At 60.0% G+C, this 45,573-nt stretch carries 40 protein-coding genes and 1 riboswitch (1 of these 41 only partly in view); of the genes, 25 read left to right on the top strand and 15 right to left on the bottom strand.

Annotation, left to right across the window (positions count from 1 at the left end):
- The coding region (locus FAA97_RS21190; RefSeq protein ID WP_206110073.1) for a hypothetical protein at positions 1 to 251 on the top strand (251 nt) is incomplete at its 5' end.
- On the opposite strand, the gene FAA97_RS19870 is transcribed toward FAA97_RS21190, so the two are convergent.
- On the bottom strand, positions 238 to 453 hold the full coding sequence (locus FAA97_RS19870) for a hypothetical protein (protein ID WP_136600314.1): 216 nt from the start codon (positions 451 to 453) through the stop codon (positions 238 to 240). The genes FAA97_RS21190 and FAA97_RS19870 overlap by 14 nt on opposite strands.
- Positions 454 to 640: 187 nt before the next feature.
- Positions 641 to 854: riboswitch (cobalamin riboswitch) on the top strand.
- 53 nt (positions 855 to 907) lie between these two features.
- Here FAA97_RS19870 and FAA97_RS19865 point away from each other — a divergent pair.
- From FAA97_RS19865 to FAA97_RS19840, 6 genes are all read left to right on the top strand, one after another.
- The gene (locus FAA97_RS19865; RefSeq protein ID WP_136600313.1) at positions 908 to 1,591 is read left to right on the top strand and encodes an energy-coupling factor ABC transporter permease; all 684 of its coding nucleotides are present in this window, start codon (positions 908 to 910) and stop codon (positions 1,589 to 1,591) included.
- A 153-nt stretch (positions 1,592 to 1,744) separates the two neighbouring features.
- Positions 1,745 to 2,698: a phosphoribosylaminoimidazolesuccinocarboxamide synthase gene (locus FAA97_RS19860; RefSeq protein ID WP_136600312.1), complete on the top strand. Its 954-nt coding sequence runs from the start codon at positions 1,745 to 1,747 to the stop codon at positions 2,696 to 2,698.
- A gap of 34 nt (positions 2,699 to 2,732) precedes the next feature.
- Positions 2,733 to 3,365, top strand: coding sequence for a TetR/AcrR family transcriptional regulator (locus FAA97_RS19855; RefSeq protein ID WP_246041591.1), 633 nt, complete (start codon positions 2,733 to 2,735; stop codon positions 3,363 to 3,365).
- 122 nt (positions 3,366 to 3,487) lie between these two features.
- A complete protein-coding gene (locus tag FAA97_RS19850) occupies positions 3,488 to 4,690 on the top strand; it encodes an efflux RND transporter periplasmic adaptor subunit (RefSeq protein WP_136600310.1) in 1,203 nt (400 codons plus the stop codon).
- Between the two features lie 35 nt (positions 4,691 to 4,725).
- Positions 4,726 to 7,842 carry an efflux RND transporter permease subunit gene (locus FAA97_RS19845; RefSeq protein ID WP_136600309.1) on the top strand — a complete coding sequence of 1,039 codons (3,117 nt, stop codon included), beginning with the start codon at positions 4,726 to 4,728 and terminating at the stop codon, positions 7,840 to 7,842.
- A 125-nt stretch (positions 7,843 to 7,967) separates the two neighbouring features.
- Positions 7,968 to 9,383 (top strand): efflux transporter outer membrane subunit, encoded by a 1,416-nt coding sequence (locus FAA97_RS19840; RefSeq protein ID WP_136600308.1) that lies wholly within the window; start codon positions 7,968 to 7,970, stop codon positions 9,381 to 9,383.
- A gap of 56 nt (positions 9,384 to 9,439) precedes the next feature.
- Here FAA97_RS19840 and FAA97_RS19835 read toward each other — a convergent pair whose 3' ends face one another.
- On the bottom strand, positions 9,440 to 10,303 hold the full coding sequence (locus tag FAA97_RS19835; RefSeq protein ID WP_136600307.1) for a MerR family transcriptional regulator: 864 nt from the start codon (positions 10,301 to 10,303) through the stop codon (positions 9,440 to 9,442).
- A 110-nt stretch (positions 10,304 to 10,413) separates the two neighbouring features.
- Between FAA97_RS19835 and FAA97_RS19830 the strand changes: the two genes are divergently transcribed.
- Together FAA97_RS19830 and FAA97_RS19825 are read left to right on the top strand one after the other, a co-directional pair.
- Complete coding sequence (locus FAA97_RS19830) at positions 10,414 to 11,694, top strand: 4-aminobutyrate--2-oxoglutarate transaminase (RefSeq protein WP_136600306.1); 1,281 nt, start codon at positions 10,414 to 10,416, stop codon at positions 11,692 to 11,694.
- 3 nt (positions 11,695 to 11,697) lie between these two features.
- Complete coding sequence (locus FAA97_RS19825; protein ID WP_136600305.1) at positions 11,698 to 13,182, top strand: NAD-dependent succinate-semialdehyde dehydrogenase; 1,485 nt, start codon at positions 11,698 to 11,700, stop codon at positions 13,180 to 13,182.
- 85 nt (positions 13,183 to 13,267) lie between these two features.
- On the opposite strand, the gene efp is transcribed toward FAA97_RS19825, so the two are convergent.
- Positions 13,268 to 13,837 carry an elongation factor P gene (gene efp, locus FAA97_RS19820; RefSeq protein ID WP_136600304.1) on the bottom strand — a complete coding sequence of 190 codons (570 nt, stop codon included), beginning with the start codon at positions 13,835 to 13,837 and terminating at the stop codon, positions 13,268 to 13,270.
- Positions 13,838 to 13,973: 136 nt separating this feature from the next.
- On the opposite strand from efp, the gene epmA reads away from it, so the two are divergent.
- From epmA to FAA97_RS19785, 7 genes are all read left to right on the top strand, one after another.
- A complete protein-coding gene (gene epmA / locus FAA97_RS19815; RefSeq protein WP_136600303.1) occupies positions 13,974 to 15,041 on the top strand; it encodes an EF-P lysine aminoacylase EpmA in 1,068 nt (355 codons plus the stop codon).
- On the top strand, positions 15,034 to 16,077 hold the full coding sequence (locus FAA97_RS19810) for a lysine-2,3-aminomutase-like protein (protein ID WP_136600302.1): 1,044 nt from the start codon (positions 15,034 to 15,036) through the stop codon (positions 16,075 to 16,077). Before epmA ends, FAA97_RS19810 begins: the two co-directional genes overlap by 8 nt.
- Positions 16,078 to 16,233: 156 nt before the next feature.
- A complete protein-coding gene (locus tag FAA97_RS19805; protein ID WP_136600301.1) occupies positions 16,234 to 16,485 on the top strand; it encodes an acyl carrier protein in 252 nt (83 codons plus the stop codon).
- Complete coding sequence (locus tag FAA97_RS19800) at positions 16,485 to 17,669, top strand: acyl-CoA dehydrogenase family protein (protein ID WP_136600300.1); 1,185 nt, start codon at positions 16,485 to 16,487, stop codon at positions 17,667 to 17,669. Before FAA97_RS19805 ends, FAA97_RS19800 begins: the two co-directional genes overlap by 1 nt.
- Before the next feature lie 4 nt (positions 17,670 to 17,673).
- On the top strand, positions 17,674 to 18,582 hold the full coding sequence (locus FAA97_RS19795; protein WP_136600299.1) for an amino acid--[acyl-carrier-protein] ligase: 909 nt from the start codon (positions 17,674 to 17,676) through the stop codon (positions 18,580 to 18,582).
- 4 nt (positions 18,583 to 18,586) lie between these two features.
- Entirely contained in the window at positions 18,587 to 19,546 is a 960-nt protein-coding gene (locus FAA97_RS19790) for a DUF1839 family protein (RefSeq protein WP_246041590.1), read from the top strand.
- A gap of 19 nt (positions 19,547 to 19,565) precedes the next feature.
- Complete coding sequence (locus tag FAA97_RS19785) at positions 19,566 to 22,028, top strand: glycosyl hydrolase 2 galactose-binding domain-containing protein (RefSeq protein ID WP_136600297.1); 2,463 nt, start codon at positions 19,566 to 19,568, stop codon at positions 22,026 to 22,028.
- Here FAA97_RS19785 and FAA97_RS19780 read toward each other — a convergent pair.
- Genes FAA97_RS19780 through FAA97_RS19770 form a run of 3 tightly spaced genes read right to left on the bottom strand, consistent with a single transcriptional unit; the run spans position 22,013 to position 26,078 of the window.
- The gene (locus tag FAA97_RS19780; RefSeq protein WP_136600296.1) at positions 22,013 to 23,782 is read right to left on the bottom strand and encodes an alpha/beta fold hydrolase; all 1,770 of its coding nucleotides are present in this window, start codon (positions 23,780 to 23,782) and stop codon (positions 22,013 to 22,015) included. The two genes, FAA97_RS19785 and FAA97_RS19780, sit on opposite strands and share 16 nt — an antisense overlap.
- Positions 23,783 to 23,784: 2 nt before the next feature.
- Positions 23,785 to 24,906 (bottom strand): GumK N-terminal domain-containing glycosyltransferase, encoded by a 1,122-nt coding sequence (locus FAA97_RS19775; protein WP_425467436.1) that lies wholly within the window; start codon positions 24,904 to 24,906, stop codon positions 23,785 to 23,787.
- The gene (locus FAA97_RS19770) at positions 24,906 to 26,078 is read right to left on the bottom strand and encodes a glycosyltransferase family 4 protein (protein WP_136600294.1); all 1,173 of its coding nucleotides are present in this window, start codon (positions 26,076 to 26,078) and stop codon (positions 24,906 to 24,908) included. The genes FAA97_RS19775 and FAA97_RS19770 overlap by 1 nt, the downstream gene beginning before the upstream one ends.
- A gap of 332 nt (positions 26,079 to 26,410) precedes the next feature.
- Here FAA97_RS19770 and purU point away from each other — a divergent pair, with 332 nt between their 5' ends.
- The 3 genes from purU to FAA97_RS19755 all read left to right on the top strand — a co-directional run bounded on the left by purU (position 26,411) and on the right by FAA97_RS19755 (position 30,904).
- Positions 26,411 to 27,295 carry a formyltetrahydrofolate deformylase gene (purU, locus tag FAA97_RS19765; RefSeq protein WP_136600293.1) on the top strand — a complete coding sequence of 295 codons (885 nt, stop codon included), beginning with the start codon at positions 26,411 to 26,413 and terminating at the stop codon, positions 27,293 to 27,295.
- Between the two features lie 97 nt (positions 27,296 to 27,392).
- Positions 27,393 to 30,320 (top strand): aminotransferase, encoded by a 2,928-nt coding sequence (locus FAA97_RS19760; protein WP_136600292.1) that lies wholly within the window; start codon positions 27,393 to 27,395, stop codon positions 30,318 to 30,320.
- A 173-nt stretch (positions 30,321 to 30,493) separates the two neighbouring features.
- Positions 30,494 to 30,904, top strand: coding sequence for a DUF3307 domain-containing protein (locus FAA97_RS19755; protein WP_136600291.1), 411 nt, complete (start codon positions 30,494 to 30,496; stop codon positions 30,902 to 30,904).
- Between the two features lie 22 nt (positions 30,905 to 30,926).
- Here FAA97_RS19755 and FAA97_RS19750 read toward each other — a convergent pair whose 3' ends face one another.
- Positions 30,927 to 31,841, bottom strand: coding sequence for a LysR family transcriptional regulator (locus tag FAA97_RS19750; protein ID WP_206110071.1), 915 nt, complete (start codon positions 31,839 to 31,841; stop codon positions 30,927 to 30,929).
- A gap of 102 nt (positions 31,842 to 31,943) precedes the next feature.
- Between FAA97_RS19750 and FAA97_RS19745 the strand changes: the two genes are divergently transcribed.
- The 3 genes from FAA97_RS19745 (at position 31,944) to FAA97_RS19735 (ending at position 36,458) form a co-directional block, all read left to right on the top strand.
- Positions 31,944 to 33,227, top strand: coding sequence for an NAD(P)/FAD-dependent oxidoreductase (locus FAA97_RS19745; RefSeq protein ID WP_136600289.1), 1,284 nt, complete (start codon positions 31,944 to 31,946; stop codon positions 33,225 to 33,227).
- Positions 33,228 to 33,265: 38 nt separating this feature from the next.
- Positions 33,266 to 34,807, top strand: coding sequence for an L-piperidine-6-carboxylate dehydrogenase (gene amaB, locus FAA97_RS19740; RefSeq protein WP_136600288.1), 1,542 nt, complete (start codon positions 33,266 to 33,268; stop codon positions 34,805 to 34,807).
- Between the two features lie 127 nt (positions 34,808 to 34,934).
- Positions 34,935 to 36,458 (top strand): bifunctional aminoglycoside phosphotransferase/ATP-binding protein, encoded by a 1,524-nt coding sequence (locus FAA97_RS19735; protein WP_136600287.1) that lies wholly within the window; start codon positions 34,935 to 34,937, stop codon positions 36,456 to 36,458.
- Positions 36,459 to 36,460: 2 nt separating this feature from the next.
- On the opposite strand, the gene FAA97_RS19730 is transcribed toward FAA97_RS19735, so the two are convergent.
- From FAA97_RS19730 to FAA97_RS19715, 4 genes are all read right to left on the bottom strand, one after another.
- The gene (locus FAA97_RS19730) at positions 36,461 to 37,393 is read right to left on the bottom strand and encodes an energy transducer TonB (RefSeq protein WP_136600286.1); all 933 of its coding nucleotides are present in this window, start codon (positions 37,391 to 37,393) and stop codon (positions 36,461 to 36,463) included.
- On the bottom strand, positions 37,390 to 37,869 hold the full coding sequence (gene exbD, locus FAA97_RS19725) for a TonB system transport protein ExbD (protein WP_136600285.1): 480 nt from the start codon (positions 37,867 to 37,869) through the stop codon (positions 37,390 to 37,392). The genes FAA97_RS19730 and exbD overlap by 4 nt, the downstream gene beginning before the upstream one ends.
- A gap of 4 nt (positions 37,870 to 37,873) precedes the next feature.
- Positions 37,874 to 38,902, bottom strand: a complete 1,029-nt coding sequence (gene exbB, locus FAA97_RS19720; RefSeq protein ID WP_425467437.1) for a tonB-system energizer ExbB — start codon at positions 38,900 to 38,902, stop codon at positions 37,874 to 37,876.
- A gap of 205 nt (positions 38,903 to 39,107) precedes the next feature.
- Positions 39,108 to 40,046 carry a 1-phosphofructokinase family hexose kinase gene (locus FAA97_RS19715; RefSeq protein ID WP_136600283.1) on the bottom strand — a complete coding sequence of 313 codons (939 nt, stop codon included), beginning with the start codon at positions 40,044 to 40,046 and terminating at the stop codon, positions 39,108 to 39,110.
- Between the two features lie 197 nt (positions 40,047 to 40,243).
- Between FAA97_RS19715 and FAA97_RS19710 the strand changes: the two genes are divergently transcribed.
- Entirely contained in the window at positions 40,244 to 40,867 is a 624-nt protein-coding gene (locus FAA97_RS19710) for a riboflavin synthase subunit alpha (protein WP_136600282.1), read from the top strand.
- On the opposite strand, the gene FAA97_RS19705 is transcribed toward FAA97_RS19710, so the two are convergent.
- Complete coding sequence (locus FAA97_RS19705) at positions 40,864 to 41,253, bottom strand: response regulator (RefSeq protein ID WP_136600281.1); 390 nt, start codon at positions 41,251 to 41,253, stop codon at positions 40,864 to 40,866. The genes FAA97_RS19710 and FAA97_RS19705 overlap by 4 nt on opposite strands.
- Positions 41,254 to 41,466: 213 nt before the next feature.
- Between FAA97_RS19705 and FAA97_RS19700 the strand changes: the two genes are divergently transcribed.
- Complete coding sequence (locus tag FAA97_RS19700; protein WP_136600280.1) at positions 41,467 to 41,838, top strand: hypothetical protein; 372 nt, start codon at positions 41,467 to 41,469, stop codon at positions 41,836 to 41,838.
- 225 nt (positions 41,839 to 42,063) lie between these two features.
- On the opposite strand, the gene FAA97_RS19695 is transcribed toward FAA97_RS19700, so the two are convergent.
- On the bottom strand, positions 42,064 to 42,852 hold the full coding sequence (locus FAA97_RS19695) for an SDR family oxidoreductase (RefSeq protein WP_136600279.1): 789 nt from the start codon (positions 42,850 to 42,852) through the stop codon (positions 42,064 to 42,066).
- Entirely contained in the window at positions 42,849 to 43,040 is a 192-nt protein-coding gene (locus FAA97_RS19690; RefSeq protein WP_136600278.1) for a DUF3008 family protein, read from the bottom strand. The genes FAA97_RS19695 and FAA97_RS19690 overlap by 4 nt, the downstream gene beginning before the upstream one ends.
- A 137-nt stretch (positions 43,041 to 43,177) precedes the next feature.
- Between FAA97_RS19690 and glgX the strand changes: the two genes are divergently transcribed.
- The gene (glgX, locus tag FAA97_RS19685) at positions 43,178 to 45,259 is read left to right on the top strand and encodes a glycogen debranching protein GlgX (RefSeq protein WP_136600277.1); all 2,082 of its coding nucleotides are present in this window, start codon (positions 43,178 to 43,180) and stop codon (positions 45,257 to 45,259) included.
- Positions 45,260 to 45,261: 2 nt separating this feature from the next.
- Here glgX and FAA97_RS19680 read toward each other — a convergent pair whose 3' ends face one another.
- On the bottom strand, positions 45,262 to 45,573 hold the end of the coding sequence (locus FAA97_RS19680) for a diguanylate cyclase (RefSeq protein WP_136600276.1). The gene runs 690 nt beyond the window's last position; the window shows 312 of its 1,002 coding nt (coding positions 691–1,002); its start codon lies beyond the right edge, outside the window — the gene reads right to left on this strand; its stop codon occupies positions 45,262 to 45,264.

Genomic DNA, 45,573 nt, shown 5'->3' with positions numbered 1-45,573 from the left:
CAAATTGTCAAAAAACTGTCTTTTTCTCTAAACCATTGAATTTCATTGTATTTTTCGAGGGCGATTCTGGCGACACCATCGCGGACCATTCTCCAGGACCGGCTGGCGGTACCATTTACCCCCTAAAATCGGCTTTTTTCCTGGGGTCTTGGCTGTTTTTCATTCATGTCCGCCTCTCCACAAGCAGACCGGCGGGTGCAGAACTGCCTATGGCGAGGCCCCCTGCCCTTGCTCCCTTTATCCCATGGTGATCAGGACCAGGACAACGAATACCGCAGGTACTGCCACCAGTGCCGGGAGAATGATCGCCGGATAGCCGAAGGTAAAAATTGCCAGCAGCCACAGCAGCAGCAGATTGACGACAAACAGCACTTTCGCCGTGTTCGTCCCCTCTACAGCTTCCTTCAGCATCCAACCCAGAACCGGCACGCGATAGACAACAGCAGCAAACATCAAGCTTTCCTTCCGCGAGAAGAGTGTGATGACGCCGCGGTCTGCCGAGGGCGACCTGCGGCGGTCTCATACGCATTCTTGGCGGTTCCGCACCCGGCAGCAATGCGTCAAATTGGCATCGATCAAATCCACCGGCGGAATGAGGGCATAGATGTCGCATTTGGCTGGACAGATGCTGATTGGCCCCTCTAGGATTTCAGCCGATGGTTCCTGCCGTATCAAGACGACGGCTGGACGAAGAGGGAATACGGTGAGGACGACCCAAAAGGGGCCGAGACCGTGGCTGCCCCCGCAACTGTGAACGGTGAGCGACATCCGACATGCCATTGGCCGCAAGGCCGATAAGGCGGATCAAGCTTTGACCCGTGAGCCAGGAGACCTGCCATCGTCCGTCGCCGCATCTCTGCGGCAAATTCCAGTCTTGCGCGGTGGGCGCAGATGAAAGGACCATACCATGCATATCGAACCCGGCGTCGTTGATGGCGCCAAGATCGCACTTTCCTTTGCCACGGCAGCTGTTTCCCTTGGCCTCATTGCCAAGATGGTCAGGGATGACCTCGCTTCAAGAACGGCCCCGTTGGGTCTTGCCGCACGCGCCGCCGTCACCACGGCGCTTGTCTTCTGCTTCTTCGAGGTCTTGCCGCATCATCCTGTCGGCGTGTCGGAGGTGCATCTCATTCTCGGGTCCACACTCTTTCTGATGTTTGGAGCGGGCGCAGCTTCCATCGGACTGGCGCTTGGACTCCTCCTGCAGGGCCTGTTTTTCGCACCCTTCGACTTGCCCCAATACGGCATGAACGTCACGACACTGGTCGTTCCCTTGTTTGCGCTCCGCCAACTGGCCTTGCGGATCATTCCGAGAAACACAGCCTATGTTGACGTGCGCTATCGCGATGCGCTGGCGCTCTCGACGGCCTATCAGGGCGGTATCGTCGCCTGGGTCGCTTTCTGGGCCCTGTATGGGCACGGCTTCAGCCTCGCCAATCTCGGTGAGATCGCCGCATTCGGCGGCGCCTACATGCTGGTCGTCATCCTCGAGCCGTTGGTCGACCTTGCCGTGCTGGCAGCCGCCAAGTCACTGCGCGGCACTACAGATAATGCCATGTTCAACAGCCGGCTGCATTCGGCAGCGGCCTGACGATAGGGGTAACACGACCACTATCAAACCAAGGACGAACAAGCGCATGGTACCAGCCATGCGCTTTTTCTTTGAAAGCCGGCACGCTTTCGGTTACCGCGGGTCGAGATATGTTGAAGTCACAACATCACGACGACATCGACGGGGACGACCATGCGCATTCTCTCTGACGCCCACTATCCGGAATTGCCGAACTACTACCGCGGCAAGGTTCGCGAGAACTATGATCTGCCTGACGGCAGCCGCATCATCATCTCGACCGATCGTCTTAGCGCCTTTGATCGCATCCTGACCTCTATTCCCTATAAGGGGCAGGTGCTGACCCAGACGGCTCGCTACTGGTTTGAACATACCAGTGACATCTGCCCGAACCATGTCATCGCCTATCCCGATCCGAATGTCGTGGTCGGAAAACGCCTCGATATCCTCCCCGTCGAAATCGTTGTGCGGGGTTATCTCGCCGGCACCACGGGCACCTCCATCCTCACGCTTTATAAGAAGGGTGAGCGCAGCATGTACGGCATCACCCTGCCGGACGGTCTGCGCGACAATGAGAAGCTGCCAGCGCCGATCATCACGCCGACCAGCAAGGAGTTCGACGGCGGCCATGACGAGCCCCTCACACCATCGGAAATTGTCGATCGCGGGCTTTTGACGAGCGAGCAATGGGAGACGCTTTCTCGTTACGCACTCGCCCTCTTTGCCCGGGGTCAGGAAATGGCGGCGGCCCGCGGTCTTATCCTCGTCGACACGAAGTATGAATTCGGCACGGACGAGAACGGCACAATCATCCTCGCCGACGAGATCCATACGCCCGACAGCAGTCGCTACTGGATCGCCGACAGCTATCCCGCAAGCTTCGAAAAGGGAGAAAGACCCAAGAGCTTCGACAAGGATTTCGTGCGCGCCTGGGTGGCAGAACGCTGTGATCCATATCATGATGCAATACCGCAAATCCCCGAAAAGCTGGTCGAGGAGACCTCCCGGGTCTATATAGACGCCTACGAGGCCATTACTGGCCTGACCTTTCAACCTGACGATAGCGGTGCGACACCCTATGACCGCGTTCGCCAGAATCTGGAGCCATACTTTCCAGGGAAGTCATAGCGAGATGGATCAGGATTGCCGAAAGACAAAAGACTTGACGAGGACCGCACCAATCGAGCGGACCCCGAAACGTCCGCGACGATCGGCTGAGGAAACGCGCGGCGAAATTCTGGACACCGCGGAAGAGCTATTTCGGACCTACGGCTTCGCCAGCGTTTCCATCGCCGATATCGCGACGGATCTTTCCATGTCGCCGGCGAACGTCTTCAAACACTTCAGAACCAAGACGAGCCTGGTGGATGCCATCGCTGCACGCGCGATCGAGCAGAAGGTGCACGAGCTGGCACAACTGGATAGCACACCATCGCCGCGCGAGCGCATTCTGGCGCTTGCGACGCATCTGATGATGGACCATCTGAATGGGCGCAAGGACGCCCCGTTTGTCTTCGAGATGATCCTCGTCACGATTAAGGAAGAGCTTGATTGCGGCGAGCGCTTTCGCCACATGATTGTCGACATGCTCGCCCAGATCATTCGTGACGGCGCTGCCGATGGCACCTATCATGTCGATGATGTCGATAAGTTTGCAAATGCCGCGTTTGATGCGCTTGTCTGCGTGATCCACCCTGTCATGATAGGGTTGGAGAAACCTGACATATTGGCAACACGCTGCAATCAAGTTGTTGGATTGATCGACGCCGCATTGCGGTCCCCGCTTGCAAAGTGACGATAATTAACTTACGTCACTTTTCGCCAGCGATCTTCTGACAGGATGATCAGCGGGCCTCTGTGCTTGCGCCCTTTCAAGTGACAGAGACGCGACCTCATTTCTGACCTTTGGAAATTTTGATGACCCGACGCCTTTCCCTTGCCGCCGCCGTCGCGCTGTGCTGTGTCACACTCACTGCTTGCAGTGATTCCGGCTCTTCAGAAAATGCGGCACCAGCCGCCGGCCAGGAACGGCCACCTGCGCCGGTGAGCGTCGCCATCATGAAGAAAGCGCCTCATGCTTTGACCAGCGTGCTGCCGGGCCGTGCCTCTGCCTATCAGACGGCAGAGATCAGGCCACGTGTCAGCGGCGTGATCAAGGAAATCGCCTTCAAGGAAGGCAGTGAGGTGAAGCAGGGCGATCTGCTGTACAAAATCGAGGACGACACCTATCGCGCCGCCTATGCCCAGGCCGAGGCGACCTTGCAAAAGGCTGAAGCGGGCGTGCCGACGGCGCAGTCCAATCTGGCCCGTCAGGAGCGGCTCGTTGGCAGTGGTGCAACGCAGGTTGAGCTCGAAAATGCGAAAGTCACGCTGCTTCAAGCGGAGGCAGACGTGGCCGTTGCCAAGGCCGCGCTCCGCTCTGCGGAAATTGAGCTGGGCCTGACCGAGCTTCGCGCGCCCTTTGAAGGCGTGACCACTGCCTCTCGCTACTCGGTGGGCAATGTGGTCACGGCCAATCAGGCAGATTCTTTGACAACCCTGCGTCAGCTGGATCCAATCTATATCGACCTGACTGAATCGAGCGTCAATCTCCTGCGGCTTCGTGAAGCCATCAGGGAAGGACGCGTAAACCAGAGTGAAGCGGCGGAAATCCGTCTGACGCTCGAGGATGGCCATGACTACCCGGTCGTCGGCAAGCTCGACATGTCGGACATGGCAGTGTCCGAAACCACCGGCACCTATTCCATCCGCGCGGTGTTCGACAATCCCGACAACCTCGTTTTGCCTGGCATGTATGTCCGCGCGACGGTGACGGTTGGAACCGAAAATGGCTATCTGATCCCGCAGCTGGCGGCGACCAGGAACCCCAGCGGCCAATTGACGGCCAAGTTCGTCACCGCCGACAACAAGGTTCAGACGCGTACATTCCCAACAAGCCAGGTTTCCGGCAACAACTGGCTTGTGACGGAAGGCGTCGCTGATGGCGACAAGCTTATTCTCGATGGCTTCCAGTGGATCGCCGAGGACGCAGTCGTTGCCCCGGTCGAAGCCACGGTCAATGAGCAGGGCCTCGTTGAAGAAGTCGCCAAGCCTGAAGCCGCCCCCGCAGCAAAGCCTTGAGCTGAGCGCGAACGAGAGGCACCAGGGATAAACCAATGGCAAAATACTTCATTCATCGCCCGATCTTTGCGTGGGTCATTGCAATCGTCATCATGCTTGGCGGAGCGCTTGCAATCTCGACCCTTTCAATCGCGCAATACCCAGAAATCGCCCCGACAACGGTGCGTATTTCCGCAAGCTATAACGGGGCAAGCGCCGAGACGGTGGAAAAATCCGTCACGTCCATCATCGAAGACGGCATGACCGGTCTTGATGATCTGACCTATATGACGTCATCCTCCAGCACGGGTTCGGCCAGCGTAACCCTGACCTTCGGCAATTCGGTAGATCCGGAAATCGCTCAGGTCCAGGTTCAGAACAAGCTCCAGCTGGTCCAGTCACAGCTGCCGGATATCGTCCAGACATCGGGCATCTCGGTTACGCGCTCGACCTCCAGCATCCTTCTCGTCGGCGCCCTCGTGTCGACCGATGCCAAGCGCAGCAATGTCGAGCTGGGCGACATTTTCTCGACGCAGATTGAAGACCAGATCAAGCGTCTTGAAGGTGTTGGCAGCATCGAGGTTTTCGGCACCGGCTATGCCATGCGCATCTGGCTCGATCCCTTCAAGCTCAACAAGTTCCAGCTGACCCCAACCGACATCACCAGCGCGATCCAATCGCAAAACACGCAGGTTTCGGTCGGTTCTCTGGGCGCCCAGCCGATGGCCGATGGCCAGCAGCTCAATGTGACGGTCACCGCGCAAAGCCAGCTTCAATCGGTTGCGGAATTTGAATCGATCATCCTGAAAACGGAAACCGACGGCGCGACCGTCCGCCTCAGCGATGTCGCCCGTATCGAGATCGGTCAGGAAAGCTACGGCACCAACACCCGCGCCAACCGGAACCCCGCAACAGGCTTTGCTGTCAATCTGGCAACCGGTGCAAACGCGCTGGATACCGCTGCCCTGGTAAAGACCACGCTCGAATCGCTCAGTGGCGGTTTGCCGGAAAATGTCATTCTGACCTATCCCTACGACACGACGCCATTTGTGCAGCTGTCGATCGAGAAGGTCGTACACACGCTGATCGAAGCGATTGTCCTCGTCTTTGTCGTGCTTCTGATCTTCCTGCAGAACCTGCGCGCGACACTGATCCCGATGATCGCCGTTCCTGTGGTTCTGCTTGGAACATTCGGCATTCTCGCGATCACCGGCTACTCCATCAATACCTTGACGATGTTCGCCATGGTCTTGGCGATCGGCCTCTTGGTCGACGACGCGATCGTCGTGGTCGAGAACGTCGAGCGCATCATGAGCGAAGAGGGTCTCTCTCCCCTTGAGGCGACCGAGAAGTCGATGGGCGAAATCACCGGCGCGATCATCGGCATCGCCCTGGTGCTGACGGCCGTCTTCATTCCGATGGCCTTCTTTGGGGGCTCGACCGGCATCATCTACCGCCAGTTCTCCATCACCATCGTCTCGGCCATGGCGTTGTCGGCGCTGGTCGCCCTCATCCTGACGCCCGCGCTTTGCGCAACCATGCTGAAGCCGGTGAAGGATCACGGGCAGAAGCGCGGTCTGGCTGGGTGGTTCAATCGCAACTTTGACCGCACCACAAACGGTTATGTTTCGACGATCGGCTATCTGCTCAAGCGTCCGTTCCGTGTGATGCTGATGTTTGCCATCGTAATCGGCGGCATGAGCTGGTTCTTCCTCCGCCTCCCCTCCTCCTTCCTGCCGCAGGAAGACCAGGGCGTCCTGATGACGATTGTCCAACTGCCCAACGGCGCCACTGCCGGGCGGACAGAAGAAGTCATCAAGAAGATCGAAGACTACTACCTCGACAAGGAACAGGCCGCGATCCAGGACGTCTTCTCGGTCTCCGGCTTCTCCTTCGTCGGCGCTGGCCAGAACTATGCGCTCGTCTTCGCCAAGCTCAAGGATTTCGATGAGCGCACGGCACCTGAACTGGCGGCATCCGCTGTCGTCCAGCGTGCCATGGGCTATTTCTTCACGATCCGCGACGCACAGGTCTTCCCGTTGCAGCCACCGGCCATTCCCGGACTTGGCACCTCGAGCGGCTTCTCGATGTATCTCGTCGACAGCGGCAAGAATGGAACGGAGGCCTTGACGGCGGCTGCGCAGCAATTGATGCAGGCTGGCGGCAGCAACGCCAATGTCAGCTCGCTCCGCTCCAACAACCCGCCGGCTGAAACGCAGCTGAAGCTCCTTCTCGACCAGGAGAAGATGGGGGCAATGGGTCTGGATATCGCCAGCGTCAACAACATGCTGTCGACAATCTTTGCCGGTCGCGACGTCAATGACTTCACCCTCAACGACGAGCTGAAACCCGTCTATGTGCAGGGCGACGCCCCTTACCGGATGCAGGAAAACGCTGTCGATCACTGGTATGCCCGCAACACCGCCGGCGAGATGGTACCTTTCTCCTCCTTCGTGAAGACGGAATGGGTAAGCGGTGCTCCAACGCTGAGCCGCTTCAATGGTGTCGGCGCAATTTCCATGGAAGGTGCGGCAGGCCCAGGCGTGAGCTCCGGCACCGCGATGGACGAGATGGAAAAGCTGACGGCCGGTCTTCCCGGCGGCTATACCGTCGCCTGGCAGGGTATTTCCTACCAGGAACGGCTGTCGGGTTCGCAGGCGCCAATCCTCTACGCGCTCTCGGTCCTGATTGTCTTCCTCTGCCTGGCAGCACTTTACGAAAGCTGGACGATCCCGTTCTCGGTCATCATGGCCGTTCCGGTTGGGGTCCTCGGAGCGGTTGCCTCGGCCTATTATTTCGGCCAGTCCAACGACGTTTACTTCAAAGTCGGCCTTCTCACGACCATCGGTCTTGCGGCGAAAAACGCGATCCTGATCGTCGAATTCGCCAAGGACCGCCAAGGGCCGGGCGTGAGCCTCATGGACGCGACGCTCGAAGCCGCAAAGCTTCGTCTGCGGCCTATCATCATGACGTCGCTGGCCTTTGGTCTCGGCGTGGTGCCGCTTGCAATCGCCACGGGTGCGGGCTCGGCAGCGCAGAACTCGATCGGTATTGGCGTGCTCGGCGGTGTCTTTACGGCAACAGCGCTCGGGATTTTCTTCGTACCGTCATTCTTCGTGATTATTCGCAAGCTTTTCGGTGGTGCAAAGGCCGACCGGGGCGTGACATCCTAGAAGCTGACAAACTATGTTAACCGTCAAATGCAGAGGCTGCTTCGCTGGCCTCTGCGCGAACTCTGACCGCTTCTGCCATCAAGTTCTCAATGAAGACGTGGCCGGGATCTGAACAGGAAATCGTTATGCCATCCATTCGCGCTGCAGCTCCGCTATTCATGCTACTGCTGTCCGGCTGTGTCGTCGGTCCAAACCACGAGACGCCCCAGACCACCCTCCCCGTGAAGTTTTCCGAAGGCAGCTTAAAGCCGAATGGCGACGTGACGATGGCGGCCTGGTGGACAACCTTCAACGACCGTCGACTCAACGGCCTCGTCGAGACAGGCTTGCGCGAAAACCTTTCCGTACAGCAGGCCATCGAGCGCATCACAGCCGCCGAAGCCAACTTCCAGGCTGCAGATGCTGGCGCCTTCCCGCAGCTGAACAGTGCGGCTTCGTTCGAGGTTTCGGGCGCGCGCGGAACCGGCGACAGCGCAAGCCGGCCAACAACCAGGACGTCGGGCGGCCAGCTCAGCGCCTCCTGGCTCCTCGATCTCTTCGGCCAGTATCGCCGCTCGAAGGAAAGCGCCGGTGCAACGCTCGACGCGGCCTATGCCAGTGCCGATGTTGCGAAGCTGACTTACCTGTCGAGCGTCGTCTCGGCCTATATCGATGCCCGTTACTATCAGGAGCGGATCGCGATCGCCCGCAAGAACCTCGGTTCGCGCCGCGAAACGCTTGATCTCACGCGCCTGCAGCTGGAAGCCGGCGCAGCCTCGCGTCTGGATGTCGTTCAGGCAGAAGGCCTGGTCAATTCGACACTGGCTGAAATTCCAGGCCTGGAAACCCAGTTCCGTCAGGCGACCCATCGCATTGCCTTCCTGCTCGGCCTGCCGGCCGCAAGCCTGGTTGCCGATCTCCAGAAGGGTGCTCCGCAGCCCTATGCGCGTCGCAGCATCAGCGCTGGCGTCCCCGCCGACCTCATCCGCAATCGCCCGGATATTCGCGCGGCCGAACGCAGCCTTGCGGCCGCTGTCGCGGAAGTCGGCGTGGCAGAAGCCGCCCTTTATCCATCGATCTCGCTCAGCGGTTCGATTTCGCCGGCCCATATCGCGGCCTCCGGCGTTGACGGCAGTCTGACGACCTGGGGCTTCGGTCCGAGCCTCAACCTGCCGATCTTTGACGCCGGCGCACGCCGGGCGAACATCAAGGCAAAGGAATCGGCGGCACGCGAAGCCTATCTGACCTGGAAGGAAGCCGTTCTGAACGCCGTACAGGAAGTCGAGAACGCGATGGTGGCCGTGAACCGCGCCCGCCAGACCGTTTCGGCCCTCACCGCAACCGTGCGGTCCTATGAGGAAGCGTTGTCGCTTGCGACTGCAAGCTACCGCGACGGCGCCTCCTCGCTGCTCGACGTCCTCGACGCCCAGCGCAACGTCGCCAGCGCCCAGGCCAACCTCGCGCAGGCCGTCCAGCAGATGGCCACCAACTACGTCAACCTCAACGTTGCCATCGGCGGGGGTTATGCCTGGGGTGCGACGACGGTTGTCGCCAACAGGTAGTCCTGACAGACACAAGATCGAACGGCGGCTCTCGGGCCGCCGTTTTTCTTTGCCCCTCAGAATGTCGCCGGCGTGTTGATCCAGATGAGAATGGTTTCGCCCTCGGCGATGTTGCGCCAGGAATGCGGCCGGCGGCTTTCGAAATAGAAGCTGTCGCCGGCATTGAGTTCGAAGAACTTGTCCCCGTCGAGAATGATCTCCAGGCTGCCCTGCAGCATGTGGATGAATTCCTCGCCCTCGTGCTGGTAGGCGCCCTCACTGGATGCGCCCGGGGCAAGCTGGAAGCGATTGCATTCCATCTGGTTGCGCCCCTCCGCCAAGACCTGCACCTGGACGCCGGACGATGTTGTTGGCCAGGACGGCCAGCGACCCTCGCGGATCAGCGATTCTCCACCACTTGCCTCTTCTTGCCCGCTCAGCGATGCGAGCGTGGTTCCGAGGTTCTGCGCGACCGCATGCAGCGCCGTGAACGATAGCCCCTGCGAGGTGCGCTCGAAAGTCGAGAGCTGCGAAACCGAGACCCCGGTCGCCTGCGCGACATTGTCGAGCGTCCGACCGGCATCCCGACGCAGTCGCCGCATGCGCGTGCCAGGCCGGGTATCGGCGGCATCCAGCGCATCGTCATCGGCATCAACAGCTGTGTCCGTCGCCGCCGGCATGTCGTCGCGGAGCGTCTCGCGAATGGCCGCCGGATTGAGCCCCCTCTCTTGCCTGAGCCAGGCGATCCGCTTCAACCGATCAACGAGCGCCTTGTCATAGATACGCTGCCCGGTCGCAGTGCGGATGGGCTGCAGCAGATCCTGGCTCTCCCAAAGCCGCAAGGTCGACGGCGAAACGCCCGCCATTCTGGCGGCTTCGGCGATCTTGTAGCGGATCTCGTCCAAGGTAACCTCATTCTCGGTGTCGCAATGCGCGTGCATAATGCCGAAAAGCCATATTGCAAGTCTACAGAAAAAATGTAGGAAATATTGAAGGCCGCCGAAAATCGGCGGCACTGGCCAATGGCAACCCTTCGCACAGGATGAAAACGATGAAGAACGCCGAAATCTCAGCTCGCAAGAATGACGCCATTTCCCGTGGCGTTGGCATGACCACGCAGATCTATGCCGACAAGGCTGAGAATTCGGAAATCTGGGATGTCGAGGGAAAACGCTACATCGACTTCGCCGGCGGCATTGCCGTTCTCAACACCGGCCATCGCCACCCGAAGGTTGTCGAAGCCGTCAAGAACCAGCTCGACCGCTTCACTCACACCTGCCATCAGGTCGTGCCCTACGAGAACTATGTCGCGCTGGCCGAGCGCCTCAACAAGATCGTACCCGGCAACTTCGAGAAGAAGACGATCTTCGCCACCACCGGTGCCGAAGCCGTCGAGAACGCCATCAAGATCGCCCGTTGCGCGACCAACCGCTCCGCAGTCATCGCGTTTACCGGCGGCTTTCACGGCCGAACCTTCCTCGGCATGGCGCTGACCGGCAAGGTCGTGCCCTACAAGGTCGGCTTCGGCCCGATGATGGGCGATGTCTTCCATGTCCCCTTCCCGCTTGAAATGCACGGGATCGATGTCGAAACGACCCTCGACGTGCTCGACAAGCTGTTCAAGGCCGATGTCGACCCGAAGCGGGTCGCGGCGATCATTCTGGAGCCCGTGCAGGGTGAAGGCGGCTTCTATGACTTGCCGCGGGCCCTGATGAAGGCGCTCCGCGAGATCTGCGACGAACACGGCATCCTGCTGGTTGCCGATGAGGTGCAGACCGGCTTTGCCCGCACCGGCAAGCTCTTTGCCATGGAACACTATGACGTCGTACCGGACCTGACGACGATGGCGAAAAGCCTCGCCGGCGGCTTCCCGCTGTCTGCCGTCACCGGCCGCGCCGAACTGATGGATGCCCCCGGCCCCGGCGGCCTTGGCGGCACCTATGCCGGCAACCCGCTGGCGATCGCCGCCGCCCATGCCGTGCTCGACGTGATCGAAGAAGAAAACCTCTGCGATCGCGCCAACCAGCTCGGCAACCGTCTGAAACAGCGCCTCGAAGCGCTGCGCGCAGACATTCCTCACATCATGGACATTCGCGGCCTCGGCTTTATGAATGCCCTTGAGTTCAAGGTGCCGGGAACCGACAAGCCGAACGCGGATTTCACCAATGCGGTGCGTGTGAAGGCGCTGGAGAAGGGCCTGATCCTTCTGACCTGCGGCGTCTACAGCAACGTCATCCGCTTCCTTGCCCCGATCACCATTCAGGACGAGGTTTTCAACGAGGCACTCGACCTGATCGAAGCCTCGATCCGCGAAGTTGCAGCAGGAGCCTGAGGCATGACCCTTTCGAACGTTCTGACCGACAAACTGAAGGACAAAACGCTGGCGACAGACAGATCGCTTGTCGGCAACGACTGGCTGGCCGCCAGCCAATCCGGCAAGACCTTCGAGGTCACCAATCCTGCCACCGGCGATGTCATTGCCGTTCTGCCGGATGTGAACAAGGCCGAAGTCGCCAACGCAATCGACGCCGCCTTTACGGCTCAGAAGGCCTGGTCGAAGAAGACCGGCAAGGAACGCGCCGCGATCTTGCGCAAGTGGAACGACCTGATGGTCGCCAACGCCGATGACCTGGCGACGATCCTCACCATGGAAATGGGCAAGCCGTGGCCGGAAGCTCGCGGCGAAATCCTCTACGGCGCATCCTATGTCGAATGGTTCGCCGAGGAAGCCAAGCGCGTCTATGGCGATACGATACCCGGCCACCAGGCCGACAAGCGGATCATGGTGATCAAGCAGCCGGTCGGCGTCGTCGGCGCGATCACGCCGTGGAATTTCCCCAACGCCATGCTCGCCCGCAAGGTTGCCCCGGCACTCGCCGTCGGCTGTGCCATGGTGTCGAAGCCTGCCGCCCAGACCCCACTCTCGGCATTGGCGATAGCCATCCTCGCCGAGCGCGCCGGATTGCCTGCCGGCCTCTTCTCGGTCCTCACCTCGACCGACGCTGCCATGGTTGGCCAGGAACTCTGCGCCAACGACAAGGTACGCAAACTGACCTTCACCGGCTCCACCAATGTCGGCCGTATCCTGATGCGGCAGGGCGCCGACCAGATCATGAAGCTCGGCCTGGAACTGGGCGGCAACGCCCCCTTTATTGTCTTCGATGATGCGGATCTCGACGCAGCGGTCGAAGGGGCGATGATCTCCAAGTACCGCAATGCCGGCCAGACCTGCGTCTGCGCCAACCGGCTTTACGTCCAGTCCGGCGTCTACGATGCCTTCGCCAAGAAGCTCGCCGAGAAGGTCAGTCAGTTAAAGGTCGGCAACGGCTTTGCGGAAGGTGTCACCACAGGTCCGCTGATCGACGCCAAGGCAGTCGAGAAGGTGAAGGAGCATGTGGCGGATGCCGTTTCCAAGGGGGCCGAGATTGCGCTCGGCGGCAAGCCGTCGGCGGCTGGCGAACTCTTCTTCGAGCCGACGATCCTGACGGGTGTCACCACAGCCATGAAGGTTGCGACCGAAGAGACCTTCGGCCCGGTTGCTCCGCTCTTCAAATTCGAGACCGAAGAAGAAGTAATCGAGCTGGCGAATGCCACCGAATTCGGCCTTGCCTCCTATTTCTACTCGAAGGACATCGCCAAGGTCTTCCGCGTCGCGGAAGCGCTCGAATACGGCATGGTCGGCGTCAACACCGGGCTCATCTCCACCGAGGTCGCGCCCTTTGGCGGCATCAAGCAGTCCGGTCTTGGCCGTGAAGGCTCGAAATACGGCGCCGATGATTATACCGAGATCAAGTATATCTGCCTCGGCGGCATTGCCTGAACGCGGCACCACATTCCGACACCACGACACGAAAAAGCCCGGCGTCATCGACGCCGGGCTCTTCAATTCTGAACGACCGTCGCGCTTAGTTCTTGGCGCGTTCGACGTACGAGTTGTCTTCGGTCGCGATGACGACGCGAGTGCCAGCATCGATATGCGGCGGAACGCTCGTGCGGATGCCGTTGGAAAGCATCGCGGGCTTGTAGGAAGACGAGGCCGTCTGACCCTTGACGACCGGTTCGGTCTCGGTGATTTCGAGCGTCACGTGACGCGGAAGCTGGATGGCGAGCGCCACGCCTTCATGCATCGACAGGATGCAGGTCATGCCTTCCTGCAGGTAAGCCTTCTGCTCACCCATTGTCTCGACATCCACGACGACCTGGTCATAGTTTTCCGGGTTCATGAAGTGGAAGCCTTCGCCGTCCTCGTAGAGGAACTGGTGGTTGACGTCTTCCACGAACGCGCGCTCGACCTGCTCGGTGGTGCGCCAGCGCTCCGAAACCTTCACGCCGTCCACGATGCGGCGCATGTTGACCTGGGTCACCGGGGTGCCCTTGCCCGGGTGGAAGTTTTCAGCCGTCAGAACGACGTAGAGCTTGCCGTCGACGTCGATCACGTTGCCCTTGCGCACCGACGAGGCGATAATCTTGACCATTGGATTTCCTTGTATCTGCGTAAGACCCGTCGTAAAGGACGCCGTCCCGACCGACCTCTTTGAATTTCTCGGGCGCACCTAACCCAAATTGGGCGAAAATGCCAGCCCGTGTTGAGAAAAGGACAGAGATTCCGGCATGATTGACCGTCGGACTGCATCGCCCGCGTGGTGGACACCGTCGATCCATTCCGATCGCCGACCCTTTCTGCTGGGCCGCAACCGCATCCAGGCCGCCTTCCGGGCGCGTTTCGCCGCATGGGATTTCATCGAGGTCGACACGGCGACACTGCAGATTTCGCCCGGTAACGAAGCCCATCTCCACGCCTTTGCGACAGCTGCCATCGGTCATGACGGCACATCCGTGCCGCTCTATCTGCACACGTCGCCAGAATTCGCCTGCAAGAAGCTTCTGGCCGCCGGAGAGCCGCGGATTGCGTGCTTTGCACATGTCTACCGCAATCGTGAGCGCGGACCGCTGCACCATCCCGAATTCACCATGCTGGAATGGTACCGCGTTGGCGAAGGCTATGAGCGGCTGATGGAAGACTGCGCCGCCCTGGTTGCGCTTGCAGCGGAGACAGCAGAAACGCGCCGCTTCTCCCATGCCGGCAAGACCGCCGATCCTTTCGCCGAACCGGAACGACTGTCGGTCGCAGACGCTTTCCTGCGCCACGCCGGGATCGATCTCTTGGCGACCATCTCCGACAGCGGCGCGACGGACCGCGATGCGCTCGCAGAACAGCTGATCGCAAACCACATCCGCATGGCCGCCGACGACACCTGGGCAGACCTCTTCAGCCGCGTGATCGTCGAGAAGGTCGAGCCGCATCTTGGCCAGGGACGCTTGACCATTCTTGACCGCTATCCTGTGGCGGAGGCAGCGCTTGCCCGCCCCTGCGCCGACGATCCGCGCGTCGCGGAGCGCTTTGAGGTCTATGCCTGCGGCGTCGAACTGGCCAATGCCTTTGGCGAACTGACAGACGCTGCGGAACAGAGACGGCGCTTCGAAGCCGAAATGGCGGAAAAGACCCGCGTGTATGGTGAGACATACCCGCTCGACGAGGATTTCCTCTCGGCGATGGAGCTGATGCCGGAGGCGTCTGGGATCGCACTCGGCTTCGACCGGCTGGTGATGCTCGCAACCGGCGCCTTGCGCATCGATCAGGTCATCTGGGCGCCAGTCGCGGAGACGCATCTTGGCTGACGCAACGCTTCGCAGCCTCGGCGATCTCCACGCCGCCAAGCTGATTTCGGCGGAGGAGGTTGAGGGCCTCGCTTCCGTCGCCGAACGCTATGCCATCGCAGTCACACCCTCGATGCTGGACCTCATCGATCGCACCGATCCGGCGGATCCGATTGCAGCCCAGTTTCTGCCCTCCGCCTCCGAGCTTATCGAACTGCCGGGAGAGCGCGACGATCCGATCGGCGATCGTCCGCACACACCGGTCGAGGGCGTCGTCCATCGCTATCCCGACCGTGTCCTCCTGAAGCTTCTGCATGTCTGCCCGGTCTATTGCCGCTTCTGCTTTCGCCGCGAGATGGTCGGCCCCGAGGGCGACGGCACGCTGACGGCGGAAGCAATCGCCCGCGCGATCGACTATATCCGCGCCGACACCCGCATCTGGGAGGTCATCTTCACCGGTGGCGATCCGCTGATCCTATCGCCGCGCCGGCTTCGCGAGGTGATCGAGCAGCTGGCGACCATCGAGCATGTCAGGATCATCCGCTTCCACAGCCGCGTTCCGGCTGTCGACCCCGCGCGCATCACGCCTGAGTTGGTTGAAGCGCTGACATCGGCTGGCAAGACAGTCTATGTCGCGCTGCATGCCAACCATCCGCGCGAGCTGACGAGCGCCGTGCGCGACGCCTGCCGTCGCATGGTGGATGCGGGCATCGTGATGGTCAGCCAGAGCGTCTTGCTGAAGGGCGTCAACGCGGACGCATCGACGCTTGCCGACCTCATGCGCGCCTTTGTGGAGATGCGCGTGAAGCCCTACTATCTCCACCACCCAGACATGGCACCGGGCACGGGCCATTTCCGCCTTTCCATCGTGGAAGGACAGACAATCCTGCGGGAACTGCGCAAGCAGATTTCAGGCCTCTGCATCCCTCACTACATCCTCGATCTGCCCGGAGGACATGGCAAGGTCGAGCTTGGCCACGCGGCACTTCATGAGATTGAGCCAAATCGATACATCATCCTTGATCGATTCGATGAGAAAAAGATCTACCCCGAATAGGCAGGATCCGCGGCAGTTTAAGGCGCTAACCGCCAACAAACCTGCCTCCCATTTACAATTCGGTTGAATTTTATCGAAATCCTTAGTTCGAACTTCGTGTTTTCTCCGTAAGAAATCGCTCAACAATATTTCCGAGCGCTCTCCAGGGGAATGATGATGAACGAGACCATCCGCGCACTTGTTACCAAATTTGGCGGCCTTCCAGTCGGGGTTGAAACTCTTGCAGATGACGCGGATCTCTATGCGGCAGGTCTCTCCTCCTTCGCCTCCGTCCAGCTGATGCTGGGTCTTGAGGAAGCCTTTGACATGGAGTTTCCGGATCATCTGTTGAACCGCAAATCCTTCGCCAGCATCAAAACGATCGAAGCGACCGTGAACGCCATTCTCGGGGACAGAAAGGTCGCCTGATGGATCTCTCCAGCGCCAGCACGCAGGATGCGAGCCTGAAGGCACGTGCGAGCCGCGTGGCCAAGATCGCCGCGGCCCATGCAGATGATGTCGACAAGGCCGGTCGCTTCCCGCAGGAAGCGATCGAGGCCCTGAAGGCCGAGCGGCTGATGGGCATCCAGATCCCGCTGGACTGCGGCGGGGAAGCGCGATCCACATCGGAGATCGCCGAAGTCTGCACGATCCTTGGCCAGGCCTGCGCGGCAAGCGCGATGATCTTCGCCATGCATCAGATCAAGGTCTCGAGCCTGGTGTCGCACGGCACCGATGCGGATTGGCACCGGGGCTTCATGCAGCGCATCTGCAGCGAGCAGCTTCTGCTCGGTTCGGCCACGACAGAGGGCGGCATCGGCGGCAACTTGCGCAATTCGATCTGCGCGATCGATATCGACGGTGAGACCTGCCGGCTGGAAAAAGACGCGACCGTCATCTCCTATGGCAGCTATGCGGATGCCATCCTGATCACGTCACGGGCACACAAGGATGCACCGCCCAGCGACCAGGTCATGACCGTCTTTCTCAAGGACCAGTACACCCTCGAACAGACACATGTCTGGGACACGATGGGCATGCGCGGCACCTGCTCCGACGGCTTTCTTTTCAAGGGCGAGGCGCCCGCCGTCCAGATTCTGCCGAAACCCTTTGCCGAAATTGCGGCGCAATCAATGCTGGCGAGCTCGCATCTCCTCTGGAGCGCGCTGTGGTACGGCATTGCCGTCGATGCCTTCAGCAAGGCCCAGGCCTTCGTGCGCGCTGCTGCCCGTAAGACACCGGGAAGCCAGCCGCCGGGCCTTGTGCAGCTTGCCGAAATGTCGAGCCAGCTGCAGGTGATCCGTTCAAACATTCTCCACGGCCTCAACGCCTACGAGAACGCGATTGCAGATCATGACCGCCTGTCGTCGATGGGATTTGCGGTCGCCATGAACAACGTCAAGATCGCCTCTTCCGAGATGATCCTGCCGGTGATCAACCAGGCGCTCCGCATCTGCGGCATCATGGGCTACAAGAACGGCACCCCGTTCAGCCTCGGTCGCCATCTCCGGGATGCGCGCTCGGCCGAACTGATGATTTCCAATGACCGCATCCTCGGCAACACCGCGACGATGCTGCTCGTGCAAAAGCAAGAAACCGGACTGTTGGGGTGACACCATGGATATGCAGGTAAGCTTTCTCGATCGCCTCTTTGAGAGCGGTCTCCTGATCGAAACAGGTGTCGATGGACTATACGGCAGAAGTGGCCAGTTCGAGGATGTCATCGCCGCCTTCGAACGCCTGATTGATCGGATCGGCGGCGCCGATGGTGCGGAAGCGATCCGTTTTCCGCCGGGCATGAACCGCGCCTATTTCGAAAAGAGCGGTTACATGAAGAGCTTCCCGCAGCTCGCCGGCACAGTCCATTCCTTTTGCGGCAATGACCATGACCATCTGAGCCTTCTGCAGTGCATGGAAGAGGGCAAGGACTGGACGAAGGAGCAGAAGGCGACAGACATCGCATTGACGCCGGCTGCCTGCTATCCGCTCTATCCGACGGTCGCCAAGCGCGGCCCGATCTCGCAGAACGGCGGCCTCTACGACCTGCAGTCCTATTGCTTCCGTCACGAGCCGTCCAAGGACCCGGCGCGCCAGCAGCTGTTCCGCATGCGCGAATATGTCTGCATGGGCACGGAGGCCCATGTCACGACCTTCCGCCAGACCTGGATGGATCGCGGCGTCGAGATGATGAGGTCGATCGGCCTCGACGTCGAAATCGACGTGGCGAACGACCCGTTTTTCGGCCGCGCCGGCCGCTTGCTGGCCAACAACCAGCGCGACCAGAACCTGAAATTCGAACTGCTCATCCCTGTCACATCACAGGCCAACAAGACCGCCTGCATGAGCTTCAACTACCACCAGGACGCTTTCGGCCAGAAGTGGGGTCTAACGCTGGAAAACGGATCCGTCGCCCACACGGCCTGCGTCGGCTTCGGTCTTGAACGCATTGCACTCGCACTCTTTGCCAAGCATGGTCTCGATGTCGCCATCTGGCCCGAAGCCGTCCGCAAGACGCTCTGGGGCTAATGACGTGAGAGCATCCGTCTTCGAAGATCTCGATCCCGCGCACCACCAGCCGCATGCGCTGCATTCCAGCGAGCGCATGTGGCCGGAGACGAACTGCTACGTCGATCTCTGGATCGAAGTCCTCTCCGCTCAGGGCTCGCATCCTGAAGCCATGCTCGGCTTCACCCTGACCCAGGATTTCGAGGGCGACCAGTTCACCTTCTTCAAGGTGCCGCTAGAGGACCTGGAGGCGCTTTATGAAATCAGGGCCACCGAGCTCGCGATCTTCGACAGCGTCGAAGCCCATGTGCAGACGCAGATTGCCCGCGGCCGCCTTTGCCTGGTCGAGATGGACAGTTTCTTCATGCCGGATACCCGCGGTGTCGGTTACCGGCAGGACCATGGCAAGACCACGGTCGGCATCAATCGTCTCGACTTGACCGCACGCCGGATGGACTACTTCCACAATGGCGGTTTCTTCCGTCTGGAGGGTGAGGATTTCGACGGCGTCTTTCAGCTTGGCGCAGCGCAGGGTTCCATGCCCTTCCTGCCTTACACGGAATTTGCCAAGTTTCCGGAAAAGCCGACATCGTCAGCCCATCAACGCGAAGGTGCCCAACGCCTGCTGCAACAGCACTTCGCCAGACGGCCCGGCGCCAATCCGATCCGCACCTTCGCGGCCGAATTTCCCACACAGGTCGAGGCGATCGCCAAGCGTCCTTTCGGCTACTTCCACAAATACGCCTTCAACACGCTGCGGCAATTCGGTGCCAATTTCGAGCTCCTGGCGAGCCACCTCGCCTGGCTGGATGCACCATCACATGCACGTGCGATTGAAGCAGCGCTTGCGATCGCGGAAAATGCCAAGAGCGTCCAGTTCCAGCTGGCGCGCGCCGTAACCCGGAAGAAGTTTGATACACTTGGCGCAGCCCTTGATCCTGCAATCGCCGGCTGGGACAGGCTGATGAATGAACTCAAGCCCTGACGGAGCTGAAAGGACGCGCATGAGCACGAGGATCTATCTCGGAGCGGATGTCCGCCCGCTCGAACAGGGATGGACACTGCTCGTTACCGAAGCTGGCCGTCATGAGCATCCCTTTGACGCTCATCGACCGGCTGCGCGCATCCCTGCGACCGTTCCGGGCACGGTGGCCGGCGCCTTGGCCGATGCCGGTTTATTCGACCCCGCAGCGCCCACGCCGCTGCATGACAAGGACGTCTGGTATTTCCGCTCGCTGGAAGGTGAAGCGGCGGGGCCAGCCCTCTTGCGTTTTGAGGGTTTGGCAACAGTAGCGGAAGTCTATGTCAATGGCCGTCTCATGCTGGAAAGCGACAGCATGTTCGAGGCGCACGACGTGTCCCTGGAACTCACGGGCCGGGATGACCTTGCCATTTGCTTTCGTGCCCTGGAAACGAGACTGAACAGCAAGGGCCCCCGTGCCCGCTGGCGCCCCCAGATGATGGATCATCAAGCGCTGCGACTGGTCCGTACGACCGTTCTCGGCCATATGCCGGGCTGGTGCCCATCTATTCATCCGATGGGTCCCTACCGCTCCATCCAGCTCATCCGACCTGGTCGCGATTGCATCCGCAATCTGCGCGTATCTGCCGATCTTGATGCCTCGGGCACCGGCCATCTGTCGGTTCGCTTTGACACCGAGCATGGCCCTCGCGCCGCTTTGCGTTGCTGCGGCGTGACAACCGAGCTTGTGGCCGGTCCCGACGGTTCGATGCAGGCCGACATCGTGCTGCCTGACGTAGAGCCCTGGTGGCCGAGAACCCACGGCAAACCGAAGCTTCATGCCCTCGATATCGCTTTCGACGGACGCGTCCATTCCCTCGGCCTGATCGGCTTTCGTCGCATCGAAATCGACCGGGGAGCAGACGGCAAGGGTTTCGGCCTCAAGGTCAATGGCGTCAGGGTCTTCTGCCGCGGTGCCGTCTGGACCAATGCCGACATCCTGCGTCTTTCAGGTTCGGGCGAAGCCTATGCCCCCTGGTTGATCAAGGCAGCCGAAGCCAACATGAACATGATCCGCATCGGCGGCACCATGACCTATGAGACGAAGGAGTTCTTCGGCCTCTGTGACCAACTCGGTCTCCTGGTGTGGCAGGACATGATGTTTGCCAATTACGATTATCCGGTCAGCAATCCCGACTTCTTGATGCAGGCGAAAGACGAGGCCAAATCATTGCTCGGCCAACTGCAAGGGCATCCCTCGCTTGCGGTCGTCTGCGGCGGCAGCGAAGTATTTCAGCAGGGTGCCATGCTTGGTCTCAAGCCAGACACCTGGAACGGGGCATTCTTCAATGAAACGCTGGCGACGATAGCGGCAGAGATGCGACCGGACGCTGCCTATGTGCCCAATTCGCCCTTTGGCGGAGCAATGCCATTTGCACCGAGCGAAGGCGTCACCCACTACTACGGCGTTGGCGCCTACCAGCGCCCGCTTGAAGATGCGCGCCGTGCCGAGGTCCGCTTTGCCGCTGAGTGCCTGGCCTTTGCCAATGTACCGCAGCAAGAAACGCTCGACAGGCATCTTCCGGTGCCGCCGGTCCATGATCCCCGATGGAAGGCACGGGTACCGCGCGACCGCGCGGCCTCCTGGGACTTTGAGGATATTCGGGACCACTATCTGCAGCTGCTCTACGGGCACGATCCGGCAAGGCTTCGGCGCGAAGATCCCTCGCGCTATCTCGCCTATTCGCGTGCCACAACGACCGAGATCGTGACCGAAGCCTATGCCGAATGGCGACGCAAGGGCTCAAGCTGCAACGGCGCACTCGTCTGGACCCTTCAGGATCTCGAAGCCGGTCCGGGCTGGGGCGTCATCGACGCGACCGGTGAGCCGAAGTCGGTATGGTACGGGTTGAAGCGAGCTTTCAGGCCGGTCCAGATAAGCCTGACAGATGAGGGCACCAATGGGCTAATGGTCCACGTTCTTAATGATAGCGCTGCGACCGTTGAAACGACCGTCAGCCTGACTTGTCTGCGCGATGGACGACATCCGGCGGCACGCGGGACGGCTTCTCTCACGCTTTCAGCACATTCCTGGCAGGCGCTGCCGGCAACCGATCTCTTTGGCGCCTTCTTCGACACCACATATGCTTTCCGATTCGGCCCGCCATCGCATGATGTGACGGTAGCCGAATTGCACAGCCCAGATGGAGATCGGCTGGCCGATGCCTATCATTTTCCGCTCGGTCGCTCGCAATCCCTGCATGCGCCGGTCATTGAGCACCGGCTCGAACAGCAAGATGGAAACTGGGTTCTCATCCTTCGCTCTGACGTTTTTGCCCAATCGCTGCACGTGGCATGCGAGAACTATCGGGTGGAGGAAGACTGGTTCCATCTGCCGCCTGGACAGTGGAAACCCCTGCGCCTTCTCCCACGCGAGCAGGACGCACCGGCACCACGCGGCACCGTGCAAAGCCTTGGATCGCGCGGAATTTACGCCTGGTCTTGAGTGCGGCTGGCCGCCTGGATCCGATCGCACAGATCGACAATCCTTTCCTGATAGGCCGCTTGCGCGAATGGGGGGCTCAGATTGTGATCGGCCCCCTCGAGCACAGTCAGGTGCGCTGAGGGGAAACGCCGCAAGCCCCGACCATCGGCGCCAAATAGCTCTGCAAAATGCTGATAGCCGATATCGCCTCGGCTGTAGATCAGCTCGATAGCCACTCCCCGCGCCTCGAGCTTGGCAAATTCTGCAAGGATCGCCCGCTGCCTTACACCAACGGGAATGACCCGAGCCAGCACCGGCTTCACCGCGACACCGAGCCGGCGCATGATGCCCTTCAGGATGTTGCGAGCAGCACTGCGAAGATCAACCTCGCCGCGCCGGATGCGCTCAACGGTTTCCCATCGCAAGAGACGAGAGCCGTAGTCATCGAGGGACCGCGCGCCGCCCTTGAGGGCAACATCGACATCAATCGCCTTGTCCCAGGCAAAAACGAATGGATTGGCACACACGACCCCGTTGATCCGCGGGTCCGACAAAGCCGAGCGAATGGCCAGATAAGCACCACTGCACCGCCCAACGACGACGATCGGCGCGGCGGAGTGCTGCGCCAGAAAATCCAGCGCCTCCCGAACGTCATGCTCCTGGAAATCGCTGTAAAGAACCTGATCGGGCGCACCGGGTCGTGCAGGACTGTCCGCCACACCAGCAGCGTCAAATCGGAGCGACGGGATGCCACGACGGGCGAGGTTGCGCGCGAGATTGACAGTCGACCGGCCCCAGCCCGCATGGCGATCATATCCTGTCCCGAGCAGCAGGACCGATGGCCGGTCGGTTGAAGTGCGAGGCAGGCAATGGATGCCATAGAGATTGGCGCCGAACACGACCGGGTGTTCGACAAATCCGTCGCCCTGAAGCGATGCGTCTGTATCCAGGGGATTTCGGTACAGCTCGCCGCCCTCGATCACCGCGCTGGAAAGACCGACCGCCCACTCAATGACCGAGTTCAAGAGAGCAATCGGCAGGCGGGATTGGGATGGATTGGCGACAAAGGCATCGTAGTCTTCATACGGAACAAGAGAGACATCAGCACCGCGGGCCTTGAGGCTTTCACCAAGCTCGAGATCCCCTGCCCGACCCGGACGGGATGCGATCAGCGCGTGCGCAAGCGAAGGCAGCCTGTCATCCGACAAGGCCACACGTTTCAGCTGTCCCGCCAGCGGTTCGGGCAATACGTGCCCGCCAATCGCGACCTCGGAGACATTGCGATACGCCTCGCCAAGACCAAGGCCCTCATCCACCATGCGCGACCAGATCTGCAGTTCGCGCAGATAGGCTCGCCCGGAGACAACGGGCGCAAGGCAGGCGACCCCTGCCAGCCCCTCTATACGATCGGCAATGCGAAGCGCGAGTGTTGCGCCCAGACCGTGCCCGATCATCACGACACGCTTGGCTCCGCTATGTGCCCGCAAGACCCCGGCAGCGTCCACACTCGCCTCTTCCCACTGAGAGAGATCGAGGGTGCCGTTTTCGTGATCGAGCGCATCCCCCATGGCCGGATAGTCAAAACGCAGACTTTGAATTCCGACTCTGGCCAGGTCCTCGGCTCCGCGCCTGAAGAAGGCTCTGAGACACATGTCCTCCAGACCGAAAGAGCCGAGAAAAAGAACAGCCGTGCCGTCCGAAGGAAGCTTCGCGGGTTGCAGCAGCCCCACAGTCTTGGCGAAAGTAAGTGGAACGGCTTTCGCAATCTCTGGCACATCTACCTCCACTCGTCCGTGAAAAGCTGGTTCACCACCTCGCTCCAGGTCAGGATGGAGGAGCTGTCAACGACGAGATGATCCATTGCCGCAGCGCGGCTGAAGGCATCCACGATGGAGTGAGTGTTTCCGGGATCGTAGGCACAGACATGCGACCGTCCCGCAGCTGCAAAGCGGGGTGCGAGGATCGGCAGATGGCAATAGCTGTACTGAATCATCTTGAGGCTCGATTGGCTGAGGTAGTCAGCTCCGTCCCCCTCGCGATAGGGCGCCAAGCCTACATCGGCGAACTTGATGAACGGCACGATCACGTCGAACGCCACCTCGCCATGGACTTCAATGTTCGGCAACACCTCAAGCGGCAGCGCCTTCTTGCCGAAGAGGTGAAAGGTCCAGTCAGGATAAGCCCGGGCGAGACAGTCAATAACCTCGGCATCGAACTTCATGTCGCCGACGCTGACGGCCTGGCGTGGGCCGGGATAAGGGTTGATCGTTGCCCCGTCGAAAGGCTCCTTACTGATACCATGCGGTAGGTAGACGACCGGCGCATCATGCGGAAAATCGGCACGCATGGCCTCGGCCATAATCCGCACCCAGTCGTAAAGCGGCATTGTCGCCGTTAGCTCCCTGGCAATGCACGGATGGGTTCCGATGGTCTCGAGCCGGTCTGCCGCATGATAGATAAGCTTGGCTTGCGGCGCATACTTGTGCAGCCGCCTCGCAAGCAGGGGAGACGGGCCACTTTCAATTAAGATATGCGAATAGCCCGGCAGGCGATCCAGCACGGCCTTCGGCAGGAAAGCTGCATAGGCACAATAAAACGGTGCAACGATTGCATTCAGAACGGGGTTGCGGAGGTTCACCGGATGGAAGGGAGCAAACCAGATGAACTGCTCCAAGCGCTCGGCTCGGACATCCCACGCATTGCGTGGTAGCGACGCCGCCTGATCATAACGTCCATCGGTGATAAACCGGCTCAGGGGGCTGAGGCGACAGACGAGATAGTCGACGTGATCTCCGTCTTCGAGCAGTTGCTGCGTCATGAAGTGCAGATCGACACGGCGCGGTGAATCGGCGAAATGCTGACCGGTAACGATCAGGACGCGGTTCGGTTTCCGACCCATCATAACGTCCTCGGCTTACGGCTTTGCAGAACATCGCGATAGAGCGACATATGCGCTTCACGGACCCTCGCCCAGCCATATCCGCCAGCGGCTGCTTTCGCCTCATCGCGCATCAGGGGGTTCGACTGCAGGCGCGCCAAGGCGGCTTCAATCGCCGCGGCGCCTTCAGCAGGCCGGGCGAAGTCGGTCACCGCAATACAGCGGTGGCGAGCAGCAAGCGCCTGATAGGCTGCATTGTGATGCAAAACGGGAATGAGCCCCGCGCTCATGGCTTCCACCGCCACGAGGCCGAAGCCCTCATACTCGGAGGCCGAGATAAAAAGCGAGGCGCGACCAAAGATCTCGCGAACCTCATCTTCGTCGACACCGACATGGATTGTTGCGGCCTCAAAGAGAGCCCTTTGATCAATCATGGCTCGTAGCGCATCAGTCGATAAATCGGACGGAGTCCCGATGATGTCGAGCTGCCAGTCCGAGCATCTCGAACGCAGATCGGCCAAAACATCCAGCAAGCGGTCGAGCCGCTTGTTGTCGGAGAAGCGGCCGACCGTGACCAGCCTGCGTGTCGGTTTGGACGATGAAGCGTCAGCGTATTTCTCGATATCCACGCCATTCTCGATAAGCCTCAGTCGCGATCCTGCGATCTGCCGAAACATCGCGGCATCCGACTGGCTGCAGGCAATCAGCGCATCATAGGCTAAGCCCGAAAGCCGTGTGGCCGTGTGGAACCAAAGCGTCTTCAAACGAGCATATTTCGGCGTGTGAAAGAAGCCGCCATGTGTGGTCGCAAGCAGTGGCTTCCTGTGCATGAACCTGGTCAGCGCAACAAAATCGTAGAAGAAGTCGATTGCGTGAACATGGACAAGATCGGCGTCGGCGATGTGGTTCAAGACAGCCGGCGCCAGAGGATACCGGCTGCTTCCGCGCCACGGAATTCGAACCACCTCGATGCCGCCAATCATCTCAGACGCCGGCAAATGAACCGCGGGGTTGCGGAACAGCCGATCGAGGGTCACAACCCGCACGCGCCAGCCTTGGCGCATAAGTTGCCCGCAGAGGTTGGAAACGACGTCTTCAAGCCCGCCGCGACTGGGCGAAAACTGCCTCACAATGTGGACGACAAGAGGCGGCATCCTCTGCATCGGTGCAACCTCTTCATGCGGATCAATCATCTGCGCCTAACCGTCTTGCCTCTCGGGTCTGCATAAAGGACATAGTCATCGACTTAAGCAAAAACGGTTAAGACCGCGTGTTGGCCTGTCCGCATGCAGGGTACGTGAACGAGCACAACATCCGATCCGGCGAAGATGCGTCGCTGGAAGGCGCAATGGGAACGGAAAATCGCTTTGGCTGGCATAATCTTCCAGCAAAGGGGAAAGAGGCAGCGGATGCGGTCCCGGATCCCCGCCGAACATGTTGGCTTCGATCGCGACGCTGCACTTTCGGTCTCCAATGAGTTGCGATAGAGACATGCGGCCAGCCCCGCCCGAGGAGAATTATGTCGATGACGAGCTATGTACTGACCGTTTCCTGCCGCTCCAGCCGAGGCATCGTTGCTGCAATTTCCGGATATCTAGCCAATGAGGGCTGCAACATCGTCGATAGCTCGCAATTCGACGACCTCGACACCGGACAGTTTTTCATGCGCGTCTCTTTCATCTCGGAGCAAGGCGCAAGCCAGGCTGCTCTGGAAAAAGGTTTCGTTGCGGTCGCCGACGCCTTTGCCATGCAGTGGAATCTGCATGACGCGGCCAAGCGCGAAAAGGTGCTTCTGATGGTCTCCCGGTTCGGCCACTGCCTGAACGACCTGCTCTACCGGTGGAAGATTGGCGCGCTGCCGATCGACATCGTCGGCGTGGTTTCGAACCATTTCGAATACCAGAAGGTTGTCGTCAATCACGACATCCCCTTCCACCACATCAAGGTAACGAAGGAAAACAAGCCGCAGGCGGAAGCTCAGCTTCTCGAACTGGTCGAACAGACCGGTACCGAGCTCATCGTGCTGGCGCGCTACATGCAGGTTCTCTCAGACAGTCTGTGCAAGAAGATGTCTGGCCGCATCATCAACATCCATCACTCATTCCTGCCGAGCTTCAAGGGCGCCAACCCTTACAAGCAGGCCTTTGAACGCGGCGTGAAGCTGATCGGCGCCACGGCCCACTACGTGACCGCGGATCTCGACGAAGGACCGATCATCGAACAGGATGTTGCCCGGATCACCCATGCGCAGTCTGCCGAAGATTACGTGTCGATCGGCCGCGATGTCGAAAGCCAGGTGCTGGCCCGTGCCATCCATGCCCATATCCACCACCGCACCTTTATCAACGGCAACCGCACCGTGGTCTTCCCGGCAAGCCCAGGCTCCTATGCGTCGGAGCGCATGGGCTGAGGCATTTTCTCGGCAAGGCACAATCTGCCTTACGTTGGGATAGACGCAATCAAAGGCTCTGCTAATCTCCCAAACTGATCTTCATGGGGGAACGCGCATGGCCGATTCGGCACTTCTCCAACGTACGGAGCTGGCCAGGCCATCGGTAACGGTCGAGGATGCCAAAAGCATCCTCTCCGATTGCTTTGGTCTGCACGGAAGCATATCCGAGCTGGGCAGCCAGCAGGACCGAAATTTTCTGATCGACACCGGCGAGGAGAAGCTGGTGCTCAAGGTGACGCGGGCAGAATACCCGCGCCACGAACTGGAAGCGCAGAATCGGGCGATGGAACACCTGTTCCAGATGGAGCTTGGCATCCGCATTCCCGAACCGATCGCCTCTCTGACGGGAGAGCATGTCTCGCATTTCGAGATCAATGGCGATCACTATTGGGTTCGCGTTCTCACCTATCTGGATGGCGAGCCGCTGACCCGGCAGAAGCACCTCCCCGTCGAGGTCGTTGCTGAACTCGGCGATATCGGGGCAAAGATTGCCCTGGGGCTCAGCGATTTTCGCCATCACGGTCTCGACCGCGTCCTGCAGTGGGATTTGCGGCGCGCGGGGCCTGTCGCCCTTCATCTTCTGAAATCGCTGAAAGATCAGAAGCAGCGGGACCGCATTGCCAAAGCAATGATCGTTGCTGTGAAACGCCTGCAGCCGCTTGCGCCAGAATTGCGTGTCCAGCCGATCCACCACGACATCACGGACGATAATGTGGTGGCCCTGCTCAACGCCGACGGTCATGCGATCCCTGACGGGGTTATCGACTTTGGCGATATCATGAACGGCTGGCTGGTCGCCGACTTGGCGGTCACCTGCGCGGCACTTCTGCATCATGCAGACGGAGATCCGTTTTTCATCTTGCCTGCAGTCCAGGCCTTCCATGCCCGTTACCCGTTGCTGCCGTCAGAACTGAAAGCGCTATGGCCGCTCATCGTTGCCAGGGCCGGCATCCTGGTCGCCAGCAGCGAGCAGCAGCTCGCAATCGATCCGGACAACAATTACGTGCTGGGCAATATCGGGCATGAGCGGGAAATCTTCGATCTGGCGACATCCGTGCCCTATGCCCTGATGGAAGCCGCAATCTTTGACGCGGCGGGCTTACCCCTGCCCGACGCAATGCCGTTCATCACCAGCAGGCTGCTGCCTGCTCTTGTGCCGGAAGACGTGCGGCTGACCGATCTCAGCGTCACCAGTGACGCGCTGACCGGTGACAATTGGGCTGATCCGGAGATCGACTGGAAGCTTTTGGCAAGAGCGGCGCTCGAGACCGGTATCGCCTCGACCCGCTTCGGCGAATACCGACTTTCCTATACGAAGCCGCGGTCATCGCAACCTCCGGCAACCTTTGCCTTGCATGTCGATATCTGCCTGCCCGCAGGCACGGCAGCCAAAGCCCCCTTTGCCGGGACGATCCTGATCGACGGACACCACCTGATTTTGTCGACCAAGGACATGTCCCTTCATCTGGACGGTATCGATACGGCGCTGGAGCACAAACAGCACGTTTCTGCCGGTGAACTGATCGGACACGTCAGCGGAGCGGCAGGAAGCGTGGGTGGCTTGCGGGTGCAAATGTGCCGCGATCCCGATCTGGTTCCGCCGCTCTTTGCCAAGCCGCGGCAGAGCCGCATCTGGGCCTGGCTATGCCCCTCGCCATCTCTCTTGCTCGGCGCCGATGTCGATGCACCGGAAACGCATTCGACCGAGTTGCTGCAAACGAGACGCGCCCACTTCGCAGCCGCTCAGAAAAACTATTACGTCAACCCGCCCCAGATCGAGCGTGGCTGGCGTGAGCATCTGTTCGATGTTCACGGCCGCTGCTATCTCGACATGGTCAACAACGTCTCGATCCTGGGACACGGGCATCCGCGCCTTGCGGCCGCGGCCGGGCGGCAATGGTCGCTGTTGAATACCAATTCGCGCTTTCACTACTCAGCTGTGGCTGAGTTTTCCGAGCGACTGGCAGCCTTGGCGCCTCCTGGTCTCGACACCGTCTTCCTGGTGAACTCTGGCTCGGAAGCCGTTGACCTGGCCATAAGACTTGCCTGGGCGCATTCCGGTCGTCGCAATATCTTGAGCCTCTTGGAAGCCTATCATGGCTGGACCGTCGCCAGCGATGCCGTCTCGACATCGATTGCCGACAATCCCGGCGCGCTCGAATCACGACCTGACTGGGTGCGACCGATCCTGTCACCGAACACCTATCGCGGACGCTTCCGCGGCCGAAATGCGAGCGAAGGCTATATCGCCGCTGCAGTCGAAGAACTGGCACGCATCGACGAAAGCGGTGCCGGTCTTGCTGGTTTCATTGCCGAAAGCCCTTTCGGCAATGCCGGCGGCATCCCGCTTCCGCCCGGCTATCTCGAAGCAATCTACGCCATGGTGCGCGAACGCGGCGGCCTGTGCATCGCGGATGAAGTGCAGGTGGGATATGGAAGGCTTGGCCACCACTTTTGGGGCTTCGAGGAACAGAACGTGGTGCCTGACATCATCACGATTGCCAAGGGGATGGGCAACGGACAACCGCTCGGTGCCGTGATTACTCGTCGAGAGATTGCCGACAGCCTGGAGAACGAAGGATATTTCTTCTCTTCTTCCGGCGGCAGCCCGGTGAGCTGCGTCGTCGGAATGGAGGTGCTGGACGTGATGCGGGACGAAAATCTCCAGGCCAATGCGCGTGATGTCGGTGACCACCTCAAATCGCGTCTGATGGGCCTCATGGATGACTTCCCGATTGTCGGCGCGATCCATGGTCTCGGCCTCTATCTCGGTCTGGAGTTCGTCCGGGACCGTGAAAGCCTGGAGCCGGCGACCCTTGAAACAGCCGCCATCTGTAATCGGCTTCTCGACCTCGGCGTCATCATGCAGCCGACCGGAGATCATCTCAATGTCCTCAAGATCAAGCCACCCCTTTGCTTGAGCCGTGAGAGTGCAGACTATTTCGTCGACATGATTCAAAAAGTGCTCAGCGAGGGCTGGTGACGAGGAGATACGCCCCCTATTTGGCGTGAGATAAATCACGCCGCGGCCAGCCCAGACACTTTTTTGACACAAGCGCTCTCTGGCCAAACGTCCGTTTGGGTGTATTGAGACTGCGCTTCTCAGCGAATGGTCACCTCAACGATCGTTAGGCGACAGTGCCTTAAGGATACCGCATGTTCATCCCGACTGGTTCCATTTCTGCCAACGCCCTGATCCTCGGGATGGCGCTGTTCATTATCAAGCAGTTGTTTGCCGACTACATTTTCCAGACCACCTGGATGGCCTTGGGCAAGGATGACCAGAAGACCTGGTTTGCGCCCCTTCTCGCCCATGTCAGCATCCACGCGATGGGTACGCTGATCATCTGCCTTTTTCTCAATGCCGCCTTGTTCTGGCTGGCGCTCGTCGACTTTGTCGTCCACGGGACGATCGACCGGTCCAAGTCCTGGATCCAGGCGCGCTATAAGCTGACGGCCACGCAGGGCCATTTCTGGTGGCTGCTCGGCACCGACCAGACATTGCATCATCTGACGCACCTTGCGTTTGCCATTGCGCTTGCTGTGACCGCTGTCTCCTCGACCTGACGAAAGACTGCCCCTCCAAGGCCTAGCGGCCAGGGTCGCGCATCAGCGCAACCTCGTCCAGCATCCATGCGCGAAATGCGACGAGGGGTGGATACGAGGCACGCTCCTTCGGCATGGCCAGATAGTAGCGCTGGCTGCTGGTCATCCGGCGATCGATGGCGGGCACAAGCTCTCCGCGCTTCAACTCGTCTTCAATGAGAAATGTCGGCAGAAGCGCAGTGCCGAGACCACCAATTGCCGCCTGCGAGGCGGTTGCGAATTGATCAAACAACATGCCGTGCAGACTGCCGAAGGACACGTCTGCCTGTCGGAACCAACGCTCCCAGGCATCGGGCCGGGTTGTCAGGTGCAGAAGCGGCACGCCAAGCAGATCCTCTGGTGTCTCCAGTGCATGTACCCGCTTGAAATCGGGGCTGCAGGCCGGAAGGGTCTCTTCCTGCATCAACAAAGTCAGGTCGGCCCCGGGCCAGACGGCATCACCGAAGTGGATTGCGGCATCGATCGAATCCAGCCGGAAATCGAAAGGGGCGATCCGCGTTACGAGATTGATCGTGATACCGGGATTGACGGCCAGAAATCGACCAAGCCGCGGCGCAAGCCAGCGGGCGCCAAAGGTCGGGAGGATGGCGAGGTTCAGCGTTCCACCAAGCGGATTGGCCCTGAGGTTTAGCGAGGCGCTTGAAATTCGCCGCAAGGCCTCACGGATTTCCCGCGCATAGCTATCGCCAGCTATCGTCAACCGAATGGTCTGGCGTTCGCGCAGAAAGAGCGCGACGCCCAACTGATCTTCCAAGGCCTTGATCTGCCGGCTCACCGCGCTCTGCGTCAGATCCAGTTCACGGGCGGCTGCGGTCACGCTGCCGGTCCGGGCCGCAGCCTCGAAGGCGGTCAACAGAGAAAGCGACGGCAGAAAACGACGGGCCGGCAGCATGGTCATGCCTTTCAGGAATGAACTCTTGAGAATTTATCGCTGGAATGGCGTAGAATGCTCTTCTAGGAAGCTCAAGACTTTACCCAAAAGGAATGACAGGGGGAAAAATTGCTGCAGGATCCTCGTTCACACGGCCTATGGGAAAAGACGGCTCCCGCAGCGCCGGTAACATTGCATCTTGAAGGAAAAACCAAAGCCGATGTCGTCGTCGTGGGCGGTGGCTATACAGGGCTTTCGGCAGCACTGCACCTGGCAGAAGCAGGCACCGCGGTCGTGGTGCTGGAAGCGAAGGAAATCGGCTTCGGTGGCGCCGGCCGCAATGTCGGCCTGATCAATGCCGGCATGTGGGTCATGCCCGATGACCTGCCTTCGGAACTCGGCCCTGTTTACGGCGAGCGGTTGCTCGATCTTCTCGGCAACGGTCCACGGGCCGTCATGGAAATCATTGATCGCCACGCGATCGATTGCGAATTGGAGCGCGCTGGAACCTTGCATTGCGCCGTCGGACAGGCGGGGATGAAGGAAATCGAGCAGCGTGCGCGCCAATGGCAAAAGCGCGGCGCACCGGTGGAGGTGCTCGACGCTGCCGAGACCGAACGCAAGATCGGCACCAGCACTTACCCCGGCAGCCTTCTCGACCGGCGCGCCGGGACGCTCCAGCCGCTCGCCTATGTCCGCGGCCTGGCACGTGCGGCCTTGGAAGCCGGCGCAAGACTATTTACAGCGAGTCCCGTGATTGGCTATGCAAAAACGGCCAGCGGATGGCAAGTCGAGACTGCTGACGGCATGGTCGAGACCCAATGGATCATTGTCGCGACCGATGCCTATAGCGAAGGACCTTTCAAGGCTGTCCGTGATGAACAGGTGCATCTGCCCTACTTCAACTTTGCAACGCAGCCGCTGAGCGACAATCTGCAGAAGTCTATCCTGGCGGAGCGCCAGGGCTGCTGGGATACTCGGGAAGTCCTAACCTCATTTCGCATGGACAAGGCCGGTCGCATCGTCTTCGGCAGCGTTGGAGCCCTGAGAGGCACGGGTCTTTCCATTCACAAGGCCTGGGCTCACCGCGCCCTCAAGGCAATATTTCCGCAGGTTGGCGCAGTGGAATTCGAGAGCGAATGGTATGGCAAGATCGGCATGACCGGCAACGCCCTGCCACGCTTCCATAAATTCGCCCCCGGCGTGATCGGCTTTTCAGGCTATAACGGCCGCGGAATTGCACCTGGAACGGTATTCGGCAAGGTATTGGCCGATCACATCCTTGGACGCATTGAAGAGAGCGCTCTGCCGCTCCCCTTGACGGATCCGACTATGCCGGCCCTTAGGACGCTCAAGGAAACATGGTATGAGGCCGGTGCACAGCTTGCGCATCTGGCCGGCGCACGATTTTAAACAGACAAGAACCAGGCTTAGCTGACGGAAGGACCATCATGACCCTCGCTACCATAGACTTTTCCGCCGACATCAAGACCTTGATGGCAAGCTTCGGCGTGGATGCTGCCGCCCTTGCCGGAGGAACACTCGCGGTCCGCTCTCCGATCAACGGCCAGACGATTGCCTCGGTCAAGGAAATCTCGGCAGACGATACGAGGCGCGCGATCGATGCGGCCCATCAGGCTTTTCTCAAATGGCGTCTCGTGCCGGCGCCACAACGAGGCGAACTGATCCGTCTGCTGGGCGAGGAACTGCGCGCGTCCAAGACTGAACTCGGCCGCCTTGTGTCGATCGAAGTCGGCAAGATCACCTCGGAAGGCCTCGGCGAAGTCCAGGAAATGATCGATATCTGCGATTTCGCCGTCGGCCTCTCCCGCCAGCTCTACGGCTTGACCATTGCCACCGAACGCGCCGAACACCGCATGATGGAAACCTGGCATCCGCTGGGCGTCACCGGCATCATCTCCGCTTTCAACTTCCCCGTGGCTGTCTGGTCCTGGAATGCCGCACTGGCACTTGTCTGCGGCAATTCCACGATCTGGAAGCCTTCGGAAAAGACCCCACTCACAGCCATCGCCACCCAGGCGATCTTCGAAAAGGCCGTGAAGCGCCACAACGCGCAGGGCGGCAAGGCGCCGGCCAACCTTTCGACGCTTCTGATCGGTGGGCGTGACATTGGCGAAATCCTTGTCGACCACCCGAAGGTGCCGCTGATTTCGGCAACGGGATCAACTGCCATGGGCCGCGCCGTGGGACCTCGCGTTGCCGCCCGCTTCGGCCGCTCGATCCTCGAACTCGGCGGCAACAATGCAGCGATCGTCGGCCCAAGCGCCGATCTCGATCTGACACTGCGCGGCGTTGCCTTTGCCGCCATGGGCACGGCCGGCCAGCGCTGCACCACATTGCGCCGTCTCTTCGTGCACGAAAGCGTCTACGACACGCTCGTGCCGCGGCTGATCAAGGCCTATGGTTCCGTCACCGTTGGCAATCCGCTGGAAGCCGGCAATTTGATTGGCCCGCTGATCGACAAGGGGTCTTATGACCGCATGCAGCACGCGCTCGAAGCCGCCAAGGCCAACGGCGGCACCATTCATGGCGGCGAACGTGTCCATGCGGATGTGGCGGCGCAAGCCTTCTACGTGCGTCCGGCGCTCGTCGAGATGCCGCAGCAGTGCGGACCGGTGGTCGAGGAAACATTTGCGCCGATCCTTTATGTGATCAAGTACAGCGACTTCGATCAGGCACTGGCCCTCAACAATGATGTTCCGCAGGGGCTCTCCTCGTCGATCTTCACCAACGACATCCGCGAGGCGGAAGCCTTCGTCTCTGACCGCGGTTCTGATTGCGGTATTGCCAACGTCAATATCGGCCCTTCGGGCGCTGAAATCGGCGGCGCCTTCGGTGGCGAAAAGGAAACTGGCGGCGGCCGCGAATCCGGCTCCGACAGCTGGAAGGCCTATATGCGCCGCCAGACCAACACCGTGAACTACGGCCGCACCCTGCCGCTGGCGCAGGGCGTCAAGTTCGACATCGAATAGGACGACAAAAGGGGCCGGTGCCATCAGCACCGGCCTCTCTCTTTACACCAAAGACGGAGCCCGAAGCTCTGGTCTTTGGCGCACGCATCGCCGACACTGCGCCGTGAACAAAAACAGCGGACAGCCAATGCAGGTCGACAGCCAGACCGATGTCATCGCTTTCCTCTCAAGCGCCGGAACTTTTGGTGCCGACGCGGCGGAGATCATCGAGACGCATATATCCCTCGTGTTTCTTGCGGGCGATCGCGCTTACAAGCTGAAGCGCGCCGTCAAGCTTCCCTATGCCGATTTCACGACGCTCGACCTACGTCGGACCTATTGCCTCGCAGAGGTCCGCCTGAACAGCCGGACGGCGCCAGAGATCTATCTTGGCGTCCGCAGCGTGACACGAGAAGCGGACGGTTCGCTTGCCCTCGATGGCCAAGGCATCGTCCTCGACTATGTTGTCGAGATGCGCCGCTTTTCACAGGAACAGCTGTTTGACCGGCTGGCCGATGGCGATGGTCTGACCAAACCACTCATGGAAGCGACGGCAGAACAGATTGCCGCATTTCACCAGTCAGCTGACATCAGGCATGACGGAACTGGCGCGGACAATCTGGCCGGTGTCCTCGCAATCAACGAGGCGGCCTTTCAATCGACTTCGGTGTTCCCGACGGACCAGATCCAGCGCCTCAATCAAAGATTCCGGGCGTTGCACCGTGCCAATCATGCGCTCCTGGACCGTCGCGAACGGAATGGTGCAATCCGCCATTGCCATGGCGACTTGCATTTGCGGAACCTTTTTCTCGGCCCTGAAGGCCCGAGAATGTTCGATTGCATCGACTTCAACGACACCCTCGCGGTATGCGATGTGCTTTACGATCTGGCCTTCCTGCTCATGGATCTCTGGCATCGGCAGCAGGAGGACCTGGCAAATGCGGTCGCAAACCGCTATTTCGACAAAACCGGCGACGATGCAGGTTATCCGCTTCTGTCCCTGTTCATGGCGGTCCGCGCGGCAATTCGTGCCCATGTGGAAGCAACCCAGATCGCGCAGGCGGCCGATCCGCCCGAGGGTTTGCGCACCGAAGCTTGGCGCTATCTGGAGCTCGCGGAAACCCTGTTGCGCTCTGAGCCTGCTCGACTTGTTGCAATCGGCGGCCTTAGCGGCACCGGCAAATCAACCCTGGCGGAAGCATTGGCACCCGGGCTCGGCCTTGCGCCCGGCGCGCGCATACTGGAAAGCGACCGCCAGCGGCGCGCACTCTACGGCATAGCCAGAGGTCAAAAATTACCGGACGGGGCCTATGCCCACGCCGTCTCGGCGAGGGTCTATGAAACACTGCGCCAGAAGGCAGAGACTATCCTTGCCGCAGGCGGAAGCGTCATCATCGATGCGGTTTTCGATCGGCAAAGCGAAAGAGACGCCGTTCAAGCGCTTTCGAAGCGGCTCGGCATCCCGATGACGGGACTCTGGCTTGAGGCCCCGACGGACACCTTGCTGCAAAGGCTTCAAACCCGAGCCGCCGGCGATTCTGACGCCAACGGCGATGTTTTGCGGCTGCAACTGAGCCGTGACCTCGGTGATATAACCTGGCACAGACTGGGGAGCACAGCCGACATCCTGCATCTGGTTCGGCAGGTTTCAGCCCTTCTACCCCCTGCCTGACCTCAACGGATGTTGAAGCGCACCGGAGTGGTGATGGTCTTGTTGACCCCTGGCGGAGGCGCGGGAACCGGCGAAGCGCGGCGCACCATGTCGAGAACGGCATCGTCAAGTGCCGACGAACCGGACGAGCGCGTGACGGAAACGGCCAGCACATTGCCGCCATCGTCGATCTTGAAGCGGACATACACCGTGCCCTCTTCGCGGTTGCGCCGCGCCTCCGCTGGGTAGCGCTTGCGACGCTCCAGATGCGACGCCAGTCTCGACTGCCACTTTGCCGGCGAAACGCTGCTTCGCCCGCTGGCATTGCTGGCCGCGGATGCGGCGTTCCGCGTCGAAGGCTGAACCTCCGCTTTTGCCTTTCGCGCCGCGACCGACGCCTGCTGCTGGGGCTTTGGCTTTTCCTTTTTCACGACTTTCTTGACAGGCTCCTTGCGGGGCTCTGGCTTGGGCCGTGTCAGCGGAATGGGCACCTCGACATTCTCAAGCTGCGCCATTACCATTTCTTCGATCGGATCGATCTCCTCCTCCGGTTCCGGCAGGGGTTCCGGCTCGATCGGCGGGGGCTCCAACACTGGCTCGGCGACCTCTGGCACTGGCTCCGGCAATGGTTCCGGCTCGGGGAGCGACTCTGGTTCCGGTACAGGCTCGGGCAGCGGCTCAGCGATCGGCTCCGTACTTGCCGTCTTGACTTCCTCCGCGTCAGCCTCGTCTGTCGAAAGGTCCGTCTCTTCGGTGTTGATCGCTTCCGGCTCAGGCGCAAGCTCGATCATGATGGCGGGCGGCGGCCCGCCTTCCGCAACAACGACTTCCGGGCTGCGCATCAGAAACGCAACTGCGCCCGCATGCACGGCCCCGATGGTCAGGAAGGCAGCGGTCCAGAGCACCCATTCGCCCAGAACCCGGCCAGCCGATCGACGGTCTTCATAGGCATTCATGGGCTAGGCTCCGGCAGCGGCTGCGAGCCGGGCTCGGCTGCGGACTGCGGCATCGGCACCTGCTCCAGACCGACCAGCGCGATCTTCAGATATCCTGCATCGCGAAGGACATTCATGACTTCCATGAAACTTCCGTAGTCCACGGCCTTGTCTGCCCGCAGGAAGATCCGCGTCTCCTTGTCGCCGGATGTCAGCTGATCGAGCGAAGCGCCAAGCGCTTCCCGCGTTACGCTGTCATTGCCAAGCGCAAGCGACATGTCCTGCTTCACGGAAACATAGACAGGCTCGTCGGGCCGTTTTGCCGGCTGCGCTGTCGATGCCGGCAGGTCGATATTGACATCGACCGTAGAGAGCGGTGCTGCGACCATGAAAATGATCAGCAGCACCAACATGACGTCAATAAAGGGCGTGACGTTGATCTCATGGTTTTCAGAAAGGTCGTCGCCGGACCCGTTGTCGCGAATGCCGCCCGCCATGATCTTACTCCGCCGCGTGTCTGTGATCCTTGTCGCGTGCAGCGACAAGGGCGCTTCTGCGATAGTCGAGGTCTCGGCTGACCAACCGCTCGATCCCGGCAGCGGCATCCGCCAGCAACTGTCGGTAGCCTGTCACTGAACGGGCAAAGACGTTGTAGATGATGACAGCCGGAATCGCGGCCACGAGGCCGATGGCGGTGGCAAGCAACGCTTCTGCAATCCCAGGCGCGACGACGGCCAGATTGGTGGTCTGTGTCTCGGCGATACCGATGAAGGAATTCATGATGCCCCAGACAGTACCGAACAGACCGACAAAGGGCGCCGTCGAGCCGATGCTGGCCAGCACGCCTGTGCCTTTGGACATCTGACGTCCCGCGCGCGCCTCGATACGAGCGAGCGCCGACGCCACTCGCTCCTTGACGCCCTCGCCCCCTGCGAGGTCTATGGCGCCGTCCGAAGACTGCATTTCATGCTGCGCGGCGCGTACCATGCTTGCCACGACACCCTGACGCGTCTCGAGGACAGCCAAGGCATCAGCCAGATGGCGAGATTTGCTGATCGCCTTCAAGGCCTTGTTGGCGCGGATCTTCGCGCCGAACAGCTGCAGCGATTTTGCCACCCACACTGTCCATGTGACCAGAGATGCAAAGGCCAGCGACAGCATGACGGCTTTCACCACCCAGTCCGCCGCCATGAACATGCCCTCGGGGGACAAATCATGCGGCAAGGCGGCATCTTCTTCAGCGGCCTGAACGCCGGCGCCGGTAGCCGGCGATACGTCCATTGCAGCCGGCGCGGATGGTGCCGCGGGCGGTGCAGCCGGCGCGGGTACAGCGGGCGGCGCCACTGGAGTTTCAACGGGTGCCGCAGTTTGAGCGGGTACCGATGCCGGCGCTTCCACGGGCTCGACCGCAGTTGGACGAGCAGGATCAGAAGGCAACTGAGGCGCAACCGCCTGTCCACTGGCGGGCGCTGTCGGAGCGGACTGCGTGGGCGTCTCGACGGGCGCCTGCGCCTCTACCCGGGTCACCATGGAAAGGCAAAACAAAGCCACTGCGACAAACCGCAATGAAGGTCCCGAATGGATGAGCGACATTGGGAGCTCCCTGTAAACTCGTGCTGAAATTGCATTGCCGACAAGCCCGACAATGCAACTCCCATATTAAACTTGAGCGGGAGTGACAAGTAATATTGAGAGAAAACAGGAGTCTTTGCAGAAGCATTTTTGCCTCGCAGGATCAGCTTGCGCCCGAACGCTCCCCTTCCAGCAAAGCAAGAACGTCTTTGCGATGGCAAAGCTCGGTTCCAGCGGTCATGACGGTTGCAGCACCTGCTGCCTGGCCAAGACGAAACGCCTCTGCGACGGTACTTCCCTGCGCCAAAGACCAGACCATCCCGGCTACAAAGCTGTCACCGGCACCTGTTGCCGACTTCACGGGAACGTCGATGGCCGGAACTCGAAGGACATGATCGCCCGAGGCAAGCACGGCACCGTCCGAGCCAAGCGTTACCGCGATATGCTGCGCGCATCCCTTTCTGACGAACTCCTGCGCGACGGGCCCGACCTCGTCATGCTGAAGCTTGCGACCAACAAAGCTCTCGAATTCCCCAAGGCTCGGCTTGACGAGAAAGGCCTGGGCGTGACTGAGGCAGGCCGTCAGCGCCGGCCCTGATGTATCGAGCACAAAGCGCGCGCGCCGTTGATGCGCCATCTTCGCGATCTTGACATAGGTATCATCGGGCACGCCACGGGGAAGGCTTCCGCTTGCGACGACATAAGCTGCATCGGTTTCAGCCACAGCCTCCAGCAGAGGCTGCAATTCGACATCCGTGACGAGTGGTCCCTCCGGAACGAAGCGATACTCAAGTTGCGACGTCTCCTCACGCACCGCAAATGCAACGCGGACCGGATCATGGATCGGAAACGGTCGCTGCACGACGGGAAATGCGCGCAACATGGCTTGCAGCAGGTCGCCTGTCGCACCGCCGGAAAGGAACATCAGCTCGCAGTCGCCGGTCGCGCCCAATTCGCACAGCACGCGCGCAACATTGATTCCGCCTCCGCCCGGAAACTGCTGCTGATCATGCGTCCGTGTCTTGTGGGTATGCCGCACAACATCCGCGACGCTTGAGATATCGATCGCAGGATTCAATGCAATGCAGAGGATTTTTTCCATGAACAGCACTCCGTATACAAAGTGAAAATCTTAGTCTGGGTAAGCTCGTTGATGGCAATGCAGATCACGGTAACGCCGTGAGCCGCAAGTGGAACAGTGCCCCTTTTGCCGCAGTGGGCGGGATACGGTCTGTCACCGGCATTGCGTTTCGCCAAACAATCACTAGGTTCCGCTCATTCTGGAAAGAAAGGGCTTTCATGTATACCGGCATCGTCCAGGCCGTTGCGCCGATCTCCGACATCAAGCGCCATGACGGCTATACCACCTTCACCGTCCTCATGCCCGAGAGCTTGATGGTCGATCTGAAAATCGGCGCAAGCGTATCGGTTGAAGGCGTTTGTCTATCGGTAACCTCCATTGACGGCTGTTCCGTGACATTCGATGCAATGGACGCCACCTTGGAGAGAACGAATCTCGATAGCCGCGCCAGAGATGGGCGGGTCAACATCGAACGTTCCGCCAAGCCGAACGAGGAAAACGGCGGTCATAACATCGCGGGGCATATCGCCACGACCGCAGAACTTGTCGGCGCAAAGTTCTCGATGCCAGGCGCACATATCCGCTTCAAGGTTCCGGCGGACTGGGCAAAATATGTGTTCAAGCGAGGCTATCTCGCCGTCAACGGCGCAAGCCTTACCGTAGCCGAAGCCGATGGCGACGAGTTTACCATCAACCTCATTCCCGAAACGCTGCGCCAGACAACGTTCCCGGACTACCACGTTGGCGACAGGCTGAATATCGAGGTCGACCACCAGACGATGGTCATGGTGGATGTCGTGGAACGCACGCTTGAGCGCGTGATGGGGAGAAGAAGCGCTTAGTGGCGGAACTCACCAACGCCATTGCCGCCAGCCGACAAGGCAGCAACCACGCGACTGTAGTCCGCAGGTTTTGCGGTGCAGATGTTCTCCGGTATGCCGTTTTCGGCCAGCTCTCTGAGCGGTGATCCGGAGACGACCCGAAAGGGTATGCCGCTTCGGCGCAGTTTCTGGACGACAGGCGTAATGACGCCATCGCTCACTTGAAAGTCGAGAATGGCAGCGGAAACATGCTCTCGCTCGATGAGCGCGAGAGCCTCGCAAACACTTTCTGCCGTCACCACGTTCACACCGGCATGCATTGCAGCGTCAACTGCATCCATCGCGATGAAAGGGTCGTCCTCGACGATAAGGATTGTATCGATGGCCAAGGGCTTTGATGTTTGCATGATGAAACTCCTTTGAGCCATCAACGCAGTCGGGCAAGATTGGTTCGACCATAGTTAAAATTGAAAATATCATGGTAAACAATATCTTAACATAATATTCCTTTTTTCTTTTGCGTCCCGATGGTTGCTGAGCCCCAAACGTCACACGCAAACCCGATGGAACAATAGGCAGATGCATGCGTTGACCCGCGACCTTTACAGTGGGAGATCACCATGCAGATCATTTCAACCGAAGTGAGCCCCTCCTCCAAGCCCGGCGACATGACGCAAGTGGAGTTTCGTGGAGATGGCGGCGAACGGATTGTCGTATCCATGAAGAGTTCGGATCAGGACCTCGGCACCGAGGACACCCTGTCCAAGGCGCAGGTTATGCTGCTTCAGGCGGCCAACTTCGGCGCGAAGGTTGAGGGCGAGACCGGGGGCCCGGACAGCCCCACCGATGCAGTGGAGAGCCTGAGACAGGAACAATCGGAAAAGGCGAAGCAGCCGAGCGACCTTGAAGAAGGCCTGGAAGACACCTTTCCCGCCAGCGACCCCGTTTCTTCGACCTACACGTCGACGACCGCGACTGAGCGCGCTCACTGAGCCCAACTACAAATGCCTGATGCCATAGAGTGGAAGGAGCGCCGGATAGCATCCGGTGCTCCTTCTGCAATGGGATTGCAGTTTGCTGGCTCCGAAGTTGGTCGACGGCGCAGATCGTGTTCAACCGCAGTGTCGCAGCCTCCCTCATATGTCTCGTGTCTCGGCAATCCTGCTCGGCCGGCGGCAGGTTGGCGATAGTGGAACCCTAGGGGAGTGCGTTAAAGGTCAGCGCAACAGGCTTTGGCCACCATCGATCCAGATCGGCGTACCCGTGATATGCGCCCCATGGTCAGACGCGAGAAAGGCTATCGCTGCGGCAATATCTTCGGTTCTGCCCGGATTGCCATCGGTCAACGGGATATCGCCGTCCGGAAACTGAACGGGCTCCTGCGCTTCGGCACGGCTACGGATTTCGGTGTTGTCATCGATGTTCGTCGAGATCGCCCCGGGACAGACGGCATTGATCCTGATCTTGTGCTTTCCCAGTTCCACCGCCAATTGCTGCACCATGGCCAACTGCGCCGCCTTTGTCGCGGAATAGGCCGAAGCGCCAGGCGATGTGAACGTCCGAGTCCCGTTGATCGAAGAAACGACCACGATAGAACCGCCGGACTGCTTCATGTGCGGGACACCATAGTGAAGCGTCAGATAGGTGCCCCTGAGGTTAATGGAGACCGTCTGATCAAATTCATCAGGCATGAGTTCATCGATCGGCGCCCACGTCCCATTAATTCCGGCGTTCACAACAAGGACCTTGATCTGGTCCACCGAAGTGGCAAAGCGCCCCAGGGCTGATCGCATCTCATCCTCGCGGCTCACATCGGCCGTCAGGATCATGCCGTCGCCACCGCTGGCGCGGATCTCGGCAAGAGCGTCTTCCAACTCATTTTCAGTGCGACCCAACAGTCCGACGAACAATCCATCGGCAGCAAGTCTCACTGCCGCAGCACGCCCAATTCCTGAACCCGCACCAGTTACGAGCGCCCCGGATCGAGAAACCTTGGCCACGCTCATCGCTTGTCTCCCGCATGCTCGGGTTTTCCCGTTCGCTTGGTCGACGCCAGTTCCTCGAGTTCCTTCTCGGTCATGCTTTCACCCATATCGCGGGATGCACCTTTGAGCTTGGATTTCGCAGTCTCTCCGCGCTTGGCTGAAAGGGCGGCGCCTGCCGCCTTTTGTTGCGCCTTCGAACGTGCGGGCATAACGGGCCTCCTAGCTTGTGTTGGCTATTGCCAGAACAACCGACGTCCCCTTCGGAAAGTTCCGGTAGAGCGGTGGAACAAACGGCATGGCCATACGCTTTCTGAGCGCAAGTTAACCCCCACACATCGAGGCCTCCATGGACGCGAAACGCAAGCTTCATTCAATTGAGACGGGGCATTGGCAGACCCTCGGCGCCACATATGATGGCGAGGGCACGAATTTCGCATTGTTCTCAGCACATGCGGAACGGGTCGAACTATGCCTGTTCGACGACACAGGCAAAATTGAAACCGCCCGCATCACGCTGCCGGAATTCACCAACGAGGTCTGGCACGGCTATCTGCCTGGCGTCGGTCCTGGCCAACTCTACGGCTACCGCGTGCATGGTCCGTATGACCCTGGCAATGGTCACCGATTCAACGCCAACAAGCTCCTTCTCGACCCTTACGCACGAGAAATTCACGGCGATTTCCAATGGTCAAAGGCCCATTTCGGCTACGACATCGATAGCGACGACAAGGACCTCACCTTCAACGATCTGGATAGCGCACCGGTTTCACCGAAGGCACGTGTGGTGGATGCCAGGGCAAACCGCGAAAGCAACGGTTTTGCGGGTATCAAATGGGCTGATGCGATCGTCTACGAGACCCATGTAAAGGGCTTTACCAAGCTTCATCCCGCGATCCCGGAGGACCTGCGCGGCACCTTCGAAGGTTTGGGCCACAAGGCGGCCGTGGACTATATCAAGAGCCTGGGCATTACCTCGATTGAACTTCTGCCGATCCACGCCTTCCCGGATGACAGCCATCTGCTGGACAAGGGGCTCCACAACTATTGGGGTTACAACACGATCGGCTTCTTTGCGCCCGCCGCGCGCTATTACGGCCCAATGGGGCTTGCCGGCTTCCGCGACATGGTCCGCGCCTTCCATGATGCCGGCATCGAGGTCATTCTCGACGTCGTGTACAATCACACCGCTGAAGGCAATGAACTCGGGCCAACCCTGTCGTTCAAGGGGATCGATAACTTTTCGTACTATCGCACCCTGCCGGATGATCATCGCTACTACATCAACGATACCGGCACGGGAAACACCGTGAACACCTCTCATCCCCGCGTCCTGCAAATGGTCATGGACAGCTTGCGGTACTGGGCCGAGGAAATGCACGTCGATGGCTTCCGCTTTGATCTGGGAACCATCCTGGGTCGGGAACCGGACGGCTTCGACCAGAGAGGCGGATTCTTTGACGCCGTGACGCAGGATCCCGTTCTGTCAAAGGTTAAACTGATAGGCGAACCCTGGGATATCGGCCCTGGCGGCTATCAGGTCGGCGGTTTCCCGCCCGGTTGGGCCGAATGGAATGACAAGTACCGCGACTCCACGCGAGAATACTGGCTGAACGGCGATAACTGCGCTCCCGACTTTGCGGCGCGGCTCCTGGGTTCGGGCGATATCTACGATCAGCGTGGACGCCGCCCCTGGGCCAGCGTGAATTTCATCACCGCCCATGACGGCTTCACGCTGAACGACCTTGTCAGCTACGACCAGAAACACAACGAGGCGAATGGCGAAGACAATAACGACGGGCACGACCACAACCGCAGCCACAATTATGGCCACGAGGGTCCGACGGACGATGAAGGCATCAATGCGCTCCGCGAACGCCAGAAGCGAAACTTCCTTGCAACGCTGCTCTTTTCGCACGGAACGCCGATGATTCTTGCCGGCGACGAGTTCGGCCGGTCACAGATGGGCAACAACAACGGGTATTGCCAGGACAGCGAGATCAGTTGGCTTCATTGGGAAAACCTTCCGAAGACCTGTGACGACCTCCGCCAGTTTACCGCGCGCCTGATTGCGCTGCGCAAACAGCAGCCACTTTTGCGGCGTGAAAACTGGCGCGATGGAATGGTCATCGACTGGTACAATCTGCATGGCGGCGTTCAGGAACCGGAGCATTGGCTGGACGGCAACCCCCTGGCCCTCAGGCTGCAACGATCGGATCTCGCCGACGTTCAGGACGTCTGGTCTGAGCTCATGCTGCTGTTTAACCCGGTGGACACCGACATTGATTTTGTCCTGCCGAGCACGGGCGCGGGCGACTGGCACCTGGAGCTGACGACAACGGACGTCGAACGGACCGGGGAAACAATGGCGGAAGGCCAGCCCTTCGCGATGCAAGCGCGTTCGCTGGCGCTTTTCCGACGCGCCGTCTGAGATCAGCGTTGCGGGGTGATGATCTCGAAATCGAAGAGCTGTCCGGCGATGGAAATGCGCCGGGCAGAAATGCTGACAGGGATTTTCTGTCCGGATGCGTGGAAAATCTCCGCCGGCTCGCTCACATAGCCACCGTCGGTATCGAGCAGGTGCAGTCTGCGTCTCCGCGCTTCGTCCGCCGAGACCACCCCGGTCGATAACATTTCGTGCTCACGAAGCTGATCCCAGCTACGCCCGACGAGATCGAGATAGGACTGATTGACCCTGATGTAATGCGATTGCGTTCCGCCAAGGGTCGAGAGCGAAAGAGCACA

Origin of the sequence: Peteryoungia ipomoeae, from assembly GCF_004912165.1 — a bacterium.
Lineage (GTDB): Bacteria > Pseudomonadota > Alphaproteobacteria > Rhizobiales > Rhizobiaceae > Allorhizobium > Allorhizobium ipomoeae.
The sequence above is the reverse complement of the archived record's forward strand: the minus strand, read 5'-3'. Positions and strand labels throughout refer to the sequence as shown.

What these genes read in the sequence shown, in the direction of transcription:
- FAA97_RS19850 (WP_136600310.1), top strand. Translation starts at nt 3,488, where the DNA reads ATGACCCGACGCCTTTCCCTTGCCGCCGCCGTCGCGCTGTGCTGTGTC.
- FAA97_RS19795 (WP_136600299.1), top strand. Translation starts at nt 17,674, where the DNA reads ATGGATATGCAGGTAAGCTTTCTCGATCGCCTCTTTGAGAGCGGTCTC.
- FAA97_RS19860 (WP_136600312.1), top strand. Translation starts at nt 1,745, where the DNA reads ATGCGCATTCTCTCTGACGCCCACTATCCGGAATTGCCGAACTACTAC.
- FAA97_RS19870 (WP_136600314.1), bottom strand. Translation starts at nt 453, where the DNA reads ATGTTTGCTGCTGTTGTCTATCGCGTGCCGGTTCTGGGTTGGATGCTG.
- FAA97_RS19735 (WP_136600287.1), top strand. Translation starts at nt 34,935, where the DNA reads ATGCAGGTCGACAGCCAGACCGATGTCATCGCTTTCCTCTCAAGCGCC.
- FAA97_RS19715 (WP_136600283.1), bottom strand. Translation starts at nt 40,046, where the DNA reads ATGGAAAAAATCCTCTGCATTGCATTGAATCCTGCGATCGATATCTCA.
- FAA97_RS19755 (WP_136600291.1), top strand. Translation starts at nt 30,494, where the DNA reads ATGTTCATCCCGACTGGTTCCATTTCTGCCAACGCCCTGATCCTCGGG.
- FAA97_RS19705 (WP_136600281.1), bottom strand. Translation starts at nt 41,253, where the DNA reads ATGCAAACATCAAAGCCCTTGGCCATCGATACAATCCTTATCGTCGAG.
- exbB (WP_425467437.1), bottom strand. Translation starts at nt 38,902, where the DNA reads ATGGTGACCCGGGTAGAGGCGCAGGCGCCCGTCGAGACGCCCACGCAG.
- purU (WP_136600293.1), top strand. Translation starts at nt 26,411, where the DNA reads ATGACGAGCTATGTACTGACCGTTTCCTGCCGCTCCAGCCGAGGCATC.
- FAA97_RS19845 (WP_136600309.1), top strand. Translation starts at nt 4,726, where the DNA reads ATGGCAAAATACTTCATTCATCGCCCGATCTTTGCGTGGGTCATTGCA.
- FAA97_RS19830 (WP_136600306.1), top strand. Translation starts at nt 10,414, where the DNA reads ATGAAGAACGCCGAAATCTCAGCTCGCAAGAATGACGCCATTTCCCGT.
- FAA97_RS19775 (WP_425467436.1), bottom strand. Translation starts at nt 24,906, where the DNA reads ATGGGTCGGAAACCGAACCGCGTCCTGATCGTTACCGGTCAGCATTTC.
- FAA97_RS19700 (WP_136600280.1), top strand. Translation starts at nt 41,467, where the DNA reads ATGCAGATCATTTCAACCGAAGTGAGCCCCTCCTCCAAGCCCGGCGAC.
- epmA (WP_136600303.1), top strand. Translation starts at nt 13,974, where the DNA reads ATGATTGACCGTCGGACTGCATCGCCCGCGTGGTGGACACCGTCGATC.
- FAA97_RS19695 (WP_136600279.1), bottom strand. Translation starts at nt 42,852, where the DNA reads ATGAGCGTGGCCAAGGTTTCTCGATCCGGGGCGCTCGTAACTGGTGCG.
- FAA97_RS19710 (WP_136600282.1), top strand. Translation starts at nt 40,244, where the DNA reads ATGTATACCGGCATCGTCCAGGCCGTTGCGCCGATCTCCGACATCAAG.
- FAA97_RS19760 (WP_136600292.1), top strand. Translation starts at nt 27,393, where the DNA reads ATGGCCGATTCGGCACTTCTCCAACGTACGGAGCTGGCCAGGCCATCG.
- efp (WP_136600304.1), bottom strand. Translation starts at nt 13,837, where the DNA reads ATGGTCAAGATTATCGCCTCGTCGGTGCGCAAGGGCAACGTGATCGAC.
- glgX (WP_136600277.1), top strand. Translation starts at nt 43,178, where the DNA reads ATGGACGCGAAACGCAAGCTTCATTCAATTGAGACGGGGCATTGGCAG.
- FAA97_RS19770 (WP_136600294.1), bottom strand. Translation starts at nt 26,078, where the DNA reads ATGATTGATCCGCATGAAGAGGTTGCACCGATGCAGAGGATGCCGCCT.
- amaB (WP_136600288.1), top strand. Translation starts at nt 33,266, where the DNA reads ATGACCCTCGCTACCATAGACTTTTCCGCCGACATCAAGACCTTGATG.
- exbD (WP_136600285.1), bottom strand. Translation starts at nt 37,869, where the DNA reads ATGGCGGGCGGCATTCGCGACAACGGGTCCGGCGACGACCTTTCTGAA.
- FAA97_RS19750 (WP_206110071.1), bottom strand. Translation starts at nt 31,841, where the DNA reads ATGACCATGCTGCCGGCCCGTCGTTTTCTGCCGTCGCTTTCTCTGTTG.
- FAA97_RS19840 (WP_136600308.1), top strand. Translation starts at nt 7,968, where the DNA reads ATGCCATCCATTCGCGCTGCAGCTCCGCTATTCATGCTACTGCTGTCC.
- FAA97_RS19800 (WP_136600300.1), top strand. Translation starts at nt 16,485, where the DNA reads ATGGATCTCTCCAGCGCCAGCACGCAGGATGCGAGCCTGAAGGCACGT.
- FAA97_RS19865 (WP_136600313.1), top strand. Translation starts at nt 908, where the DNA reads ATGCATATCGAACCCGGCGTCGTTGATGGCGCCAAGATCGCACTTTCC.
- FAA97_RS19730 (WP_136600286.1), bottom strand. Translation starts at nt 37,393, where the DNA reads ATGAATGCCTATGAAGACCGTCGATCGGCTGGCCGGGTTCTGGGCGAA.
- FAA97_RS19805 (WP_136600301.1), top strand. Translation starts at nt 16,234, where the DNA reads ATGAACGAGACCATCCGCGCACTTGTTACCAAATTTGGCGGCCTTCCA.
- FAA97_RS19835 (WP_136600307.1), bottom strand. Translation starts at nt 10,303, where the DNA reads ATGCACGCGCATTGCGACACCGAGAATGAGGTTACCTTGGACGAGATC.
- FAA97_RS19690 (WP_136600278.1), bottom strand. Translation starts at nt 43,040, where the DNA reads ATGCCCGCACGTTCGAAGGCGCAACAAAAGGCGGCAGGCGCCGCCCTT.
- FAA97_RS19785 (WP_136600297.1), top strand. Translation starts at nt 19,566, where the DNA reads ATGAGCACGAGGATCTATCTCGGAGCGGATGTCCGCCCGCTCGAACAG.
- FAA97_RS19825 (WP_136600305.1), top strand. Translation starts at nt 11,698, where the DNA reads ATGACCCTTTCGAACGTTCTGACCGACAAACTGAAGGACAAAACGCTG.